General features: G+C 50.7%; 47 protein-coding genes and 1 tRNA gene (1 of these 48 running past the window's edge). 29 read left to right on the top strand and 19 right to left on the bottom strand.

Annotated elements, in window-relative coordinates:
* Positions 1-434 carry the 5' portion of a CC0125/CC1285 family lipoprotein gene (locus EFO84_RS07780; RefSeq protein ID WP_205701963.1) on the bottom strand. The gene continues 67 nt to the left of window position 1, outside the view, so only the first 434 of its 501 coding nucleotides appear in the window; the start codon lies at positions 432-434; the stop codon falls past the left edge of the window.
* Between the two features lie 208 nt (positions 435-642).
* On the opposite strand from EFO84_RS07780, the gene EFO84_RS07775 reads away from it, so the two are divergent.
* Complete coding sequence (locus EFO84_RS07775; protein WP_127347499.1) at positions 643-1,035, top strand: nuclear transport factor 2 family protein; 393 nt, start codon at positions 643-645, stop codon at positions 1,033-1,035.
* On the opposite strand, the gene EFO84_RS07770 is transcribed toward EFO84_RS07775, so the two are convergent.
* Positions 1,032-1,481, bottom strand: a complete 450-nt coding sequence (locus EFO84_RS07770) for an OsmC family protein (RefSeq protein ID WP_127347498.1) — start codon at positions 1,479-1,481, stop codon at positions 1,032-1,034. The genes EFO84_RS07775 and EFO84_RS07770 overlap by 4 nt on opposite strands.
* A gap of 142 nt (positions 1,482-1,623) precedes the next feature.
* Here EFO84_RS07770 and EFO84_RS07765 point away from each other — a divergent pair, with 142 nt between their 5' ends.
* The 3 genes from EFO84_RS07765 (at position 1,624) to EFO84_RS07755 (ending at position 3,627) form a co-directional block, all read left to right on the top strand.
* Positions 1,624-2,052 (top strand): type II toxin-antitoxin system MqsA family antitoxin, encoded by a 429-nt coding sequence (locus EFO84_RS07765; protein WP_127347497.1) that lies wholly within the window; start codon positions 1,624-1,626, stop codon positions 2,050-2,052.
* Positions 2,053-2,303: 251 nt separating this feature from the next.
* On the top strand, positions 2,304-2,828 hold the full coding sequence (locus EFO84_RS07760) for a hypothetical protein (protein WP_127347496.1): 525 nt from the start codon (positions 2,304-2,306) through the stop codon (positions 2,826-2,828).
* 211 nt (positions 2,829-3,039) lie between these two features.
* On the top strand, positions 3,040-3,627 hold the full coding sequence (locus tag EFO84_RS07755; RefSeq protein WP_127347495.1) for a hypothetical protein: 588 nt from the start codon (positions 3,040-3,042) through the stop codon (positions 3,625-3,627).
* Between the two features lie 240 nt (positions 3,628-3,867).
* On the opposite strand, the gene EFO84_RS07750 is transcribed toward EFO84_RS07755, so the two are convergent.
* Positions 3,868-4,944 (bottom strand): helix-turn-helix domain-containing protein, encoded by a 1,077-nt coding sequence (locus tag EFO84_RS07750; protein WP_127347494.1) that lies wholly within the window; start codon positions 4,942-4,944, stop codon positions 3,868-3,870.
* 169 nt (positions 4,945-5,113) lie between these two features.
* Here EFO84_RS07750 and EFO84_RS07745 point away from each other — a divergent pair, with 169 nt between their 5' ends.
* From EFO84_RS07745 to EFO84_RS07730, 4 genes are all read left to right on the top strand, one after another.
* A complete protein-coding gene (locus EFO84_RS07745; protein WP_127347493.1) occupies positions 5,114-6,583 on the top strand; it encodes an amidohydrolase family protein in 1,470 nt (489 codons plus the stop codon).
* A 433-nt stretch (positions 6,584-7,016) separates the two neighbouring features.
* Complete coding sequence (gene dcm / locus EFO84_RS07740; RefSeq protein ID WP_127347492.1) at positions 7,017-8,309, top strand: DNA (cytosine-5-)-methyltransferase; 1,293 nt, start codon at positions 7,017-7,019, stop codon at positions 8,307-8,309.
* 5 nt (positions 8,310-8,314) lie between these two features.
* Complete coding sequence (locus tag EFO84_RS07735) at positions 8,315-10,234, top strand: McrB family protein (protein ID WP_127347491.1); 1,920 nt, start codon at positions 8,315-8,317, stop codon at positions 10,232-10,234.
* Positions 10,235-10,263: 29 nt separating this feature from the next.
* Positions 10,264-12,675, top strand: a complete 2,412-nt coding sequence (locus tag EFO84_RS07730) for a restriction endonuclease-like protein (protein WP_127347490.1) — start codon at positions 10,264-10,266, stop codon at positions 12,673-12,675.
* Between the two features lie 581 nt (positions 12,676-13,256).
* On the opposite strand, the gene EFO84_RS07725 is transcribed toward EFO84_RS07730, so the two are convergent.
* Complete coding sequence (locus EFO84_RS07725; protein ID WP_127347489.1) at positions 13,257-13,916, bottom strand: hypothetical protein; 660 nt, start codon at positions 13,914-13,916, stop codon at positions 13,257-13,259.
* A gap of 254 nt (positions 13,917-14,170) precedes the next feature.
* On the bottom strand, positions 14,171-15,877 hold the full coding sequence (locus tag EFO84_RS07720) for a putative bifunctional diguanylate cyclase/phosphodiesterase (RefSeq protein WP_127347488.1): 1,707 nt from the start codon (positions 15,875-15,877) through the stop codon (positions 14,171-14,173).
* A gap of 247 nt (positions 15,878-16,124) precedes the next feature.
* Between EFO84_RS07720 and EFO84_RS07710 the strand changes: the two genes are divergently transcribed.
* The gene (locus EFO84_RS07710) at positions 16,125-16,427 is read left to right on the top strand and encodes an addiction module antidote protein (RefSeq protein ID WP_127347487.1); all 303 of its coding nucleotides are present in this window, start codon (positions 16,125-16,127) and stop codon (positions 16,425-16,427) included.
* A 3-nt stretch (positions 16,428-16,430) separates the two neighbouring features.
* Here EFO84_RS07710 and EFO84_RS07705 read toward each other — a convergent pair whose 3' ends face one another.
* Complete coding sequence (locus tag EFO84_RS07705) at positions 16,431-17,036, bottom strand: type IV toxin-antitoxin system AbiEi family antitoxin domain-containing protein (protein ID WP_127347486.1); 606 nt, start codon at positions 17,034-17,036, stop codon at positions 16,431-16,433.
* A 163-nt stretch (positions 17,037-17,199) separates the two neighbouring features.
* Here EFO84_RS07705 and EFO84_RS07700 point away from each other — a divergent pair, with 163 nt between their 5' ends.
* The 6 genes from EFO84_RS07700 to aceK all read left to right on the top strand — a co-directional run bounded on the left by EFO84_RS07700 (position 17,200) and on the right by aceK (position 26,216).
* Entirely contained in the window at positions 17,200-18,438 is a 1,239-nt protein-coding gene (locus tag EFO84_RS07700; protein ID WP_127347485.1) for an NRAMP family divalent metal transporter, read from the top strand.
* A 114-nt stretch (positions 18,439-18,552) separates the two neighbouring features.
* Positions 18,553-20,085 (top strand): S10 family peptidase, encoded by a 1,533-nt coding sequence (locus EFO84_RS07695; RefSeq protein WP_127347484.1) that lies wholly within the window; start codon positions 18,553-18,555, stop codon positions 20,083-20,085.
* A 19-nt stretch (positions 20,086-20,104) separates the two neighbouring features.
* Complete coding sequence (locus tag EFO84_RS07690) at positions 20,105-20,266, top strand: YqaE/Pmp3 family membrane protein (RefSeq protein ID WP_127347483.1); 162 nt, start codon at positions 20,105-20,107, stop codon at positions 20,264-20,266.
* A gap of 18 nt (positions 20,267-20,284) precedes the next feature.
* A complete protein-coding gene (locus tag EFO84_RS07685) occupies positions 20,285-23,461 on the top strand; it encodes an amidohydrolase family protein (RefSeq protein WP_127347482.1) in 3,177 nt (1,058 codons plus the stop codon).
* Positions 23,462-23,542: 81 nt separating this feature from the next.
* The gene (locus EFO84_RS07680; RefSeq protein WP_127347481.1) at positions 23,543-24,478 is read left to right on the top strand and encodes a LysR family transcriptional regulator; all 936 of its coding nucleotides are present in this window, start codon (positions 23,543-23,545) and stop codon (positions 24,476-24,478) included.
* Positions 24,471-26,216, top strand: a complete 1,746-nt coding sequence (gene aceK / locus EFO84_RS07675; RefSeq protein ID WP_127347480.1) for a bifunctional isocitrate dehydrogenase kinase/phosphatase — start codon at positions 24,471-24,473, stop codon at positions 26,214-26,216. The genes EFO84_RS07680 and aceK overlap by 8 nt, the downstream gene beginning before the upstream one ends.
* Before the next feature lie 18 nt (positions 26,217-26,234).
* Here the strand turns inward: aceK and nhaD are convergent, their stop codons facing one another.
* From nhaD to aceB, 3 genes are all read right to left on the bottom strand, one after another.
* Complete coding sequence (gene nhaD, locus EFO84_RS07670; protein ID WP_127347479.1) at positions 26,235-27,659, bottom strand: sodium:proton antiporter NhaD; 1,425 nt, start codon at positions 27,657-27,659, stop codon at positions 26,235-26,237.
* A 105-nt stretch (positions 27,660-27,764) separates the two neighbouring features.
* Complete coding sequence (gene aceA, locus EFO84_RS07665; RefSeq protein WP_127347478.1) at positions 27,765-29,138, bottom strand: isocitrate lyase; 1,374 nt, start codon at positions 29,136-29,138, stop codon at positions 27,765-27,767.
* A gap of 30 nt (positions 29,139-29,168) precedes the next feature.
* Positions 29,169-30,764, bottom strand: a complete 1,596-nt coding sequence (gene aceB, locus EFO84_RS07660) for a malate synthase A (protein WP_431355324.1) — start codon at positions 30,762-30,764, stop codon at positions 29,169-29,171.
* A 96-nt stretch (positions 30,765-30,860) separates the two neighbouring features.
* Here aceB and EFO84_RS07655 point away from each other — a divergent pair, with 96 nt between their 5' ends.
* A complete protein-coding gene (locus EFO84_RS07655) occupies positions 30,861-32,198 on the top strand; it encodes a M24 family metallopeptidase (RefSeq protein ID WP_127347476.1) in 1,338 nt (445 codons plus the stop codon).
* Here EFO84_RS07655 and EFO84_RS07650 read toward each other — a convergent pair.
* Complete coding sequence (locus tag EFO84_RS07650; RefSeq protein ID WP_127347475.1) at positions 32,180-32,971, bottom strand: SDR family oxidoreductase; 792 nt, start codon at positions 32,969-32,971, stop codon at positions 32,180-32,182. The two genes, EFO84_RS07655 and EFO84_RS07650, sit on opposite strands and share 19 nt — an antisense overlap.
* Positions 32,972-33,147: 176 nt before the next feature.
* Between EFO84_RS07650 and EFO84_RS07645 the strand changes: the two genes are divergently transcribed.
* From EFO84_RS07645 to EFO84_RS07630, 4 genes are all read left to right on the top strand, one after another.
* Complete coding sequence (locus EFO84_RS07645) at positions 33,148-33,948, top strand: putative hydro-lyase (RefSeq protein WP_127347474.1); 801 nt, start codon at positions 33,148-33,150, stop codon at positions 33,946-33,948.
* 1 nt (position 33,949) lies between these two features.
* Entirely contained in the window at positions 33,950-34,816 is an 867-nt protein-coding gene (locus EFO84_RS07640; RefSeq protein WP_127347473.1) for a glutamate cyclase domain-containing protein, read from the top strand.
* Positions 34,817-34,917: 101 nt separating this feature from the next.
* Positions 34,918-36,519, top strand: coding sequence for a hypothetical protein (locus EFO84_RS07635; RefSeq protein ID WP_127347472.1), 1,602 nt, complete (start codon positions 34,918-34,920; stop codon positions 36,517-36,519).
* 73 nt (positions 36,520-36,592) lie between these two features.
* Positions 36,593-39,322, top strand: a complete 2,730-nt coding sequence (locus tag EFO84_RS07630) for a TonB-dependent receptor plug domain-containing protein (protein ID WP_127347471.1) — start codon at positions 36,593-36,595, stop codon at positions 39,320-39,322.
* Positions 39,323-39,386: 64 nt separating this feature from the next.
* Here EFO84_RS07630 and EFO84_RS11815 read toward each other — a convergent pair whose 3' ends face one another.
* From EFO84_RS11815 to EFO84_RS07605, 6 genes are all read right to left on the bottom strand, one after another.
* Positions 39,387-39,650, bottom strand: coding sequence for a MipA/OmpV family protein (locus tag EFO84_RS11815; protein ID WP_240642668.1), 264 nt, complete (start codon positions 39,648-39,650; stop codon positions 39,387-39,389).
* A gap of 5 nt (positions 39,651-39,655) precedes the next feature.
* Positions 39,656-40,039, bottom strand: a complete 384-nt coding sequence (locus EFO84_RS11810; RefSeq protein ID WP_240642667.1) for a hypothetical protein — start codon at positions 40,037-40,039, stop codon at positions 39,656-39,658.
* Positions 40,040-40,230: 191 nt separating this feature from the next.
* Positions 40,231-40,306 (bottom strand) — tRNA-Phe (locus EFO84_RS07620).
* 95 nt (positions 40,307-40,401) lie between these two features.
* Positions 40,402-42,312, bottom strand: a complete 1,911-nt coding sequence (gene speA / locus EFO84_RS07615; RefSeq protein WP_127347470.1) for a biosynthetic arginine decarboxylase — start codon at positions 42,310-42,312, stop codon at positions 40,402-40,404.
* On the bottom strand, positions 42,312-43,247 hold the full coding sequence (speB, locus tag EFO84_RS07610; protein ID WP_240642666.1) for an agmatinase: 936 nt from the start codon (positions 43,245-43,247) through the stop codon (positions 42,312-42,314). The genes speA and speB overlap by 1 nt, the downstream gene beginning before the upstream one ends.
* Positions 43,248-43,327: 80 nt before the next feature.
* Positions 43,328-44,356, bottom strand: a complete 1,029-nt coding sequence (locus tag EFO84_RS07605; protein WP_276317315.1) for an ATP-dependent 6-phosphofructokinase — start codon at positions 44,354-44,356, stop codon at positions 43,328-43,330.
* An 86-nt stretch (positions 44,357-44,442) separates the two neighbouring features.
* Between EFO84_RS07605 and EFO84_RS07600 the strand changes: the two genes are divergently transcribed.
* Positions 44,443-45,495, top strand: a complete 1,053-nt coding sequence (locus EFO84_RS07600) for an Ldh family oxidoreductase (protein WP_240642665.1) — start codon at positions 44,443-44,445, stop codon at positions 45,493-45,495.
* On the opposite strand, the gene pdxH is transcribed toward EFO84_RS07600, so the two are convergent.
* Together pdxH and EFO84_RS07590 are read right to left on the bottom strand one after the other, a co-directional pair.
* Positions 45,484-46,125: a pyridoxamine 5'-phosphate oxidase gene (gene pdxH, locus EFO84_RS07595; RefSeq protein ID WP_127347468.1), complete on the bottom strand. Its 642-nt coding sequence runs from the start codon at positions 46,123-46,125 to the stop codon at positions 45,484-45,486. The genes EFO84_RS07600 and pdxH overlap by 12 nt on opposite strands.
* Positions 46,109-47,848, bottom strand: a complete 1,740-nt coding sequence (locus EFO84_RS07590; protein WP_127347467.1) for an amidohydrolase — start codon at positions 47,846-47,848, stop codon at positions 46,109-46,111. The genes pdxH and EFO84_RS07590 overlap by 17 nt, the downstream gene beginning before the upstream one ends.
* Positions 47,849-48,044: 196 nt before the next feature.
* Between EFO84_RS07590 and EFO84_RS07585 the strand changes: the two genes are divergently transcribed.
* The 4 genes from EFO84_RS07585 (at position 48,045) to glnB (ending at position 51,251) form a co-directional block, all read left to right on the top strand.
* Positions 48,045-48,671, top strand: a complete 627-nt coding sequence (locus EFO84_RS07585) for a LuxR C-terminal-related transcriptional regulator (RefSeq protein ID WP_127347466.1) — start codon at positions 48,045-48,047, stop codon at positions 48,669-48,671.
* Position 48,672: 1 nt separating this feature from the next.
* Positions 48,673-49,191: a DUF1285 domain-containing protein gene (locus EFO84_RS07580; RefSeq protein ID WP_127347465.1), complete on the top strand. Its 519-nt coding sequence runs from the start codon at positions 48,673-48,675 to the stop codon at positions 49,189-49,191.
* 76 nt (positions 49,192-49,267) lie between these two features.
* Positions 49,268-50,926 (top strand): NAD+ synthase, encoded by a 1,659-nt coding sequence (locus tag EFO84_RS07575; RefSeq protein WP_127347464.1) that lies wholly within the window; start codon positions 49,268-49,270, stop codon positions 50,924-50,926.
* Positions 50,913-51,251 (top strand): nitrogen regulatory protein P-II, encoded by a 339-nt coding sequence (gene glnB, locus EFO84_RS07570; RefSeq protein ID WP_127347463.1) that lies wholly within the window; start codon positions 50,913-50,915, stop codon positions 51,249-51,251. Before EFO84_RS07575 ends, glnB begins: the two co-directional genes overlap by 14 nt.
* Before the next feature lie 49 nt (positions 51,252-51,300).
* Here glnB and EFO84_RS07565 read toward each other — a convergent pair whose 3' ends face one another.
* Complete coding sequence (locus EFO84_RS07565; RefSeq protein WP_127347462.1) at positions 51,301-52,056, bottom strand: outer membrane protein assembly factor BamD; 756 nt, start codon at positions 52,054-52,056, stop codon at positions 51,301-51,303.
* Between the two features lie 128 nt (positions 52,057-52,184).
* Between EFO84_RS07565 and rluD the strand changes: the two genes are divergently transcribed.
* The 4 genes from rluD (at position 52,185) to pssA (ending at position 57,421) form a co-directional block, all read left to right on the top strand.
* Positions 52,185-53,153 (top strand): 23S rRNA pseudouridine(1911/1915/1917) synthase RluD, encoded by a 969-nt coding sequence (gene rluD, locus EFO84_RS07560; RefSeq protein WP_127347461.1) that lies wholly within the window; start codon positions 52,185-52,187, stop codon positions 53,151-53,153.
* Positions 53,146-53,862, top strand: coding sequence for a peptidoglycan editing factor PgeF (gene pgeF, locus EFO84_RS07555; RefSeq protein ID WP_240642664.1), 717 nt, complete (start codon positions 53,146-53,148; stop codon positions 53,860-53,862). Before rluD ends, pgeF begins: the two co-directional genes overlap by 8 nt.
* A gap of 76 nt (positions 53,863-53,938) precedes the next feature.
* Positions 53,939-56,512 carry an ATP-dependent chaperone ClpB gene (gene clpB / locus EFO84_RS07550; RefSeq protein WP_127347460.1) on the top strand — a complete coding sequence of 858 codons (2,574 nt, stop codon included), beginning with the start codon at positions 53,939-53,941 and terminating at the stop codon, positions 56,510-56,512.
* Between the two features lie 75 nt (positions 56,513-56,587).
* Entirely contained in the window at positions 56,588-57,421 is an 834-nt protein-coding gene (pssA, locus tag EFO84_RS07545) for a CDP-diacylglycerol--serine O-phosphatidyltransferase (RefSeq protein WP_127347459.1), read from the top strand.
* Positions 57,422-57,671: the final 250 nt, after the last annotated feature.

Genomic DNA, 57,671 nt, shown 5'->3' with positions numbered 1-57,671 from the left:
TCGTAAAAAAAAGGGTCATCATTCAGGTTCTCTTTAAACATCATGATTGTATTGTTGGCAGATGGCTTTTTAATAACCAGTGGTACACCGCCGTATGTCGTTGTTCTCCCATTGTAGTTTCCAAAGGAGTTTATATTACCGCTAGTATAGCTACGTGATGCTTGAGGTATTACGGTTGTGTCATTTCTTGAATTACGATCGACTATAGCAAAATATTTAAAGCCATTAGTTAAGGTTAGCTCTGCGCTGCGAAGAAGAGCCATTTCCTCTGCTGCGGTAGCTCTTGTATATCCATTGCCATTGAAAGTTACGCTCCAAACATTAGGTGAAAGCTGTATTTCTTCAAAACCACCAGAGAAAGAATTTGGTTGGTAGGAAGTGGCGCAGCTAATAAGTGTGAGGGCTACGCTAACGATTATTATTTTTTTTATCATTTTAAACCTCATTAAATTTTATTCAGTGAATTTCTGTAAGGTAAAAACCAATTATTTTTCTGAATAGAAGCTCATTAAAGTGTAGAACACACTTCGACATTTCGGCAATAGATCTTCTACTCTATATACGGCAAGGCCAAAAAATAGCGGTGCTTTCACGCAATTCTGCTAGCTTTAGGCAATACATCACAACAATGAGCAGAACAACATGACCAACAAAGAAGTGATTGAAGGCCTTTATCGCAATTTCAGCGCAGGTAATGTTGCGGGTGTGGTTGAGGCGATGCACGACGCGGTTGTTTGGAATGAAGCGGAGAACTTCCCCTACGCCGACCGCAATCCCTACGTTGGCCCGCAGGCGGTGGTAGAGGGCGTATTTATGCGCTGCTTGGGTGATTATGATGATTTTTCGGTGACCATCACCAACTTGTATGACGCTGGCGATCACATCATTGCCAGTGGTCGGTATAGCGGCGTCAACAAAGCGACCGGCAAAACCATGAATCCGCAGCTGGTGCATATTTGGACCTTGGCCGCTGGCAAAATCGTCGAATTTCAGCAGTACGTAGACACGTTAGCGGTGCATCACGCCGCGCGCTAGCCCTGATGCACAATCTGCCCGGCGCTATCGCAAACCGCAACGCTCACGTCAATGCCCTGGCGGACACTTTGGGTGACCACGCAGAAATTCTCGAACTGGCTCAAGGCGCGCTCTAGGTGGGGCAGGGCTGCGGCTTCGGCGCCTAGCTTAAGCTCAACGTGCAGCTTGCCGATGCGCAAGCGGCCGTCTTGGCGCTCTAACTCGCCGCGCACTTCGGCACTGACCTGACCCGGATCTTCTTTAAACTTGCGCACCGCAAACATCAAGCTGGCCGCTAAGCAATTGGCGACCGCTGCCGCAAGTAAACCCGATGGGCTAGGGCCGTCACCGCCGCTAAGTGGCGCCGGCTCGTCGGAGACGATCTGCCCGGCATCGCCAAAATCAATTTCAAACTTATAGCCTGAGAGTAATTTCAGGTGCACGGTAAAACTGCTTGATTCAGACATGGTGGTTCCCTTTTGTGGAGCTGATGGTAGAGATTATAGCTGCAAAAGCCGTTATAGATGCTTAGAATTAGATTTACCATTATGGTAAATGATATTGTACTGGGCAGATACACCGAAAATCCACCGCTATAGGAGATGAAACATGAGTAAGCATAAGCTGATATGTGACTTGTGTGGTGAAGGATCGTTAGCAGCGAAACAAGGTATGAACGCGGTCACTTACAAGTCCGTCAAGCAAGAACTCGCTTTAGATTACTGCGAATGCAATACCTGTGGTGTGGAGATGACCTTGCCGCACCAAGCGCGCGACAACAAGCGTCGCATGGTGGCGTTCAAAAAATCGGTTGATGGCTTGTTAACTGGAGCTGAAGTGCGCGCGCTGCGCGAGCGTTTGGGATTGAAACAATCCGATGCAGCCAGAGTGTTTGGTGGCGGTGTCGTTGCATTCTCAAAATATGAAAACGATGATGTGACCCAGTCAGAGGCGATGGACAAGTTAATGCGGTTGGCTGATCGGGTTCCGCAAGCTCGCAATATGTTATTCGTTGAAGCACAGCAGACAGATAGCTGACACACTTTCGATATGCCTAAGGGGGCAATTTAAAATTGATCCACCTGAGGTAGCATGGCCGCCTGATGAGGATGATGAGGCGGAATGGTTAGCGCGCATCAGCAGTGCTGCTATTTTTTATTGTTTATTTTCTTTAAATAATTTATGGTCAATTCCATAACAAAAAAGCAAAGTTCGAGAGCGCGGATTTTATTGAGCGGAATTTTGCGTGCGAACTACTAACGAAATATGTTTTAAACAAGGAGATGACGTTGAAGTACGTACTAACCATTTTACTAACATTGTTAGTCTCTGCATGCGCGAGTGTACCGCTGGAAGCAATTCGAACTGACATTAACACAGATAAGTGGGACGTTGGATTTCAAAGGGATTTTGGAACAGGAAAGGGGTATATCCGAGAATTTGTTCCAAAAGGAGAATCAATCAAAGATTGGTCGAAATTGGTATCAATAGAATTCATTGAGGGTGACACGCCATCGTTGAATGAATACATCCATGAATTCAGAAAGACGCGCGAATCACAGTGCCCTGGAACACGATTTGAAGTTCTCAGTGAAGAAGAATATTCAATAACATATATTTTTTCGTTCCCAGCCTGTCAGGGACACCAGATGCAGGCAGAGGTAAGTAGAATATTTTTAGGTAATGACGGTATTCACCGACTTTCATACGCTGAAAAAACGGAAGCTCTAGATCAAGAAACAATCAATCAATGGCTTTCTGAATTTGATAAATCATATGTGGTTAAGGGGCCAAAACTGGAGCCCATAAGATAAACACAATAAACAAACCCGATCATAACGGGCTTTCAGCCCTCGATTCGCAACAAGTTGCTCGCGTGTGTTGCGGGCGTTATTGATCATAAACGCTTAAGCTAGGTCAACTTCTTGCGCAGTTTTAAAAAGAAGCAACCATGCAATTAAACGAGAGATTAAGCGCGCGGGGCATCTCGCACAGTGATGTGACTTTTAATGAAAAGGACATTTTATGAAAAATTACGCAATTATGCTGGCAGTGACATTATTTGTGGCCGGCTGCCAATCCACTGGCAAAGAATCACCAGCCGAAGTAGCGGTTAATCATGATGAAGAAATCTCTTTAGAGCAGTTCTGTCAGAATAATCCTTGCCGTGAAAATATTCGTGTGACCTTTCGCACCGAAAACGACGTGGTCGATGAACTACTTCCGCTTTATTGGCCCGCAGCGCAGGGCGATGCAATTTCTATCCTACCCGGTGAAGAGCTGCTGATTGAGGCTGACCTGTTAGAGGGCGACCGCCTCGGTAATTTCAGACAGGTGACTGCAATGCGGAACCCTGAAAAGACCATTCGCTTCTCTTTTACTCAAATGGACACCAGCGTTGGCATGATGCTGTCGGTCCAAAATCCGTTTTCATTTCCGATTAAATATAACCTCGACATGATTGATTTTGAGGGCAATCCGCATCAAACCAGCAGCTGCCCTGTGCGGAGCAATATGTCGGTCTATGAAATGTGGCCACACCCTATCCCTGAGTTGATCCTGAGTAATATGCGGGTGTTGGGTGAAAGTGCGAAGAGCGTCTGTACTTACTAATCTGTCAGGTACAGCTCTGTAGGGCTTGCGTTTAAGCAAGCTCTATTCGCAGGGTTTTTCCGACTGCGCGGGCGGCATTGTCGCAGCAAGTGAAGCAGAGTCGTCACTATTATCGAAAATTGGCGGAGAACAGCCTTGACTGTCCTCCGCTAGAACATTAAATTTAGCGCTAACACGGCCCCTTTCGGTGAATAACCTGCGGCGTAGAAACTGCTAAGGGGTTTTTTATTGCCTACATCACTAACAAGTACTGGCTGAGTCACGGGTTATCTCCAGCTTACGTTCCTTGTGAAAGCGGCCCAACGATATACCCATCAGCTCCGCAGCTTTCGATTCGCCAATGTACTCCTCACTTAAAGCGCGATAGACCAGTTGCTCGAACAGCATGGTGCGCTCGGCGGGATACTGGTCACCTGGTTCTTCGGTTCGCCAGCCCTTCGTGCTAAATGTACGAACAACGCGCTCATAGTAAGCCTTGGTGATGATGTCGCACTGCATGGCGCGAATGGCAATGGCAGCCATGCTGATGCCATATTCGTGTTTCAGCATGTACAGCTCGCGATCCTCTAAATTGCTGCGCTTTTCGCCTAACTCTTGAATTGACGCTGAACGCGGTAACAAAAAAGCGCCGGCAAAGCGATGGCAGGCCTTCTCTTCATCAAGAGCACCAGCTAACCGCCCGTTCAACACCAAATGACCGAGCTCATGGGCAAGGGTAAATCGTTGCCGATCGCCTGCTTGCGCACCGGAAATCACGATAAGCGGCTGGTCTTTTATGGTTCCAGCAAGGCCATCAAATTTATTGTCAGTATCCACATGGGTCAAAATAACCATTAAACCCCGAGACTCGAACGTGTCGACCATATCGTGAATCGGGTTGAGACCAAGCCCCCAATGCATCCGCACGCAATCAGCGACATCGTCAAGCTGGTCGTAATCGGCAATTAATTGCGGTAAGCCAGCCGGTAAGTCAAAGGTTGGAATGGGTTTTGCTGAGTCTGGGTAGATATCGAGCAATTCATACCAGCGCTCAGCTTGATCCATCACATCGCTATGTATTTTTTTGAGCGTTTTCTGCGGTGTGCTAGCCCGCTTACGATACTCAATGCCGGTGACTTCAATCTTAGACGGACGAAAAAAGTACTCGCTATGCACATTCAAGGCTTTGGCCAGCTTCAGTAGATTCGCTGATGACGGCATGGCGTCGCCGTGTTCATATTTTTTAATTGCATTAGCTGAGAGCCCGACCTGACCGGCCAGGGCCTGCATTGATAGCCCAGATGCTTTGCGAGCTCGAACGAATCGTTCTGCGAACACGTCACTCTCCATAGTTGGTTTATAAAAAAGTAAAACACTGTGAAAATATAAACCACCGAGCGAATTTTGTCCAATCGAATAATTCACTAACTCTTGCATCAGCCTGCCAGAAAGTAGACGATGCCTTAAAGCTCAATCACTTACCCAGCAACACAACAAGGACACCAGCTTGAACACCAATAACGGATTACGGTGGGTAAAACGTACAGTCACCGCCCTCGGCTTATTCATAGCAGTTCTAGCGCTTGGGGTGTGGCTTTTGGTCAGCCAGGTGCCGAGTGCGCTGCAACCCGCCGCAAGCCAGCCAAAAGGTGTGCTGTTCAGCAATGTGCGGGTGCTCTCTATGGCGGACAACAGCACCACAGCGCAACCGGCGCAAGACGTGCTGGTGATGGGCGATACCATTACCGCAATTGGCGCGGCAGGTGAGCTCACGGCGCCGGAAGGCGTGCTGGTGATTGACGGGCAGGGCCATACGCTGATGCCCGGCCTCATTGATGCGCATATCCACCTTAACGATGAGCTAGAGCTGGCGGCCTATCTGGCTCATGGCGTAACCGGCGTGCGCAATATGTCGGGCTATCCGTTTCATCTGCGGCTCACTGAGCGGGTGAAGCAAGGGCAGCTGCTGGCGCCAGACTTCATCACCACCGGACCCATTCTAAACAGCCCCGGCCCCAACCAACTTATCCTACAAACCACAGTGAATAGCGCCGAAGAAGCGCGTTTGGCGGTTCAGGGCCAATACCGTGCCGGCTATCGGCATATTAAAGTCTATTCAAATCTAACCCTTGAGGCGTTTGATGCGGTGATTGACGAAGCGCAGCTGTTAGGCATGACGGTGAGCGGACATTCCCCCGAGGGCGAACGCAGCGCAGGTATGCCGCGCTCCGTGCCGTTCAGCATTGCGTGGGAAGCATCGCTTGGCCGCGGGCTGACCACCCTTGAGCATATCGAAACCATAGTGTGGCATGGTTTGCGCGATAACCTAGACAGCGAACAAATGGCTGCGCTTGCTGCTACGCTGGCGCAATCGGGCGAGGCGGTTACGCCAACCCTCTATGCCCACAAGCGGCTGGTTTTGATTGCCGAGAGTCAGGGCGCGTATTTATCGCGGCCCGGCAGCGACATGATCAACCCGCTGGTGACCTGGTTTGCCAGCGACGCCCAGAAGTTTTGGAGCCAGATGGACCCTTCGGCTTATGAAGCGCCGCACGCTGAGTTCTTTCTAACCGCCACCGGCCTATTGCATGAAGCTGGCGTGCCTTTGCTGACCGGCACCGATAGCGGCAGCTTTGGTATTATCCCCGGCGCATCGATGATCCGCGAGCTGGAATTGTTGGTGGCTGCGGGGTTAACGCCGTATCAGGCGCTACGCTCGGCTACCCGCGTGAATGCCGAAGTATTGGGCTTTGCGAACACGAGCATGATTGTGCCCGGCTATCGTGCCAATCTGGTTTTACTGGCTGGTGACCCGCTTGCGGATGTCGCTGCCGTTGAATCCCCCGTGGGGGTGATGGTGGGTGGGTATTGGCTTGATACGCAGCAGCTTGAGGCGATGAAGAGTGCGGCTGCTGACGGTGGGGTGGTGGCGTTTTTGCGGTCTTTGGTAAGGGTGGTTGAGATGGTTGTTGTGTAGTTAAATATCAGGTGGCAATGGGGCCGTCAGAACCCCGGTGAATCACACAATAACGGTTTTACCACGGAGTATAGAGAGATTGGTGCTTTTCGCTGGTGAAAGTATCTACACGCCCCATAGACATTCCTTAAAGATAGGTCTAGGCCTATCGCTTAATTAACGAGTGTCCGTATTGAAAAGGGGCTCACGCAGACTAGACATTGCGATAGCCTAGCGTTGACGGAGAGATCGGCAAACGAATAGGAGAATAGTCACTAAAATTTCCTTGCTGAAGCACTAAATATTGTTAATACTGCAAACTAGTGTATAAACATACAGCTAAACGCATTTGGCGCAGTTATCTGGCCACCCATTTTGTATCGTAAAGCGGTTACTAAATTCCACTAGAAAAAATGTAACCTACTGATTAATAAAACAATAAGCTGCAGAGTCAATGTCCCAACAAATAATTGAAAAATTCGTCCAACTGTTAAGTCCACTAGCAGTCGAGCACAAGCCCGATTGCACGTCTGTGTCAGCTGTAATAGACCAATGGATGCATGCGCTTTGTACTGATAGCCAGCTATATTGCAATAAACAAATTTCGACATCAGCGAAGCTCAAGTCTCAAATTTTTGGTGTTCTTGCCCAGGAATCGCTACTTTTTGATTCAAAAAGCTTGCATCGAATGATATTCGATGAAAAGACATTGAGTCCTACAGTATCGCCAAAGTTTAGGTTTATAGATCTTTTCGCAGGCATTGGCGGCATCCGTATTGGTGCGCAGCTAAATGGCGGAGCCTGTGTGTTTTCTTCGGAATTCGATTCTTTTGCACAAAAAACGTACGCTGCAAATTATGGAGAAGTACCATTTGGTGATATTACTTTAATAGATGCGCCAAATATCCCTGACCACGATTTGCTATTAGCGGGATTTCCTTGTCAACCTTTCAGTTATTCAGGACGGTGTGAAGGGTTTGAAGATAAAACACGCGGTACACTATTCTTTGATGTTCTCAGAATCTTAGAAGAGAAAACACCTAAGTTTGCCCTGCTTGAAAATGTTAAGGGATTCAAATCACACGATAAAGGGAAAACTATGTCTATTGCCTTAAAGGCATTGGATGAGGCTGGTTATGATACTTATTGGAAGATATTAAATAGTTATGACTTCGGAGTCCCACAATACCGAGAACGTTGGTATTGTGTCGCAATTCATAAAAGTCTGAAAACAAGAGAATTCACTTTCCCAGAGGGGCAGGGTAGATCAGTAAAACTAAGGGACATTATTGACTTGAATGATGAATCACCGTCACTTAAGTTAACAAAGTTTGAATTGGATAGAATTAAGTTTCATTTCGAGCATTATAAAAAAACCGCGCGTGTCCAACATGACAACGCAATGTATGAGCCTCATACTAAGAAAGGTCGGCATGGAGTTTATTCTTTTTTAAAGTCAGATGGGTCATTACGATTTCATGTTGGCGACCATGCTAAAACTCAAATTCAGGAAGCATTTTATGCTTGTCTAGACACATATGCTCCGACGATCATAGCTAACAGAGTTCCGAAACTATGGGATATAGGGCGCAAGCTTTCGGTTATTGAATCATTAAGACTTCAAGGTTTCCCTGATAAGTTTAGTTTCCCAGTTTCGAATGCTCAAGCATACAAGCAGTTGGGAAATTCTGTGACTGTTAATGTTGTCGCTGCTATAGTCGATAAAATTCTGGAACTGGATGGCTAATTATCATGACATACTTACCAATATCAGAGGTCGTTGAACATCGGAGTTATTTAGAGAAGCGAATCAAAAAGCCGGATACATTTGCGGGTCTTATTTTATTTATCATTTGCGCGATAGATAGGCAGGATAGTGGCTTGTATTTCAAGGCTGATATGAAGATGTTTTCGGAAAAAGCTGACAATGCTTTTTATTTGTCGGAATCCAAAAATTCTTACACAGAAAAATACTGGTACGCGCTTTTATCAAAAGAGTGGCTTCAAGAGGTTAGAGTTACCTTTTTAAAGGGAGCCAAAGTATCTCTCAAGTCTCTGATAGCGTCATTATTTTGGAGAATTAGTTTAAGTGAAGTTGAGGATATATTAAAGAAGATACCAAAGGACGTCATTGACTCACTCTTTGATTACGATTTTAACCCCAATATATATACAGAGTCAGAGCCGATTAATCCTGAACTTTTACTCAAGTATTATGGTGGAAATAAGAGTTCACCAACCATCAAGTTCGATAATACATTTATAAAAAAGCGAGCTGGTGATCTCAATGCTGCGCCTTTTGCACAGACTCTTTATGCTGCCAATGAAATAAAAAGAATTGTGATTGTTTTCGATTTTGATTTTATGGCCAAATTTGGTTTGATTGAACAGGTATCCAAAGAGCATAGTTCTCAAATTACCGACGATTTCACGCGCATAGCCAAGCCTTTTTTATTGTTAGCCGGCATTTCAGGCACAGGAAAGACCCGCTTTGTGCGAAAGCAAGCCGAGAAAGGTGATAGTGGAAAATGCTATGAGCTAGTATCGGTTCGGCCTGATTGGCATGAACCAAGTGATTTGTTGGGATACATTTCGCGTCTGAGTGGTACGCCCCAATATGTAGTCACTGACGTGCTTGGATTTGTCGCTTTGGCGTGGACAAAAATTGTGGATGCTGGCTTGGACCTCTCTGTCGTTAGTTCTAATGGTCATGAACAAATAGCCGTGACTGGTAAGTTACCATCTTTAGAATCGCTTGGACCGCAATGGTTATGCCTTGACGAGATGAACTTGGCACCCGTGGAGCAGTATTTCGCAGATTATTTATCCGTTCTAGAGACTAGAGAATGGAAATGGGACGGTGATTCATTTACTTACAAGTCTGATGCGTTATTGAAGCCGGGCATATTCAAAGAGCTATCCCCGGGCTCGCTGTCGATCCTTAAGAATGACCTTGGGTTTAGCGAGGAGTATAGCGACCTTTGGGACTTTGTTACCACGCATGGGCTGGGTGTTCCTCCTCAATTAATCGTAGCGGGTACGGTAAACATGGACGAGACCACACACGGTTTCTCGCGCAAGGTTATTGACCGTGCATTAACTTTTGATTTTGGCGAGTTCTATCCGAATGTATTAAGTGAAATCTTTGAACCAACTACAAAGAATAAAACGCTCAGCTACCCAATACATTCGCAGGCGCAGCGCGAGTACTTGCCGGCCGTTGACTCCGACGGAGCCCTATCAATTGAATTTATCGAGAAAATTAATGCAGTTCTTGATAATACCCCTTTTAAGCTAGCCTACCGTGCTATGAATGAATTGTTACTTTCGGTAATTTGCTATCAACCGAACAACGAGCTCGAGTTGAGAGCTGTTTGGGATGATTTCCTAATGTGCAAGGTTCTTCCTCGTATTGAGGGTGATACCGACAAATTAGCGGGGAACGGAGCGCAGAAGCGGCCGTTGTTAGATGAATTAGAGGATCTTCTCTCATCTGAATTTAACGAGTTCTGGAACGCATCTGGTGCTGATGAATTTGCACGACCTGATTTACTGCGTGTAAATAACGACTCTAATGCACCAGTTATTCGTATCGGCTGTCGCAGCAGGAAAAAGCTAGAATGGATGCAGAGCAGACTGACGACATCGGGCTTTACGAGTTTTTGGCCATAGTGCTTTATTACCTTTAGGGGCAAAGTGAGATGCCAGAGCTCGTTCGATTAGAAATGGCAGATTTTGAATTGTCGGTGTGGGCAAACGATATCTCACGCCGGCAACAAGCATTTCATAATACGGAACGTAAACATGGTGTTCAGAACTCGGGTTTAAAGATTGAGTTATCACCTCCTCAAAATTGTAAAGAAATTTTTATTCATCAAACCGATACATCTCAGGTTTCAACCCGCGAATCGATTACATCACTTGAAATTGAGAAACCGTTGTTTTTCGAGAACACGCTGTACCGAGTGGAAATCAACTTTCTGGTCAACGTTTCATCGGCGAACACAACTCACAAAAGTCAGTCAACTAACGATGGTTTTGGTTTCGTGCTTGCTCGAAACGCACGAAAGGCTCATCTCTCTGGTGTTATTAATACAGGTAACGACATTGGTTGGTTTAGTCTGCCTGTTCGATATGAAGCAAATGGTGTAACCAAGAACTTCGTAATTCGATTCGAAGTTCTACCAACCAAAATGAATCTGCATGCTGACATACCGGCTATGTACAAAGCTATAGATAGTGAGTTCCCTCTGTGGCGTTTCAGTGCGATCGGGAAGACAGAACAAAATGCATCTAGGACCAATAAACGTGGTAACTTTCCGTTGCTCTGGTTAGCGAACTTTAAAGTACTACGAGACAGGTTTGAGCATGGTTTAAAGATTGTTACCCAAGCGCCACATGCACGATTGCAAACTATAGTCCTTCATAAAAAAGCTGATCGTTTAAAGGGCCGAGTTAGTCACAGGCTTAGTGAGAAAATTCGAGAAGACGTTAAAAATACGAACTTCGACAAACGCTACCAAATAGAGCAGAAGCGCTTAAGTGTTGATACGCCTGAAAACCGATTTATTAAATCTGTTGTACAGCGGGCACATCGCGAGTTACAACGGATAGAGACATTACTACGTGTTGCGAGATTAAGTGGTGAGTTTAAAGACATATCTGAATCGTACCTCGACGAACTTCAACAGTGGCAGAAGCCGCTAACCACTGTGCTAAAGCAAAGTTTTTTAAAGGATGTTGGTAAATTTACAGGCCTTAGTCGCGACTCGCTCGTTCTTCAACAAAAAACGGGTTACAGCACAGTTTACTCCGTCTGGCAGGAGCTTAAGTTTTATTTGGATGCTTTCGCTAATCAGTCCACTATTTCAATGAAGTCTGTTGCGGAGATATATGAAATTTGGTGTTTTTTAGAAATGCGCCGTTTGCTGATTAATGAACTTGGCTTTGAAGAGACCACTCAAAAGAGTAGCCCTCTGTACTTAAGGCATCAACTTGAGTACTACTTAAAGGATGGCGAAGCCGGCTCGTTCAAGTTTATTCGTCAGGCGGATGGTGTTAAAGCATACCTGAAACATGAGCCTGTGATTAGAAATGGCAATGCTGAACTGAAGTCTTACGCGGTAACACAGAAGCCCGATATTATGCTTGAATTGGAGCTACCTCACACAAGCAAAAAGCTCATGTGGCTATTCGATGCAAAATACCGGATTCAAAATGAAGACGACCGTTGGGGAGGTAGTGATGACCTCGCTAAAGACCAAGGTGATCGTGTACCAGATGATGCCTTAAATCAAATGCATCGTTATCGCGATGCGCTGATCCGTGTTTCTAATAACGGACTGAACGATAAATCAAAGAGCCGTCCAGTGGTTGGTGCCTTTGCGTTATACCCCGGTTATTTTGATCAGTTTAATGAAACGAATAGATACGCTGAATCGATAAATGAGGTCGGTATAGGAGCATTCCCGTTATTGCCATCGTCAACCGATGAACGGTACAAAAATCACTGGTTAAAACAATTTCTACAGGATCAGATTAATCGATTATCTAATCCTGTTGGTACGGGAAGTACTAGCACTTTGGAGGAGTCGCTGTACACGGCAGAACCTGCGCGTATTCCACACCAAGGCATGACACAGGCACTTTATAACGACCTAACGCTAACTGCATCGCTTGGACCAGCCTCAGGACGTTCAGTGGAATATCTAGATCGCTTCCGTGACGGTACAGCGCGAGCATACCACATGCCAGTTTCCACATTTGGCCTCAGGTTTAAACAGCATATAGCTCAGGAAGTACGCTTCCTTGCGTTGATGGAATCTCACGATAGTTACTCAAACATCGAAAGGGTCTGGCCGATACGGAGAGTTCGTATTGTTAAACGATGTGATATTTTGATTGAGCAATCTGGGCAAGCCAGTACTTCTACCGAAGATTATTATCTCTTTGACCTTGGTTTACCCTTGGTACTTCCAAAGGCGATCCCGAATAATCCAAGCGAATCTTTTCGTGCCTCATTGAAGTTAACTACTCTTGAGTTGCTCGAGCAGGCGCCTAACTTTAACCAGATAGAGCCGGTGTATGTTGATGCATTGACTGATATATTGTGAGCGGTAGACAGTGTCAACACTAACTTAAAATGTCGCTTAATAGTTGCTGATGAGCCCCGCAGCGAGTTGCTTATAGGCATCAGGTCACTGAAGCACTAAACGAAGCCGGGCGCTTCTCTCGATGTTTACCAACACCTCTTCCAAGAGGCGCGGCAACTGCTCACGGTGTTGGTCTAAACACTGATGCGTCAAATATTGGGCAACGACAAGAGAAGGAGTTCCCTCAGCTCATTCCCATCCAATAGCTGCGCGCCAAGCGCAACTTGCCGCGCATTGACGCGCTCGGTGTAGTCTTGGCTCATTGGGTCAAAGCCATGTTTGCGGTCACACGCGTCAGCTAGCGAGACGTAGTGAAAGTCGTATTCGTCAGGAAAGTAGTGGTATTGAATGGCGTACTGTAGATCTTCGAAAAGGCGCTCAACAAATGGCAGTTATCGGATTTTTCATAGCATGATTTCTTAACTTGCGAAAACTACAAGTACGTCAAAAATAATTTAAGCGCTTCTATTTACCAACAATTACTGCTGAGAGTGGATAGAAATTTACTATGGCACTTGCTTTTTTAGCGCATTATGGCTGCCTTATTTATATTCATAAGTTTGAGGGCAAATTAATTCTCCGTAAGGTAGTATTAATGTGGCACCTCGATTATAAATGCAGGTTACTCGACCCGAGGCACTTTGACTCGACCTCTCAAAAAGCTGCAAGCCAGGTAAGTTATTTCTATAATTATATTGATATTCAAAAAGAGGTGGGCGTTTTTTCTGATTCCAAGCAGTACCATTAATGTTATTCGAGTTTTGTTGATCAACTGATTGCAGTAGGTCTTGAGTAGCTTGGTCGTATGAGATTCCAATATTGTTTAGCATTTCGGTAAGTGCCAAATAATGTTGCATGTTTGCAGCATCATTTGCCTTTCGCATTTTAACATTAGCTATCAAATCATCGGCAATAGCAATTTGGCTTGAGCAATTTTTTGAGGTCGTATTTGCTCTATTATAGGCATCAATTGCCATTAGTGATAACTGTTCGCTATCGTAGCTCCAAGTGCTTAAAGCATATGAAAACGAATCAGCTGATAGATTAAATTTTTGAATGCTTACTTGCCCTTTATCATAACAGGCCGATAACGTCCCCCAAAAATTACTAAAGAAGTGATAATTATTTTCCGGCATAGGGGAAAGAGCACATCCCGATGAAAATAAGGTTACTGCAATAATTGAAATTTTCGTTAAGTTCATCTACAAAATCCTTTTTTGATATTTGCAACTTGAGCTTATAATAGCTAATAAGAATACATTTCCAAAATCTTTTTTTGATCTACAGCAACGTCAAATTATTTTGATTATTATTGAATAATCCATATTAAAATTACTATTCGACCGTACCTGTCATGTACTAACTTATAAGCACGTGGCGCTTACGAGCCCAGTGTAGTCTTGGCTCAATGGCTCAATGGTTCAATGGTTCAATGGCTCAATGTCTCAACGCCCAATCATTTATCACCCAACCACCCCTCAACATCCACGCTAGGCTTCCCAAACAAATACCCCTGAAAATACTCGCAGCCCAGTTCTTGCAGCCGCTTAAACTGCTGCTCGGTTTCCACGCCTTCGGCAATCACCGCTAGGTTCATGCTGCGGCCCAAGCTGATGATGGTTTCGGTGAGCAGGGCGCCTTTGCTGTGCGGCTCTAGGTCGTCTACGAAGGCGCGGTCAATTTTCAGTTCGTCCAGCGGTAGCCGGGTCAGGTAGGCCAGTGAGGCGTAGCCGGTGCCAAAATCGTCCAGTGATACCGATACGCCCAGTGCGCGCAGCCGCTCCAGTTGTGCCACCACAAAGTCAATGTCGTCGGCCAGCAAGCTTTCGGTCAGTTCAAAGCGCAGGTTGTGCGGGTTGGCCCCGCTGCGCTCAATCACGCTGCTTACCCGCTCGACAAAGTCGCCGAGCCGAAATTGCACCGCACTCACGTTAACCGATATCTTCAGGTCTTGGCAGCCGCTGCGGGTGCTCCATTGCGCCAATAGGGCACAGCTGCGCTCTAGCACCCAGTCGCCAATACCAATAATGCTGCCGGTGGCCTCGGCAATGGGAATAAAGTCGTTGGGTGACACTTGGCCTAGGGTAGGGTGCTGCCAGCGCAGTAGCGCTTCAAAGCCAATCAGCCGCTGGGTGCTATCCACTTGCGGTTGCATGGCTAGGCTGAATTGCTCCAGCTCAATGGCATGGTGCAGCGCTTGCGCCAGTTGCACGCGGCCTTTTACGACCGATTCCATACCCTGATCAAAGAAGCTAATGGCGGTGGTTTTGGAGTTCTTCGCCATTTTCAGGGCAATGTCGGCTTGGCGAATCAGTTCATCGCTGGGCAACGGGCTGGGGCAGTGAAACAATGCTATGCCCACGCAGGCGTTGAGTTGGTGCAGGGTGTGGTCCAGCTGCAACGGAATTTCTAAGGCGGCAATGATTTGTGTGGCCAGCAGTTCGGCTTCTGCGGCGGCGGCATCGAACGACGCGCTGTTGCCATGCAACAGCAGCACAAACTCGTCTTTACCTAGCCGTGCTAGGTCATCGGCGGAGTGGGCGAAGCGCTTCAGCGCTTGGGCGCAATGCACCAGTACTTTGTCACCGTTGCTGTAGCCCAGGCTCTCGTTGATGCTGTGAAAATTGTCGATATCCACAATCAGCAGCGCCGCCACTGCGCCATCGCCATTGATGCTGCGGGTCATGCTGGCAATGCGCTCTAGCATCAACCGCCGGTTCGGTAGGTCGGTCAGCGGGTCATAGTACGACAGCCGCTGCACTTCGGCCTCGGCCATTTCTAGCGAGCGCATGTCGGCGTCCATACAAAACATAATCGGCTGCTCGCCCGGCAGCGCCACCACGGTATGGCTGGAGTACACCGGCACGGTGCTGCCGTCTTTGTGCTTGAGGTTCAGCCGCGCCGGCGGAATGCCTTGCTGATACTCAAACATCCACGCCACCGCTTGCTTCACTTCGTTGCGCATGTCGGCTGGAATAATGAGGTCATACAGACTCTTGCCGAGCGCTTCGGCGGTCGAATAACCGTAGATCTTCTCCGACGCGGCATTCCAATACACCACCGTGCCATCGGCGCTATAGCCCTGAATGGACATCGCATCGGTGTCGTCAAACAGCTTGCGGAATCGTGCTTCGCTGAGGTGCTGGTTGTGCTCTTTGGTCATCAGCCGCTGCCGTTAGTTGCTGGTTATGTGTTCTAAGTGTAGAGGATATCTGCGAAAACTGTTAGCCGAATGCTTACGGGGGCGCCGTCAACCGCAAGGGCCGGCAGTTGCCCTGTTACGAATAGCTGAGCAGCACCCAGAAGTTTTTACCCAGCTGCGGTAGTGTAATTTCACCTGATAACTTTAGTTGACAATCTCCCGTATGCTAACTAAAGTTGACAATCATTTTAGGTAGCAAGGCCACCCAATGACCACCAAGCTTACCCGCTGGGATTCCGCCCAGCATCTCGATAGTGAAGAGGCTATTCAAGCCTACCTTGACGCCTGCGTGGAAGAGTCAAATGGTGACCCTGCATTCATCGTACATGCGCTCGGTGTCATTGCTCGTGCACGCAACATAAGCCAATTATCGCGCGATACCGGCATTAGCCGCGAGGGCCTCTATAAAGCATTCTCAGCAGAGGGCAACCCGACGTTTTCAACCATCGCCAAGGTCGCCTCCGCACTTGGCCTCACCTTAACCGTGCAGCCTAATAGAAGCGTGAAATGATCGTTACTCGGCTCGCAGGCTCTCCAGATAGGGACGCATAACATTTGCGACGCGAAAGAGGTTGGCGTAGCGCCATAGTTCATCCATATTAAGGCGTTTTGCGTCCCACGCTTCGCGGAGCGCTTCTAGTGCAACATCAAGTCCTATTTTGTTTCGAAACTTAAAGCAATCGACAACGGTGCGTTCAATATTAGTTACTTTGATGGTGATTCCGTCCACTGATTGTTCCTCAATTCCTTCTGTACGTGCTCGGTCTGAAAACCTAATAACTCTCAGCTGCGGGTAATCCATTTTGGGAGCGCGAGCCTTGTGAGCTATCGCCAGCCAAACTTCAAAAGGTGACTGGGTGGTTATATCATGTACGCGCAGCGCCGAGAGCAGACAAATAATTCCGTCGGGATATCTGCTCGCTACTTCAGCCAGCGAACTATGCTGAGAACTTTGTCTTTCGGGCAGTGTATACAGGCCCCGATCGATTCGAATCAGTTGCCCCTCGCGAACCAGACGCGTTAGCGCAACACGAGGCAGGCCCTGTGCAGAAATATCGCTCGCTCGGAAGATTTTCCGAGATTTAGCTAGCATCATAATCTTCTGGTTGATTGTTTTCATAATGCAAGTATGTTCCATAATGTCGGCAAATGTCAATATATGCCGACATTATGGAACATCGCTGTAAGCCAATCACCCACCCACACAACCCCCGCTTTTTTTCTCCACAAAAGCCAGCTATGCTTCCACGCACAGGTCATAACAATAACAACGAGCTCCTGCTATGCATCTTCCGCCATCTACCCGTCGTTCGGCCTTGGGGCCGGGAATTATCTTGGCTGCCGCCGCTGTCGGTGCCTCGCATTTGGTCGCTTCTACTCAGGCTGGGGCGCTGTTTGGCTGGCAATTGTGGTGGTTGATTGTGCTGGTCAACGTGCTCAAGTATCCGTTTTTTCGCTTCGCCGTGACCTACACCCTAGAGCACAACGAAAACCTCATGGTCGGTTACTTGCGCAAGGGCCGCTGGTACTTGCAGTTGTTTACCGGGCTGAATATTTTGGCGGCAGTGGTGAATACCGCTGGGGTGTTGCTGCTCACCGGGGCGCTGTTGCAGTTCTTTGTGCCGCAATTCTCAATTACCCTGATTTGTTCGTTGTTGTTGGTGTTGTGCTTGCTGATCCTCATGGCTGGCCAGTATCGCAGCTTAGATATCATCTCTAAGTGGATCATGGCGCTGCTCAGCGTCGCTACCGTGATTGCGGTGGTGATTGCGTGGCAAAACGCCGCACCGGTGGACCCAAACCGCGACATGCCATCGCCATGGCAGCTCTCTGCGGTGGCGTTTTTGGTGGCCATGATGGGTTGGATGCCGGTGCCCATTGAGCTCTCCGCCATCAACTCGCTGTGGCTGCAAAGTAAGCAGAAAATCACCCAACTGGCGCCGCGTCATGCGCTATTCGATTTCCATTTGGGTTATTGGGTCACGGCTATTTTGGCGCTGATGTTCTTAGCGCTCGGCGCTATGGTGCAGTTTGGCACCGAGCAACCTATTCAAATGGCCGGCGCTCAGTTCACCACCCAGTTCGTCAACATGTACGGCAGCACCATTGGTGAGTGGTCGGAGTATTTGGTCGGCTTTATCGCCTTTTTGTGTATGTTTGGCACCACCTTGGCGGTGCTCGATGGCTATTCACGCACCTTGCGCGAGAGCTTCCGCTTGCTGCGCACCCGCACCCACACTGCTGAGGGCAAGCCACGGCTTAATTCCAGTTTGCGTGGCTGGCTGATTGCGCAAAGTATCGCTGGTTTGGTGGTGATTCTGTTCTTCCGTGGTGCGCTGGGGCCGATGCTGACCTTCGCTATGACCGCGGCCTTCCTCACCACCCCGTTCTTTGCCTGGCTGAACTTTAGTTTGGTGCGACACACCTTGCCGCAGCGCTGGCTGCGGGTGTATGCCTGGTTGGGGCTGTTTTATTTAACTGCCTTTGCGCTGCTGTACTTAGTCTGGCTGGTGTGGGCGTAGTCTGCCGCAACAGGCGCGCAACCCTGATATTTTGTCGATTGGTCGCATCATTACTTGAGCTTTGCGCCGAAAGCTCCTTTAATGGCTGCAACCATTCGCAACAGGGCGTTTATCATGCTAACTAAAATCCGCTACCCGTTTGCGCTGCCAGCCGTATTGGCAGTGTTATTTCTTACCGCTTCACCTATTCATGCTGCCGAGCTACCCAGCGCTAAAATTGTCGCTGAAGAGCAAGTCGTCACCGAGCACCGCGCGCAAATCAATGGCGAGCGCTTCCGCTACCGCGCTACCACCGGCACCCAGCCAGTATTCAACGAGGCGGGCGATGCCATTGCCGCGTTGCACTACACCTATTATCAGCGCCTTGAAGTGAAAGAGCCGCACAACCGTCCGCTGTTGATTTCATTCAACGGTGGCCCTGGTTCTGCCTCGGTGTGGATGCACATTGCCTACACTGGGCCGAAGTCGCTGCGCGTTGATGATGAAGGCTTCCCGATCATGCCTTACGGGGTGAAAGATAACCCGTACTCGGTGTTAGATGTGGCCGACATTGTCTTTGTGAACCCAGTCAATACCGGCTATTCGCGCGTGCTACCGGGCGCTGATGGCAAAATGCCCAGCCGCGACGAGCAGCAGAAGATGTTCTTTGGCGTCAATGCTGACGTGAAATATCTGGCCGATTGGGTCAACACCTTTGTGACTCGCAACGAGCGCTGGCGCTCGCCGAAGTATCTGATTGGCGAAAGCTACGGTACCACCCGCGTATCGGGCTTGGCACTAGAGCTACAAAACCGTCAGTGGATGTACTTAAACGGCGTGATCTTAGTGTCACCAACCGACATTGGTATTGAGCGCGATGGCCCGGTCAAAGCCGCCAACCGCCTGCCGTATTTTGCTGCGGCCGCGTGGTACCACAAAGCCCTGAGCGCTGATCTGCAAAGCAAAGACTTGCTGGAATTATTGCCCGAAGTGGAGCGTTTCACCCTGGATGAATACCTGCCAGCACTCGCCAAAGGCGCGATGTTAAGCGCTGCCGACAAGCAACGCATTGCTGAGCAAGTGGCCAAGTACTCGGGCTTGAAAGTCACCGAAGTGCTGCGTTCTAACCTAGATGTCAGCACCCAGTATTTCTGGAAAGAGTTGCTGCGTGACCGTGGCCAAACCGTCGGCCGTTTAGACTCGCGTTATTTGGGCCTGGATGAAAAAGACGTGGGTGAGCGCCCTGATTACAACTCCGAGCTGACCTCGTGGTTGCATTCGTTCACGCCGGCTATCAACTATTACCTGCGTGAAGAGCTAGGTTACAAAACCGACCTCAAATACAACATGTTTGGCCCGGTGCATCCGTGGGATCGCAACAACGACAACACCGGCGCCAACTTGCGTCAGGCCATGGCGCAAAACCCGTACCTGAACGTGTTGATTCAGTCAGGCTACTACGATGGCGCTACCAACTATTTCGATGCCAAGTACAACATGTGGCACATTGATCCGAGCGGCAAAATGGCCGACCGCCTGAGCTTTAAAGGCTACCGCAGCGGTCACATGATGTATCTGCGTAATGAAGATCTGCGTTTGAGCAACGAAGACTTGCGCGAATTCATTAAAGAGACTATTCCTGCTAGTGGCGAACCCGCTAAATACTAACGACAACAGGACGAGACTCATGAACGATTTTATTCGAATTTTGATTGCCATTTTACTGCCCCCATTAGGTGTATTTCTGCAAGTGGGTGTGACCAAACATTTTTGGATAAATATCGTTCTTACCATTTTGGGATACATTCCCGGCATCGTGCATGCGGTATGGGTCATTGCTAAAAAATAAAAAACGAAAGGTTCCGTTATGAAGACATTATCTGCGCTGGCCATTGCGGTCAGCGTCGCTTTATCATTCTCCGTGCAAGCCCAAACTGATAGCGCTTGGGATGTGAATAATCCGCAAGGCGAATTCAAAGACATCAGCATTAAAACCACCGAAGGCACCTGGATGAATCTGGACATGAGCCCAGATGGCAAATTCATTGTGTTTGATTTGCTCGGTGATATTTACCGTATTCCAGCTAGCGGCGGCGATGCTGAACTGTTGATTGGCGGTATTGCTTGGCACATGCAGCCGGTGTATTCGCCCAATGGCAAGTACATTGCCTTTACCTCCGATGCCGATGGCGGCGACAATATTTGGGTGATGAACGCCGATGGCAGCGAGCCGCGCGCGGTCACCAAAGAGACTTTCCGCTTGCTCAACAGCCCAGCTTGGAGCCCAGATAGTGACTACTTAGTGGCGCGTAAGCATTTCACCGCGCAGCGTTCACTGGGTGCCGGCGAAGTGTGGATGTACCACCGCAACGGTGGCTCTGGGGTGATGCTAACTGAGCGCCCCAACGACCAGAAAGACTTGGGCGAGCCGGCCTTTTCTGTAGATGGCCGCTATATCTATTTCTCCCAAGATGACACCCCAGGCAAAACCTTTCACTACAGCAAAGATTCGCTAGAAGGCATCTACAAAATTAAGCGCTATGACCGTGAAACCGGCGATATCAGCGTGATTTTGTCCGGCGCTGGCGGTGCTATTCGCCCAACTCCATCACCGGATGGCAAATACTTAGCCTTTATCAAGCGCGAAGATTTCAACAGCGTATTGTTTTTGTATGACTTAGCCTCAGGCGAGCAGACCCGTTTGTATTCGCAGCTGGACCGCGACATGCAAGAAACCTGGGCTATTCATGGCGTGTACCCAACTATGGATTGGAGCCCCGACAGCAAATCGATGATTTTCTGGGCCGACGGCAAAATCATGCAGCTGGACGTAGCCAGCCGCAGCACCAAGGTGATCCCGTTTAGCGTGGAAACCACCAAGAAAATTCAAACTGCGCTGCGCTTCCAGCAAGACATTGACGACCCGCAGTTCAAGGTGAAAATGCTGCGTATGGTGCAAGTAGCGCCATCGGCCAAGCAGGTGGTGTATGAGGCCTTAGGGCAGTTGTACACGCGCCCGTTGCCAAACGGTGAGCCAGAGCGTTTAACCAAACGCAGCGATGCCTTTGAGTTGTACCCAAGCTATTCGCGCGATGGCAGCAAGCTGGCTTATGTGACTTGGAACGATGAGCGCCAAGGCCAGATCGTTATTCGCGATCTGCGCTCGGGCCGCGAAACCGTGTTGCCCACCGGCACTGGTAAGTTTGTTGAGCCGGTGTTTAGCCCTGATGGCAAAACTTTGGTCTATCGTAAGTTCTCCGGTGGCTATTTAACCGACAGCAGCTATGGTTTAGAGCCGGGCTTGTACCACATTGCCACCGACGGCAAATCAGCGCCGCAGTTCATCAGCAACGGTGGTACTCAGCCGCAGTTTGGTGACCGCAATGACCGCATTTATGTGATGAGTTTTGATGGTATGCGCGCGCTGCAATCCATTGATTTGACCACCAAGCAACGCCGCACCTTGTATCAAGCTGAGCATGCCACCGAGTTCCGGGTATCGCCCGATGGCAAGCACTTAGCCTTTGCTGAGCGCTTTAAAGTATTCGTCACGCCATTTGTAGAGCGCGGCGCGCCGATCAAAATTGGCCCAACTGATAAGCAATTCCCGGTGCAGCAATTGTCAGCCCGCGCGGGTGAGAGCATTTCTTGGACCGCCGATGGCAAAGCGCTGTATTGGTCGCTTGGGCCAGAGCTGTACCACACTTCAGTGGCCGGCTTGTTTGATATTCCGGCCAACGCCAGTGAGTTCAGCACCGTCAGCAATGGTATGGATATCAGCTTTAATGCCGATGCCTACAACCATGAGCAAACCGTGGCGTTTGTTGGTGGCCAAGTGCTGACCATGGAAGGCGATCAAGTATTTGCCCAAGGTACTGTGGTGGTGAAAGGCAATACCATTGTGGCCGTGGGCGCGGTGGGCGATGTAGCGGTGCCTGCGGGCGCAACAGTCATTGATACCACCGGCAAAACCGTGATGCCAGGCTTGTTTGACGGCCATGCCCACGGCGGCCAAGGCGAGCAGGAGATTATTCCGCAGCAAAACTGGGAAAGCTTCGCTAACTTAGCCTTTGGCGTGACCACAATTCACGATCCGTCCAACGATACCACGCAGATTTTTGCCGCCAGCGAGCTGCAAAAAGCCGGTGCTATCGTGGCGCCGCGGACTTTCTCGACCGGCACTATCTTGTACGGTGCTAATGGCCCAGGCTACACCGCTCACGTGGATAACCTCGATGACGCCAAGTTCCACATTGAGCGCTTAGCCAAAGTCGGCGCGTTCTCGGTGAAGAGTTACAACCAGCCGCGCCGTAACCAGCGTCAGCAGTTTATTCAGGCTGGCCGCGAGTTGGGCGTGATGGTGGTGCCAGAGGGTGGCTCGTTGATGCAGCACAATCTCAGCATGATCGCCGACGGTCACACTACCATTGAGCACTCCTTGCCGGTGGCAGAAATCTACGCCGACGTCGAGCAGTTCTATTCGCAAAGCGGTACTGCGTATACGCCAACCCTAGGGGTGGCTTACGGTGGTATTTGGGGTGAGAACTACTGGTACGCCGAAACCGACGTATGGTTGCACCCGAAAATGCAGCGTTTTGTGCCGCAAGAAGCGGTAGTCGGGCAGGCGATGCGCCGTGAAAAAGCGCCGCATAACCATTACAACCACTTCAACAACGCCAGCGTTGCCAAGCGTTTGAATGATTTGGGCGTAACCGTTGTGGCGGGTGCGCACGGTCAGCGTGAAGGTTTGGCCCAGCATTGGGAGATCTGGATGATGGCGCAAGGCGGCATGACGCCGCTGGAAGCACTGGCCACCGCCACCATCAACCCGGCCATTGAGTTTGGCTTGGACCACCAAATTGGTTCACTGAAAGCCGGTAAGTTAGCCGATATCATTGTCATTGATGGCGACCCGCTCACCGACATTCGCCAGACCGACCGCGTCACTCATACTATGGTCAATGGCCGCTTGTTCGATGCCAACACCATGGATGAGCTGTTCCCGGTGAAACGCGAGCGTAAGGCTTTCCATTGGGAGGAATAGACGGGGAAGAGTAAACGCTGTCGTTTTGCCGAAAGCGCGTTATAATCCCGCTATATTCGTATAGCGGGATTTATTTTTTCTATGAATAACATCAAAGATATCGATCTCAACTTACTGGTCTATCTCGACGTGCTTTTACGCGAGCGCAATGTTACCCGCGCCGCGGCTCAGCTGAATATTACCCAACCGGCTATGAGCAACGGTTTGAAGCGTTTACGTAGCCTGCTCAACGACCCCATTTTAGTGCGCACTAGCGATGGCATGATGCCCACCCAAGTGGCTTTGAGCATGCAAGAGCCGGTGCGGCATATTCTCTATGCGGTGGAAGAAATGGTGCAACCGGCACGGGAGTTTGATCCCGCCACCACCGACCGCGTATTTCGTATTATGGCGTCCGATTATGCCGCCTCTACGCTAATGCCCAAGTTGCTGGGTGCGTTGAGCAAGCAAGCGCCGCATGTCACCTTAGATATTATGACCCCCAGCGATATCAGCTTTCACGATGTTGAAAATGGCAAAGTGGATATCGCCATTAACCGCTTTGACAAGCTGCCGCAGTCGTTTCACCAAAAGCAGCTGTGGGATGACGGTTTTTCTTGTTTGATGAGCCGCGATAACCCGTTGCTGAAGCACTATGACTTAGACGGCTATCTGCGCGCTGAGCACGTGTGGGTGAGTAAAACTGGCTTTGGTATTGGCGTGGGCATGGACCCGCACGATGTACAAAAGCTCGGCTGGGTCGATGAAGCCCTCGCCGCCATTGGCCACAAGCGCCGCATTAAAGTATTTACCCGTAACTACCACGTGGCGCTGCACTTGGCCCGCCAAGGCTTGGTGGCCACGGTGCCGAGCCGCGCAGCGTTACTGTATCAAGATGACCCTGAGCTGGTGGTGAAAGCGCCGCCTTTTGCCATTCCGGCTATTGATTTGACCATGATTTGGAGCCCGTTGTTGCAGCACGATGCCGGCCATCGCTGGTTCCGCCAGTTGGTGGTCGAAACCGCAACTCATGGCTGAGACTGCCTCGAACAGCGCCGGTGACTTAGCGGCAACCTACGCCGGCAAAATCTTACAAGGCTTTCACCGCCACTACCGGTTGTTTCAGCAGGTCACCAGCGCCGCCCGCGAGCGCTTTGCCGCTGGTGCTTGGCGCGCCGGGCAGCAAGCCGCCATGGCACGCATTAGTTTGTATGATCAGCGCGTGGCGGAAACCACCACCGAACTCGAGCGCTTAACCGACGGCGCATTAGACCAAGCGGTCTGGCTAGAAGCGCGGCAGCTATATCAAAATTACCTGCAATTTCACCCGCAAGCTGAACTGGCCGAGACCTTCTACAACTCGGTGTTCTGTAATTTATTCCATCGGCGCTATTTTCATAACGATTTTATCTTTGTTGAGTCTACTCTCACCGAACGCTTGCCGCTGGCGCTAGAAACCGAGCTGCGTAGCTACTTTCCGGTGGCCCAAGGCATGAAAAAGGCCTTGGCGGCGCTGCTCTCCGACAACGACTTTGGCGCGCCTTTTGCCAACTTAGCCGAAGATGTGCGGCTGCTGCGCCAAGCCTTTGCCGAGCAAACCGCCAGTGGCAGGTTAAATCCCTACCAGTTGCGCATTGATGTGTTGAAATCACCATTTTATCGCAACAAAGCAGCGTATTTGGTGGGTCGGGTGGTCAGCACCGACCGCGTGTTTCCGTTTATTGTGCCGATACTGCGCGACCACAATGGCTGCTTGTACGTGGATGCGCTGATCACCGAGCGCGAGCAAATGAACGTGATTTTTGGCTTTGCGCGCTCGTATTTTATGGTCAATACCGAGATCCCTTCGGCCTTGGTGCGGTTTTTAAAAGAGCTGATGCCGCATAAAACTCTGGCCGAATTGTATTCCTCTATTGGCCTGCACAAGCAGAGTAAAACCGAGTTTTATCGCGACTTTTTGAGCCACTTGCATGCCAGTAGCGACCAACTGGTTGCCGCCGCCGGTATTAAGGGCATGGTGATGACGGTGTTTACTCTGCCATCGTTCCCGTTTGTGTTTAAAGTGATTAAAGACCAGTTTGGTGCCGGCAAGTCGCTCAGTCGGCAAACCGTGATTGACCGCTATCGCATGGTCAAGCAGCACGACCGCGCTGGGCGCATGGCTGATACTTATGAATTTGCCAACGTGGCCATTCCGCGTGAGCGTATCTCGCCAGAGCTGATGGCTGAGCTAGAAGACACCGTGGCTAGCAGCTTGGTGCACGATGGCGACATGCTGATCATCAAGCAGCTGTTTGTTGAACGGCGCATGATCCCGCTGAACTTGTTCTTAGAGATTGCCTCGCCCGAGCAAACCGAAGCGGTGATGCTGGATTACGGCCAAGCCATTAAGGACATGCTTGCCGCCAATATTTTCCCCGGCGACATGCTGCTGAAAAACTTTGGTTTAACCCGTTATCATCGGGTGGTGTTCTACGATTACGACGAAGTGCGCTATTTAACCGAGATGAACTTTCGCGCCATACCGCAAGCGCAAACCTACGAGCAGCAACTGGCCGACGAACCGTGGTACGCGGTTGGCCCCGACGATGTGTTCCCGGCGCAATTACCGTTGTATGCCATTGCCCAGCCGAAACTCCGCGAACTATTTATGCGCTATCATGCCGATTTGGCTACGCCAGAGTATTGGTGTGCTCAGCAACAATTGCTGCAGGCCGGTGAGGTGAGTGATGTGTTTCCGTATCCGCAGCAGCTGCGCTTTGTTAGGCGCAGCTGAGCAGATGTTCAGGCGCTGTTAGAACAGCGCCTCGTTTAGCCACAGGTGGGCGGCAATACTGGCGAAATAGCCCAGCAAGATCACCGGTGCCCATTTGAGGTGGCTAGCAAAGGTGTAGTAGCCGCGCGCTTGCCCCATCAAGGCTACCCCAGCGGCCGAGCCAATCGACAGCAAGCTACCACCAGTACCGGCCGTTAGCGTGATCAGCAACCATTGACCGTGCGACATATCAGGCTGCATCGACAGCACCGCAAACATCACCGGAATGTTATCAATCACCGCCGACATTAACCCCAAGGCCACGTTGGCATAGGTTGGGTGCCAATCGGTGTAGAGGGTTTCTGATAGCAGCGACAAATAGCCCATAAAGCCTAAGCCGCCCACACACATCACGATGCCGTAGAAGAATAACAGGGTATCCCACTCGGCCCGTTGCACTCGGCTAAATACATCAAAAGGTACTACCGAGCCTAAGCGCTCGAGACGTTTCATATCGCCGGCGCGTTCGGCGTGTGCGCGTTTGCGTGCCAGTGAGCCGGGTAAGGTCATACGCAGGTAGTAGCCGAAGAATTGCAAGTAGCCCAGGCCCATCATCATGCCCATCACCGGCGGTAGGTGCAGCCACATATGGCCCACCACAGCGGTGGCAATGGTCAGCAAGAATAAGGTGGTGATACGCAAGGCACCGCGTTTTAATTCCACCTCTTCTTCTACCGCGCTCGGCTGTTTATTTTCAATGAAGAAGCTCATGACCAAGGCCGGTACCAGGTAATTGATCACTGACGGAATAAACAACGCGAAGAATTCTGAGAAGGTCACCATGCCAGCTTGCCACACCATCAAGGTGGTGATGTCGCCAAATGGGCTAAAGGCACCGCCAGCGTTGGCGGCGATGACAATACCGATAGAGGCTAAACTGATAAATTTCTTGTCGCCTTCGGCCACCTTCATGATCACCGCACACATCAATAATGCCGTGGTCAGGTTATCCGCAACCGGTGAGATAAAGAAGGCTAAACCGCCCGATAACCAGAACAACTGCCGATAGCTAAAGCCTTTTTTTACCATCCAGGCTCGCAGCGCATCAAATAGGCGGCGCTCTTCCATGGCATTGATATAGGTCATGGCCACTAGCAAAAATAGCATTAGCTCGGCGAATTCAAGCAGGTTATGGCGAAATGCGTCTTCGGCCAGCCCCGGTAGGTTGTTATTGGCATAGGTCCAGCCAATGATGATCCAGATCAGACCGGCGGCGACCAGTACCGGCTTCGATTTGCGCATGTGCAAACGTTCTTCGCCCATCACCAGCAAATAGGCTGCGGTGAAGATGATGATGGCAACGATACCAGCGGTTGAGGTGGTGAGATCGAGTGATCCGGCTGCAGCAGCGGCTGGGGCACTGATCAGCAATAACACCAGAGCAAGTAGGCTAAGTTTCCACATGCACAATAGTCCTTCTGTACGACACGAGCGGGGAGGGGTATTTGATCGCGCGCATCCTACCATAAAAAAGCCGTTTCAACCTGCGTTAAAACGGCTTTTACACAACTATTTGTGGGTAGCGAACTGTTCCTCTTCGGTGGAGCCGGTCAGCGCGGTCACCGATGAGCTGCCGCCTTGAATCACCGTGGTGATGTCATCAAAGTAGCCAGTGCCAACTTCTTGTTGGTGCGCGACGAAGGTGTAGCCTTTGTCGGCGGCGGCGAACTCTTGTTGTTGCAGCTTAATGTAGGCGGCCATGTCGTTGCGGGCATAGTCATGCGCCAGTTCGAACATGTGGTACCACATGTTGTGCACGCCCGCCAACGTAATGAACTGGAAGGCATAGCCCATAGCGCCGAGTTCACGCTGGAATTTGGCAATGGTGGCGTCATCGAGGTGGCGCTTCCAGTTAAACGATGGCGAGCAGTTATACGCCAATAGCTTACCTGGGTATTTGGCATGAATGGCTTCGGCAAATTGCCGCGCTTCGTCCAGATCCGGTTTGGCGGTTTCACACCACAGTAAGTCGGCATAGGGCGCATAAGCGAGGCCGCGTGAAATGGCTTGTTGAATGCCCGGAGTAACGCGGTAGAAGCCTTCGCTTGTGCGCTCGCCGGTGCAGAACGGTTGGTCGTTGGGGTCAACATCGGCGGTGAGTAGGTCGGCGGCATTGGCATCGGTACGTGCCAAAATTAGCGTTGGTACGCCGGCTACGTCAGCCGCTAAGCGCGCGGCAATCAGCTTTTGCACCGCCTCTTGGGTCGGCACCAGCACTTTACCGCCCATGTGCCCGCACTTTTTCACCGACGCCAGTTGGTCTTCAAAATGTACCCCGGCGGCACCGGCTTTGATCATGTTGCGCATCAATTCATAGGCGTTCAGCACCCCGCCAAAACCCGCTTCGGCATCGGCTACAATGGGTGCGAAGTAATCAATGTAACCGGGTTGGTCGCTGCTGATGCCTTTGGACCACTGAATTTGGTCGGCGCGGGCAAAGGAATTGTTGATACGCTCCACCACCGTGGGTACTGAATCGACCGGGTACAGTGATTGGTCGGGGTACATGCTGAGCCCACTGTTATTGTCCGCCGCCACTTGCCAGCCCGACAAATAAATCGCCTGCAAGCCCGCTTTAACCTGCTGCACCGCTTGGCCGCCGGTGAGTGCGCCCAAGGCATTGACGTAATTTTTGCCGAACTTGGCGCTGGCGCCGCCATTGACTAAGTGCCACAGCTTATCGGCGCCGCGCTGCGCATAGGTGTACTGCGGTTGCACGCTGCCGCGTAGTTTGATCACATCCAGCGCTGAGTAGCCGCGGCTAATGCCTTGCCAGCGTGGGTCTTGTTGCCATTGTTGTTGCAGCGCTTGCGCTTGCTGCTGTTGTTGTTGCGAGAGTGTGGCAGAGAGCGTGCCTGATTGCTTACCTGATTGCGTAGTCATGAGCGTAGTCCTTGTTGAGGTATTGGGGCTTTAATCGAGTAATTGGTAGCCGGGCAGTGTCAAGAATTCGGTCAGTTGCTCGGCCGTGGTGATGTCGTCTAGTAACTGCAGCGCGTCATCAAAGCGCTCTTGCTGCCAGCGCTGCTCGCCAACTTCTGTGCGCACCACCTGCGCTTCTTCGCTCAGGTAGCGGCGAAATAGCGCAACGGTCACCGTCTCGCCGTTATCCAGCGCTTGTTGGTGTTTGATCCATTGCCATATCGAGGCGCGCGAGATCTCCGCTGTGGCGGCGTCTTCCATCAGCCCATAAATGGGCACACAACCTTTGCCACTGATCCACGCCGCAATGTACTGCAGCGCCACCCGAATATTGCTGCGCATGCCGCTTTCGCTGCGCTCGCCGCCGCACGGCTTTAGTAGCTCGTCAGCTTTAATGGCAGCGGCATCACCGGGCAGCACATGCAATTGATTGTCACCATCAAGGCCATCCACAAACACCTCGCGCACGGTGGCCGCCAAGCCTGGGTGGGCTATCCAGGTACCGTCATGGCCGTTGTCGCGCTCGAGCTCCTTGTCAGCGCGCACTTTGGCTAGGATCTGCGCGTTCGCCGCCGCGTCTTTGCTCGGAATCAACGCCGCCATACCGCCCATGGCCAGCGCGCCACGGCGGTGACAGGTGTATACCAGCAAGCGTGAATAGGCGCGCAAAAACGGCTGCGCCATAGTCACTTGCTGGCGGTCGGGCAGCACCCGGTCTGGGTGATTTTTTAGGGTTTTGATGTAGCTGAAAATGTAGTCCCAGCGGCCGCAGTTCAGCGCCGCGATATGCTGGCGCAGCACATACAAGATCTCGTCCATCTGAAACACTGCCGGCAGCGTTTCAATCAGCACGGTGGCGCGGATCAGCCCGCGTTGCTGCACAAAATAGTCCTCGGTAAAGCTAAACACTTCGGCCCACCAGGCCGATTCGTCGCTGTGCTCGAGCTTGGGTAGGTAGTAATACACGCCGGTGCCGCGTTGTTTGCGCTGTTCATAGTTCAGGCAAAAGTACAGGGCAAAATCAAACAACGCGCCAGGGATCACATCATCATCCACCAACACGTGCTTTTCGGGCAGGTGCAAACCACGCACGCGGGCAATCAGCAACACCTTCTGATCATTGAGGCTATAGTGCTTACCGCTGGTTGGGTCGTCATAGCTGATCGCGCCGCGGTTAGCATCGCGCAGGTTGAGCTGCCCCTCCAGCAAGCCCTGCCAGGTCGGCGATTGTGAATCCTCAAAATCGGCCATGTAGCAATCCACATCAGCGTTGAGCGCGTTGATGACCATTTTGCGATCTACCGGGCCGGTGATTTCCAGTCGGCGTTTTTGCAGATCCTTGGGTAGTGGCGCAATCTGCCAATCGCTGCTGCGAATACCTGCGGTGGCCGCATCGAAGTCGGGCAGCGCGCCGTTATCAATGGCGCGTTGGCGCTCGCTGCGCTGCAACAGCAACTGCCGCAGCTGTGGCCGAAAGCGGCGGACCAAGGTGACTAAAAATTGTTGGGTGGTTGGGGTAAATAACGCTTGTACCAAGGCACTTGAGGTAGGCATAGTAAGGCCAGCAACAGGTTTAAAGTCGGTCATCATTCGTCCATTTGTTGTGAGCGTGTTAATGAACTCAGACTAGGCTTGTTATCGTTATTCGTCTAATGTATTGATTAAATTGCGAGCATTCACATAATGAATACAATTTTTCGCTTATTGTTAGTATTTTTGTTGTCTATGACGCTACTGTGGCCGAATCAAAGTGCGGCGCAGGCTAAGCAACCGCTATCGGCGCGCGAGCAGGCGCTGGCACTGGATGCCATTTTGGCCGAGCGGTTCGCCACTATTGCGCCGGCGCTGATGCGCCGCGAGGGCATTGATATGTGGCTGCTCATCAGCCGCGAAAACAATGAAGATCCGGTGCTTAAAACCATGCTGCCTAGCGACTGGTTTAAGGCCCGTCGTCGCACCATGTTGGTGTTATTTGATCGTGGCATTGATGAACAAGGCGTGGACCGTGGCGTTGAGGCCTTGGCGGTGGCTCGCTATAACGTGGGTGAGGTGTTTAAAAGCGCCTGGGACCCAGAACAACAGCCGGATCAATGGCAGCGTTTGATCGATTTGATTGTTGAACGCCAGCCACAGCGCATTGGTGTCAATCAGTCGGCGGGTTTTGCTGCCGCCGATGGTCTGATTGCCTCGGAGAAAGAAACCCTGTTGGCTTATCTGCCTGCCCCTTATCAGCAGCGTGTGGTGAGTGCTGAGAAGCTGGCGGTAGGCTGGCTAGAGACGCGCACCGCGGCTGAAATTGCCCATTACCAAGATGCCGTGGGTTGGGCGCAGCAGGTGATTGCTGAGGGTTTTTCTGACGCGGTGATTGAATTAGGTGTGACCACCACCACCGATTTGGAATGGTGGATGCTTGAGCGTATCTACGAAATGAAGCTGGGTGCCTGGTTTCCGCCCACGGTGACCTTGCAACGCCAAGGCGATGGCAATCCGCGTTTAAGCAATGCGGTGGTGCAGGCCGGTGACTTGCTGCATGTGGATATCGGTGTAACCTACATGCGCCTAAATACCGACACCCAGCAACATGCCTATGTGCTGCGCACCGGCGAAAGCGCGCCACCAGCCTCATTGTTACAGGCATTAGCGGCTGGTAATCAATTACAAGACACGCTGACGGCGGAGTTTGTCACTGCTCGTAGCGGCAATGAGATTCTATTAACCGCGCTGGCTAAAGCCAAACAGCAGGGTTTGCGCCCGTCTATTTACAGTCACCCGATTGGCTATCATGGCCATGCGGTGGGGCCAACCATTGGTATGTGGGATGCCCAGCGCGCTATTCCGGTCACTGGCGAGTATCCGCTCTACCCAAATACCGCACATTCAATTGAATTGAACAACACTTTTTACAGTGACGACTGGGGTCAGGACGTGGTGATCATGCTTGAGGAAAGTTCATGGTTTGACGGCCAGCAAGTGCATTACTTACATGGCCGCCAACAACAGTTTTATCTCATTCGCGAGTGAAGCAGGCGCCGGTACCAGTTGCGCGGTAAAAAGCGCTTCAGGTACCAGGCCGTGCGGCCTTGACGGTGCGGTAAGCAATGGAATTTACGCTGTTCAATACAGCGTAAAATCAGCTTAGCAATATCGTTGGCGTTGAGTTTGCTGGCGCTCATCAGTTTATCGAGTTTAGCCGGCATGCCATCAATACTGGTGCGCATGCCATCACCTAAGTTGGTGCGGAAAAACGACGGGCACACCACAGTCACGCCAATATTGTCTTTCGCCAGTTCATTCTGCAGGGTTTCCGACAAACTGACCACCGCCGCTTTGGTAGCGTTGTAAGCGGTCATATTGGCGACATCCAACAAGCCGGCCATAGAGGCCACATTGACGAAATAACCCTGACCTTGCGCGGTAAAGGTCGGCATGAAGGCTTGGCAGCCACGCACCACTCCAAGCAGGTTTATATCAATAATCCACTGCCAATCGTCGAGGCTGGTTTGCTTGAGTTTGCCTACTTGGGCTACCCCGGCATTGTTGACCACTACGTCTACGCCACCCCAGAGCTGCTGCAGCTGCTCGGCAACCTGTTGTAGATCGCTCATTTTCGTCACATCACAACACACAAACTGTGCTTCCGCCTGCAACCGTTGCAGGCTGGCGATGACAGCTTGACCGCGCTCTGCGTCGCGGTCACCAATACACACTCGCCAGCCAGCTTGGGCACACACTTGGGCAATAGCGAAGCCTAGACCACTGGCACCACCGGTAATGAAAATTCGTTTCGTCTGCATTGCTTGGTCCTTTCTATTTAAGCAGCTACGGCTAGATCTCTATACGCAAGTACTGCTAATCTGATCACTGCTGCTATGCTCGCACTGGTCTGTTAGTTTGTCGAGCAATTAGCCTAACAGTCAGAGTTGTTTATGTTGATGTTAAGCGGCGTAATACCATTAATCGGAGTTCTTTCATGGCAATTGAATCAGCCGCCGCGGTGGCCACCCCTAGTTATTGGCGACAACAGATTCGTGCGGGAAAATGGCGACAGCACACATCTGGTCTAGCCGAGGGTTATGTGCAATGCAATATTGTCATTTTGCCACAGCGCTACGCGTTTGATTTTTTGCGCTATTGCCAGCGCAATCCAAAAGCTTGTCCACTCATTGCGGTGGCTGAGCCTGGCGACTACCGGTTAGCAGCGCTGGCCGCAGATCTCGATATACGTACCGATGTGCCGAGCTATCGCTTATTTCGCAACGGCACGTTAGAGCGTGAGCTCACTGATTTACTGGCGCTGTGGCAAGATGATTGGGTCACCTTTGCGATTGGTTGTTCGTTTTCGTTCGAACAAGCTCTCATTGCTGCGGGTCTCGAAATTCGCAATATCAGCGAAGGTAAAAATGTACCGATGTACGTTACTAACCGCTCTACTGCAGCAGCGGGTGCTTTCAGTGGGCCGCTCGTAGTTAGTATGCGGCCAATGACTCCAGCTGATGCTATTCGTGCTATTCAGATTTGTAGTCGCTTTCCTGCGGTGCATGGCGCACCGCTACATTTTGGCGATCCGAGTCAGTTGGGTATTAGTGATTTAGCGCAACCAGATTACGGCGATGCGGTGACTATTAAGGCTGGCGAGGTACCGCTTTTTTGGGCCTGTGGCGTGACCCCTCAGCAAGCAATTATGCGGGCGCAACCAGATATATGTATTACACATACGCCCGGGCACATGCTCATCACAGACCTACTTAACCAACACATGGCTGCATTTTAATATGCAGTACAGCAGCTGGTTGACCCTCGCCGAGCAATTTGAAGAAGTGCTAGTTAGCGCCAATTTGCGCGGTATGCAGTTATTACGTCAGGCATTACCAAGCGGTTACCTAGGTCGAGCCGCCGAGCAGCTCTTAAATGTGCGGGGGCCAGTATTGATCGGTACGGGCTTTCCGGTGTTGAGCACCTTTGAAACGGATGGTCCAGCAGGTGCAATCGCACTCTATCGGTACCTGCAAGAGCAGGGTGTTGCAGCTACTTTGGTCTGTGGTGAACCACTATTTGGCAAACTAAGTGCCGATTTCCGTTGTCTTGAATTACCGCTCAATGCGTTAGCCGCGGCTGAGGACTATAGTCGTGAGCAGCTGGCATTGTGGCAACCACAGCTGGTGATATCCATCGAGCGCCCGGGGCTCGCTGCGGATAATCGGTACTATAATATGCGCGGTGAAGATATCAGCCAGCGCTGTGGTTGTTTTGACTATTTTATGCGCTTGGCTAGCTGCCCAACTATCGCCATTGGTGATGGCGGTAATGAAATTGGTATGGGTAATGTTTATCAGGCCTTAGCGCAACTGCCCATTAAACCTAGCGTCACAACTGTTGATGAGTTAGTCATTGCCGATGTGTCGAATTGGGCAGCCTATGCGTTGGTGATGTTATGCTGTGCAGCACGTCAACAACCCTGGCAAGAACATTTGCCGCTGAATGACATTTTTGCCTATTTGAGTGCTCATGGTAGTGTTGATGGGGTCAGTCGTCGCAATGAGCATAGCGAGGATAATCAGCCGCTTACAGTAACTTTTGCATTACTTGAACGGCTCGATGCCCTGATTGTTCAACACGACAGTTTAGTTTCAATTCAGTGAACCTTTTGTGACAACGAGCAATTGTCACGTTTCTGTAATGTAAAGTTTTTATGCTCCTCCAGTCTTTTGATCCTATACCAATTCAAGACCGGAGAAAGCTCATGAAATTGCAATCTATCTTCAAAGTAACCGCCATTGCCTCGGCGCTTGTATTAGCCGGCTGTGGTGGTGATATCTCGATTAACCCAACGGTTAACGACAACAGCACCAACAACTCAGGCAACACTTCTAACGTCACCAACCCACCTCCAACAACTCCACCTGCCGATGTGAACCCATGTGCAGAGAATAACGGCGTACAAGGTGCATTTGATGGTCGTGACTGTGAATATAACTTAGAGTTTGCTGGTCGTAACGTTGAAATCCTTGAAGATATCACCTTTGTAGAATTGCCAGATGGCGGCGTACACGTATTTGATGGCGCGCTGTTGATTGGCCGTGATTGTGAAACCACTACCGGTTGTACCATTAACCAAGCCGGCCCAGTCGTTACTGTTGAGCCAGGTGCAGTATTAGCATTCACCAGTGGTGAAGCCATTGTACGTGTAGGCCGTGGCGCTAAATTGAACGCTATCGGTACTTTCGCTAAGCCAATCAGCTTCACTTCAGCCAACGCCTTTACCCGTTTTGACGTAGTTGGCAGCGGCCCACGCTTTGCTGACTGGGGTGGCATCATCGTTAACGGTCAAGGTATCACTAACCAGTGTACTGACGCACAGCGCGATGGCGGCACCTGTAACGTCGCTTCAGAAGGTATTGTCAGCCACTTCGGCGGCAACAACAACGCCGATGACAGCGGTTCTATGTCGTATGTAAAAATCATGTACGCTGGCTCAGGCCCACGTGCTGGTGGCGACGGTGACGACTTAAACTCGTTAACTTTGAACGCTGTTGGTTCCGGCTCTACCTACGACTTCATTCATATTCACCAAGGTTTCGATGATGGTATCGAATTCTTCGGTGGCGCTGCGAACATCAAGCACGTTGTTGTAACTGACACCCAAGACGACTCAATCGATATCGACGCTGGCTGGCAGGGTAACGCGCAATTCTTGTACATCAAGCACGGCACTGTAAACGTTGACGGTACTGACGTATTCATGGGTAACGGTGGTTTTGAAGCCGACGGCGAAAGCAACTCAGGCGCTGCGTACTCACAAGCTCCAGCATCACGTCCAAACATCGCTAACGTGACTGTTGTGACCACCGATGGCTTATCAACGCGTGACAACGCTAAATCAATCGCGACTAAGTTTGACGATAACTTCCAAGGCCAATTGTATAACTTCTTGTTAGTGAAAGATGACGTTGCAACCAACGACAGCCGCTGTGTGTTCTTTACCACTGACGGTGAAGCTGGCGTAGCAAACGGTTTAGATTTCTTCAACTCAGTGATGGCTTGTGTTGCTGAAAACGAATTCTCATCAGCGGCCTTGTTACCGAGCGGTGAGTCGCGTCAAGACTGGTTTGACAACGCGGGTAGCAACGAGCGTATCGGTGGTAACGCCACAGTATTCAATGCTGACGGTTTCTCAACCAACATGGCATCACCAGACATCACTATCACTGCAAACGACCTGTCTACCTTAGACGGCACCTTCTTTGATAGCGTCAACTTCATTGGTGCATTATCCAATGCTGACACCAGCTCAGAGTGGTACCGCTGGGTACAAACTGCGTTAGCGGCGGCCGAGCAAGACTAATTAGTCCAGCAAAAACCCTCGTAGGGTAGGTGGCAGGTGCCACCTACCTCTTTACTTAACGCAGGAGTTGCACATGAGTACTCATTATAAACTCAAACCGCTGGCATTAGCGGTCAGTTTAGCTCTGCTGGCAAGCAGTTCAGTCTACGCTCAGCAAGTTGAGCAACCGCAACAAACGCAAGACCCAGAGCAGACGGAACAGCTCGACGATACCATTGAAGAAGTGGTAACAACGGGTACACGGTTGCAAGGAAGTGCTGCTGCGGTTATTGAAGAACGTCGTAATCAAGCGTTCGTTGCCGATATTTTAGGTGCTGAACAATTAGCCCGTACCGGCGACGGTGATGCGGCATCGGCATTACGCCGCGTGACTGGTTTAACCCTGGTTGACGGCAAGTATGTTTATGTTCGTGGCTTAGGTGAGCGTTATTCAAGCGCACGTTTAAACGGCGCTAACATTCCAAGCCCAGATTTAACCCGTAACGTTATTCCGTTGGATATCATTCCATCATCGATTATTGAAAGTATGTCGGTACAGAAGGTGTTTTCACCGGCTATGCCAGCAGCATTCGGTGGCGGTAACATTGATATTCGCACCAAAACTGCGCCGCGAGATTTTGAGTTCAATATTGAGCTTGGCGTAGGTCAGAACAGTAATGCTCGTGATGGTTTTACCTACAACCGCAACGAAGCGGGTATCCCAGCGGATATCGGTACTGCGATTGTGCGTTATCGCGGCGATTTCAGCCTGCGTAACATTATTGATACCAATGGTTTTACCAATAACGCCGAGGCTACCGCGAGTCAACAAGCGCGTGCTATTAACCAAAGCCTGGCTCGCTCGCTGCCGCGTACTATCGGTTTGCAAGAAGAGTCGTTGTCGCCGAACTACAGCATTAAAGCCAGTATCGGTAATAGCTTCGATGAAGATTTCTTTGGTGGCAGCATCGGCTTCTTGTTAGCCGGCGCCTACGACACCAAGTGGGATGTCTCGAAGCGTACTAATGCGGTATTGAGCCCAAATGCCCAAGCCGGCTGTGCCACTACCCTGAATACTCTCGAAGAGTTGGCGAACTCGTGCTACAACACCATCGCTGAAACCACTAAAGCCACCGAAACTGAGCGCATGAATGGGGTGTTCAGTGTTGGTTATCAACTCGATACCCACAGCATCAACTACACCAAGCTGTACTTGGCTGATGCCGAAGGCGAGTCTGATTTTGGTATCATGCAAAGCCCGAACGGTAGTAACTTGAAGACTATTGTGGGTACTGGCTTGACCAACCGTGAGCACGCTTTCCGCTACGAAGAGCGTACCTTGGATATCGACCAGTTCCGCGGTCAGCACACCTTCTTAGATTGGTGGGGTATTGGCTTTGATTGGCAATACACTGAATCAACCGCTGAAACGGATATCCCAACCGATATCTCGTATCGCTTCGATGACTTATACGATGGCCAAGGTAACTACCAAAGCACCATCGTAACCGGCGATGATAACCGTGCGGTGTATCAATACGTGGACATGGAAGATCACGTGAAATCGTACTCAGGTAACTTCTCTTTACCAGTCACTGTGGCGGGTATGGATATTGAGTTACGTGGCGGTTATGACTTTACCGATAAAGCGCGTTATTACACCACCGACCGCTTTGCCATGGATAACGGTTCAGGCCTGAACTTTGTGGTCAGCGACTCGTTGAGCAACGTATTAGGTGCGACCCAGTATTTAACCGATGATCGCATTGCGGCTAACAACTTTGAGTTGTCGTATCGCGAACCAACCGCGCCAGGTGCGGATGATTATATTGCGGTGCAGAAAATCGATGCCTATTACGGCTCGTTTGATGCTTACCTCAACGATAATTGGCGTTTAGCCGGCGGTATCCGGTGGGAAGAGTTCAAGCAAGTCAGCTTAGCGACCTCCAGCTTGATCTTTGACCGTACTGATATCGAAACCTTCTATTCGCCAGAGCGCATTCTCAACGGTACCACCATTGAGGATGATTTCTACCCGGCGTTGTCGTTCACCTACATTGGCGGCGAAGATTATCAGCTGCGTTTCGGTTATGCCGAAACTGTGGTGCGCCCAGATATTCGTGAAACCGTGCCAGTAGTGTATTTCGACCCAATCACGGATATTCGTACCGTTGGTCGTGCTGGCCTACAAAGCAGCCCGATGAAGAACTACGATGCGCGTTTTGAGTATTACATGGACAACGGTGATAACTACACGGCATCACTGTTCTATAAGGATATTTCGCGTCCAATCGAGTCGGTATTAAGCGTTGGTGACGAAGAATACACGCTGAACTATGTCAACGGCGAAGCGGCTGAAGTATATGGTATTGAGTTTGAGTGGTTGCATGACCTGGGCTATTTGTCGGATGGTTTCTTCACCACCGGTAACTTAACCTTAAGTGATTCAGAGGCTGTCATTGACCCAGCTCTAGCGGGTAACTTGACCAATCCAACCAAGCGTATGACAGGTCACTCTAAGTACGTTGCGAACTTCCAGTTGAGCTACGATTCTGCCAATGGCAATCATTCGAGCTCGTTGGTCTACAACGTGTTTGGTGAGCGTATCTTAGCGGCTGGTATCGGTGGTCGTGGCGATGCTTACGAGCAACCGTTCCAATCACTTGACTTGGTCTATAACTACTATCCTGACTTTAATTCAAAAGTCAGCTTGAAGGTGCAAAACTTATTGGGTGAAGATCAAGACGTAACCCAAAGCGGCGTGACCGTGCAAGCGCGTGAAGTAGGGCGGGTGATTAGTTTGAGCTACAGCTACGAGTTCTAATTTGTGCTGTGATAAAAAATGGGCGCTGAGCGCCCATTTTTTTGCTTTGCGTTTAGCGCGTCGCTTAGAAGATATACACGAAGCCAATGCCTAATTCCGCTTCATAGTCGTTACGGGTAATCGGGCTGTCGGTCACATCACCCACGTAGCGCTCGAATAAACCTTCCACGAAGATCAGCACGTTGTCGTTGTAATAATGACGGTAATTGTAATGCAGACCAATGGAGCGGAAACCGCCGCTTAGGTTGGTTTCAGCTAAGCCTGACGCCAGTGCTTGGCTGGCATTGATACCAAAATCGCGATTAGCGCGGTCACTGTCGTGATACACCGCAACTAATGCCAGCTCTGAGCCAGTACCATCGTTTTGTTCACCAAATCTGCGGCCGATACCAAAAATACCCAAGTTGCCTTCGTCGCTAGCCACAATGCGGCCATCCAGCCAATAGCTTCGCCAGCAAAGTAAAAAATATCGTCACCTTTGCGCCACTGCACCGCACCGGCTGGGTCAAGTTCAAAGCCAAACTCATCGGAACCTTCATAGGCTGACTCGTATTCAATGCCAGCGCCTAGGCCAAACGCCCAGCCGTCTTTGCCCTTAGTGAAGTCGTCAAGCGACGGCAGCGGCACCAGCGCGCTATTGCTTTCTTGCGCTAATACGCTCGGCTGCGCCAAGCCAGCTAAACATAATACTACGAATAAACCGGATAACTTTTTCATGGTGACATCACTCCTTTAAGTGGTGAAACCAAATGGTATTAGTGCAGAGAAAGGGAATGTGTTGGGGATTAGATCATAGCGTAGCTCAAAAGCAGCCATGGTGCGCAGTGAATTGGCTGCCTGGTACAAATCTGGTGCAGCAGCACACAACGAAAAAAGCCCCGCAATTGCTTGCGAGGCTTCTCGAATAATGGTGCCCAGAGGCGGAATCGAACCACCGACACGGGGATTTTCAATCCCCTGCTCTACCAACTGAGCTATCTGGGCGTCGGTGCGTATTAAACGAGTTTTTGCGGTGTGAGTCAACCGCTTTTTTTGCGGTTTTGTACCGTTTGCTCAGGAAATACGCAGTTTTGCTAGTTTTACACTTTTAAGTAGGTAGAACCGGCTAAACACTTCTCGTAATAGTCGGTCCAGCGCACGCCTTCACGGGGTGCGATGGTGCCTTTACGCACTTCACGATCAATGCATTTCTTCACCGTTTTAGCCATAAAATCGGTGTTATATTGCATGGTTTCGAGCACTTTCTCGGCAGAAGTGCCTGGAACCACCTCTTCGATATAAAAATCACCTGGTTCGTCGTCGTGCGAGTAGATATGCACCTCGGTTAAACGCCCAAACAGGTTATGCATATCGCCCATAACGTCTTGGTAGGCGCCGGTTAAGAACATGCCCACGTGATACTCTTCGCCTTTGCGCAGGGTATGCATAGGAATGTTATCGCTGATTTCAGTGCCTTCAATGTATTTGCTCAGTTTACCGTCGCTGTCGCAGGTGATATCGACAATTGAACAACGCACCGCTGGGCGCTCGTCAAGGCGGGTAATAGGTACAATCGGCAGTACTTGGCCAATCGCCCAGGTATCAGCCGCAGATTGGAAGATCGAGAAGTTACACAGGTATTGGCTGGCCAACATATCTTCAAGTTCTTCCAGCTCTTGGAACACGAATGACTCGCGGTCGAGTGAGTGGTGGATCTCGGTTAAGATCTGCCAATACATGGTGTCGAGCTTGGCCATTTCTTCTAGTGACAAAATACCCAGCTTGAACGCTTCATAGGCGCTTTGCTTGAATGATGCGGCGTCGTTGTAGCGTTCTTGCGGGTGCATGGTGTCGGCCGCGTTGACCAACTCACGCATGTTGCTCACCAGAATGTGCTCACCGCTACTGGCGCTGATATCAAACTTGGCACCGGTGTTTTTGATTTCACCAACAATGTTGGTCACCACACAACTGTGGTGGGCGGTAATAGCACGGCCACTCTCGCTCACTAGGTTCGGGTGCGGGACATTTTCTAAATCACAAATCTGCTTCACCCCGTACACCACGTCGGCCACGTATTCTTCAGTGGAATAGTTGCGCGATGAGTCGGTGGTAGAGCTGGTACCGTCGTAGTCGATGCCGAGGCCGCCACCAATGTCGAGGTATTCCAGTTCTACACCCATTTGAATCAGCTTGGCGTACAAGCGCGCGCCTTCAGAGACTGCTTCTTTGATTTTGCGGATATCGGCCAACTGACTACCAATATGGAAGTGCAGCAGCTTGGCGCAATGCAGCATATTCTCTTGCTTGAGCAATTCAATGATATTGAGAATTTCGGTAATGCTGAGGCCAAATTTAGCGCGCTCGCCACTTGAGCCAGCCCATTTACCTGAGCTGCGCACCATCATTTTGCTGCGCAAACCAATGATCGGCTCTACGCCCAGTTTTTTCGACAATGGGATCAGCATTTCCAGTTCTGAGAACTTTTCAATCACGATGATGATCTTGCGGCGTAACTGCCGGCCCAGTAGGGCGAGGGTCAGATAATCTTCGTCTTTGTAGCCATTCAGAATAGTCAGTGCGCGCGGGTTCTCGTTGTACGCTAATACCGCCATCAGTTCAGGCTTCGAGCCAGCTTCGAGGCCATAGTCGTAGGGTTCGCCGGCATCAATGATTTCTTCCACCACTTCGCGCATTTGGTTCACTTTAATCGGGAACACGCCTACGTAGCGGCCTTCATAATTGGCATCGGCAATGGTTTTGGCGAAGGTTTCGTTCAAGATCTCAACTTGCGAGCGCAAGATATCGTGAAAACGAATAACCGCGGGCAATTGAATGCCTTCGGCAATGATTTCATCCACCACTTCTTTCATATCGATGGTGACGTCTGGCTGGCGATGATTCGGCGCAATTTGAATGCTGCCATTTTCACCAATGGAGAAGTATCCAGCGCCCCAGCGCTTCACGCCGTAGAGTTCTTCGGCGTCTTCGATAGTCCATGGATTAGTCATTAGCGTGAGCCTTTTTCGTTCAAAATAATCAATAGCTCACGGACAATCTTGGCCGCAAACACATCAGAGTTGCCGGTTGGGTCAATGTCAGGGGACAACTCCACCACATCGGCGCCAACCAAGTTTTTACCGCGCAGTAACTTCATCAGGCTCACGTAGGAGTGGAAGTCTTCGCCACCTGGCTCTGGGGTACCGGTACCTGGCAAGAATGCTGGGTCAAAGTAGTCCAGATCAAGCGTCAGATAGATAGGGCGATCAGCTGGAATAGCGGCGACGCTATCCAAAAAGTCTTTACGTGACGTACGCACGGTGCCGTGCTCTTTCATGAATTGATATTCTTCGCGGGTACCTGAGCGGATGCCGTATTGGATCAGTTGATGGCCTGGGCCAAAATGGTCCAGCGCGCGACGAATAATAGATGCATGCGAGTAATGATAGCCCAAGAAGCCATCACGCAAATCGGCGTGCGCGTCTAGGTGCAACACCACTAATTCAGGGTATTGCTGCAAATAGGTACGAATAGGCGCATACGAAATAGAGTGTTCACCGCCTAAGGTCAGTACCCGAATGTTATCAGCCGGCAAATTTAGCCCATCAAAAATAGCGCTAAATTGGTCGGTGGCGTGCTGCCATTGAGCTTCAATGTCATCGCTGCTGCCAAGTGACAAGTTACCAAGGTCGTAAAAGGTATGATCATACAGATCGGCATCTAAATACGGTGAGTACGATTCGATGTCTTCGGATACTGCCCGCAGGCCATCTGGGCCGTTGCGAGTGCCTTTACGAAAACACGCGGTGCCATCAAAACCAAAGCCAATCATGTGCGTGGCGTTGGCAAAAATGGCGGCTTCGGTGCTGGCACCGAAGAACTCACGAACCGGCGCGTCTACGGCAACCGGTAAAGCGGTAATTTGTTTGGCTTGATGCTGGCTCAAAGTCAGTCACCTCCATCATTCTGCTGGCGAAAAAATAAGGGCGCATATTATCTGCTGAATGCGCCTAAAATTCTAGCATTTCAATGTTTATTCGATGGCTTTTTCACTGGGTTAAAAATGTCTTGTGAAATGCGCAGTAAATTGGCATTCAGTGGGTTTTTCTTGGTCCAGGTGTCAACCAGTGGTATTGCCACTAATTGGTTGGCCTGCAGGCCAGCCATCACTCGCGATTGCCCCTGTAAAATCAGCTCCACCGCATGCACCCCAAGCTCTGAGGCGATAATGCGGTCAGCCGGTGCTGGCGCACCGCCGCGTTGAATGTGGCCCAATAAACATGGCCGGCAGGGCAGGCCGTGCTGCGCTTCTAATTGCTCGGCTAGCGCTACCGCGCCGCCTGGCCATTGATGTTCACTCAGCACCATCACGTAGCTGCCATCGCCACGCACTACTTTGACCCGTTCGATGTGCTTGACGATAGCCTCGATAGTGAGCGGTTTATCTTTTTGCAACTCTGGTAAAATCATTCGCTCGGCACCGGCGGCAACCCCGCTATTGAGGCCGATAAAGCCGGCATGGCGGCCCATCACTTCAACAATGAAGATACGGTCCATGGCGTCGGCGGTATCACGAATTTTATCCAGGGCGTCCATGGCAATGGCCACTGCGGTGGTAAAGCCAATAGTGGCGTCGGTGCCAAATAAGTCGTTGTCGATAGTGCCGGGCACGCCAATAATCTGTCCCTGCCAATGGTTGGCAAGATGTTCAGCGCCGCGAAAAGAGCCATCGCCACCAATCACCACCAGCCCGTCTATGTGGTGCTGATTGAGTACTGCAGCCGCTTCTTGCGCCGCTTCTACTTCTTTAAAGCGGGCGCAGCGGGCACTTTTAATGATGGTGCCGGAATACTGCAAAATATGTTGCACATCGGCTGCCCGCATGGGCATCCAGTCATTTTCGAGCAGGCCTTGGTAGCCATGCTTAAAGGCGATCACTTCTAATCCATAATGTTCTGCGGCTAAAACCACCGCGCGTAACGCGGCATTCATTCCGGGTGCATCACCGCCACTGGTGAGCACCGCTATCCGTGATGGTTGTTTTTGTTCCGACACCAACCGTACTCCTCTTTGTCGTTGTCTGTTAAGCTTAACGGAGTCATGGCTAATAACAAGTAGACAAGGGTATGAGTGAGGTAAAAATGTCGCGATTTGAGGCCCCAGCCATCACTGCCTGGGCACAACAGTGTGCCGAACAGGCCGGCGCTAGCACGGCAGTGGCGGCAAATATTGCCAAGCATCTGGTGGCCGCTGATTTAATGGGCTTTCGCACCCATGGTTTGATTCGCTTACGCTATAACCTCAGCTGTTTAAGCCAAGGCTTAAGCAAAGGGCAGGGCGAGCCGCGGCGGGTATCCGGCCGTGCCGCTATTGAACTGTGGGACGCCGACTTTTTGCCAGGCTTACATACCATGCCCATGGCGGTAGCGCGGGCTATGGCCATGGCAGTTGATTATGGTACTGGCACCGTGGTAATGCGACGCACCCAGCACGTGGCGGCCTTGGTGGTATATTTAGAGCAAGCCACTGCGGCGGGCATGATGGTACAGATCATGTGCGCTACCCCGGCACAGCAAGCGGTGGCACCATTTGGCGGTAAGTCTGCATGGTTTTCGCCCAATCCACTGGCGATCGGCGTGCCCACCAGCTCACAACCGGTGTTGTTTGATGTCAGTTTATCGATGCTGGCAGCGGGTAAGGTTCGTACGGCTATTGCCGAGGGTAAGCCGTTACCATTTCCGGCGCTTATCACCGCAGCTGGTGATTACACCGCTGATGCCCGTACTTTTCTTGCTGATCCAGCCAGTGTATTGGCGCCACTGGGCGGCGCAGATTTAGGTTACAAAGGCACTGGGCTTAATTTGTATAGCGAGCTATGGACGCTGGCCCTGAGTCAATATGGGCGTCACCAAGCGCGCAGCGATGGCGATGCCAATACCGTATGGGTGCAGGTGGTCGATCCCGCCGCGCTGGGCGATAGTGAAGGCTTTAAACAGCAGGCACAGGCCTTGGTTGACGGTATGTGCGCGGCAACGCCGATTGACCCGTCGCAGCCGGTACGTGTACCGGGTAGTGGTGCGTTGGCGCTGCGTGAGCAGCAACTGCAGCAGGGTATCAGCTACAGTGCTGCCATAATCAAGCAATTACAGTGGTGTGCAGAGCAGTACCACACGCCGCTGCCATCAGGGTTGTAGCCGCTCAATGTGCCACTCAGTGTCACTGCTACGGCGGTAGCTAAAGCGGTCGTGTAAGCGATAGCGGCCGCCTTGCCAGAACTCAAATAAGCTCGGCACCACGCGATAGCCACCCCAATGCTCGGGTTTGGGGATCTCCTGGCCTTCAAATTCCGCACTTAATTGGTGATAGCGCGCTTCCAGTTGTTCGCGGTTAGCAATGGGTTGGCTTTGTGCTGAGGTATGCGCACCAAGCTGGCTGCCACGCGGGCGGCTAGCAAAATAATCAGTACTGACCGCCGTATCGAGCTTCTCTACGCGACCCTCAATTTTGATTTGCCGTTCAAGATTCAACCAAGCAAAGTGCATCGACGCCAGCGGGTTAGCGGCTAGGTCTTGCCCCTTTTGACTTTGATAATTGGTAAAAAACACCAAGCCGGTGGCATCTACTTGCTTCAGCAGCACAATGCGCTGGTGCGGCTGCCCATCCGTGCCAACCGTAGCTAGTGTGAAAGCCGTCGGGTCTGGTGAATTAGCTTGCGCTTGTGATTGCTTAAACCACTCAGCAAACAACTCAAACGGATTGGCTGGCAGCTGACTGCGGCGCAGCTGCCCTTGTTCGTAATCACGGCGCTCATCGTGAAGTTTCATCAACAGCCTCGGTGTTCATTTGGATAGTGTAGACCGCCTCGCCAGCAATATAGGTGGCAAGCACGCGTTGCTGCCATAGTGTAGCGGCAGTTTGTGCAAACGGATTTTGATCCAGCACAATAAAATCAGCCCATTTGCCCGGTTCAATGCTGCCTAAGATGCTGTCTTGGCCAGCGGCATAAGCGGCATCAAGAGTAAATGAGCGTAATGCTTCAACTTTACTCATGGCTTCTGCTGGATACCAACCACCCTCCGGCTGATTGTCGCGGTCTTGACGAGTCACCGCCGCATGCAAACCAAAGAACGGGTCGGCTAATTCCACCGGAAAGTCGGAACCAGCGGCAATAATTGAACCTTGCTTGAGGAAGGTTTGCCAGGCATAGGCACCGCGCATGCGCTCTTTACCAAGGCGGTCTTCGGCCATATTTTTATCGCTGGTGGCATGGGTTGGCTGCATCGATGGAATGATGTTCAAGGTTTTGAAACGAATGAGATCATCCGGATGTACCACTTGTGCGTGCTCAATTCGGTGCCGCAAGTTACGCCCGCCATAGCTATTAAAGGCGTGTTCAAAAGCGTCCAATGCAATACGGTTGGCGCGGTCACCAATGGCGTGGGTGTTGATCTGGAAGCCGTGTGGAATGATCAACTCATACAGCGCCTTGATGTTTTCTGGCGAGGTGACTAACAGCCCAAGTTGTTGCGGATCATCGTGGTAGGGGTGTAAGAGTGCCGCGCCACGGCTGCCTAATGCGCCATCAGCGTAAATTTTCACACTACGCACCGTAAACATGTCATCGTCGGTAACAATTGGGCCGTTGGCCAGAAGTTCCGGCAGCTTTGGTTCATTGGCGCCAATCATGGCGTACACCCGCAGTGTCATGGCATCGCTGGCGGCCAGCTGCTGAAATACATCGATGGTCTCAGCGCTCACCCCGGCATCATGCACACTGGTAATACCGCGTTCATTGAGATGCGCAAAGGCCAGTTGCAGCGCATTTTTTTGTTGCTCAGCGCTATCGGCAGGAATAATGGCTTCAACTAAATTCATGGCGTTATCAATCAATACGCCGGTGGGTTCGCCATTGCTATCGCGAATAATTTCGCCACCTTCTGGGCTCACGCTGGCGCCAGTAATGCCGGCCAGTTCTAGCGCTTTGCTATTGGCCCAGCCGGCGTGGCCATCCACTCGGGTTAACCATACCGGGCGGTCGCTGAGGCTTTCATCCAAAGCTGCGGCGCTAGGGAACTGTCGCGAACTCCAATTTTCTTGGTTCCAGCCACGGCCTAAAACCCAGCTGGCTGATTGACCAGCACTGTTGGCAAACTCAGTTACCATCGCTACCGCTTGTTGCTCTGAGCTGGCATCCCGCAGATCAGCTAACTGCAGCGTTTGGCCCAAGCCCAAGACGTGGCCATGGGCATCAATAATACCGGGCAGTACAGTTTTTCCGCCCAGATCAACCCGCTTACTGACGTCGCCTGCCACGCGCTCTACGTCGGCTGCTTCACCAACCGCAATCACTTTACCATCGCGCACCGCAAAGGCTTTGAATTCAACTAATGTGGCATCAGCTCCGGCAGGGCCGGTCAAGGTGTATCCCTGCAAATTGTAATAAAGCGTACTTTCCGCACTGGCAAATGCGGGCGTTAACATTAACGCAACAAGGCTTATGGAGGCCAACAGGCGCTGGCGGTGTAAAGTCTTAGTTAGGCGGTTCATAGCTTACTATTCCTCGATTGAACGCTAATGATTCAGCATTGTTGTGATCGTTTTAGTTGCATTTTACATGCTAAACAGTATGTTTAACCTTTAACATTACTTTACAAATTAACAACAGGTGCTATGCAAGGTTTCCATAGTCAGTGTACAATAGCTGACAGAAATTGGCATCCGTCGGTTGTTGGTTAAGGGCATCATGAAAATACTCATCATTGATCATCAGTTTTTTATTCGTGCTGGTTTGATTCACCTAATTACCAGCTACGCTTCCGATGTGGCTATTTATGAGGCGCCTTCGTTCGATGTTGCCAAAGAGTATTTACGTCATCAAAACAACTACAACTTAATTTTCTTGGATATGGATCTGCCCGACGCAGAAATTCGTCCAACTTTAGCCACCTTGAAAAAAATGGCGCCGGCTGCTCATGTGGTGTTATTCAGCTGGCCGCGGCCATTGTCGGAAGTGCGCCAAGCACTGACTGCCGGTGTGCGTAGTTACCTGCCCAAAGATGCCAGTGCCGAAGAGGCCAAGCTGGCTATTCGTATTCTGCTGCAAAACGACCGCTATTTGCCTGATGAGTCGCGCTTGAACGATAGAGTGAGTAGCCAAGGCAGTGCCGAGAACTTTTTATCACCACGCCAGTTAGAAATTATGCAATTGCTGGCGCAGGGGCTGTCAAATAAAGAGATCGCCACTATTTTAGGCATTACTGAAGGCACCATTCGGGTGCACTTATCGGCAATTTTCAAAGCCATTAAGGTGTCTAACCGCACTGAAGCCACCTTGTGGTACTTGCTCCGTCAAAAGCGTTTAGTGGGTTAACATGGATTTGTCGCAGTTGTTGGCATCGTTGCAACAGCGGCGACAGGCTCCAACTGAATTATGGCAACCTGCCTACTGCGGCGAAATACCACTGCACATTGATGTTAAAGGCGATTGGTATTATCAGGATAGTCTGATTCAACGGCCTGAAATCGTACGTTTATTCGCCTCGGTATTGGTTCGTGACAATGACGATTATTTTCTTGTCACGCCGCACGAAAAAGTCAAAATTCAAGTCGCTGATGCGCCGTTTTTGATCACCCAATGGCATTGGTCAAAGCAACAACCCGCGGTGATGGTGCTGACCACTAATCTCGGTGAACAGGTGCCTTTGTCTGCTGAGTATCCTTTGCTATTGCAACATGATATTCCTTATGTCGATTTGGGCCGTCAGCTCCTCGCTAAAGTGCATCGCAATGTCTATTATCAATGGCTTGAGTTGGCTGAAGAAAAACACCGCGCCTGGGTTATAACCAGCGCTGGAGTGGAATTTACTGTGGCGCAACTCAGCGCAGAATAACACGCTGTGGTTTGCCGAAAATAAGGCCTTGCTATATCATGCGCAGCATTGTTGTTGTGGGAGCGAAAGCACCGTTATGAATGCACTTGTGGTCACTCTTGCCCAGATCAATCTGACTGTTGGCGCCATTAGCAAAAATACCCAGCAGGTGATTGATATTATCGCCGCGCAGACTGATGCCGATGTGATTGTTTTTCCGGAACTGACCATCACCGGTTACCCACCTGAAGATCTGCTGTTACGCCATGATTTGTACCACCATGTGCAGGCGGCGCTTGCGCGTATTGCCGCTGCAGCCACCCAGGCGGCGGTGATTATTGGCTATCCAGAGCGCGCAGACGGGGTGCTCTACAATAGCGCGGCGGTGTTGTATCAAGGGCAGGTTTTGGCTAACTACCGCAAGCAACGGTTACCGCAATATGGCGTATTTGATGAACAGCGCTATTTCAGCCCCGGCGCTCAGCCTTGTAGCCTTGAATTTCGTGGCCATCGCATTGGTTTGCTGATTTGTGAAGACATCTGGCATGCGCCGCCGTTAGCCGCACTCAGTGATTTGCACGTTGATTGGGTGGTGGTGATTAACGCCTCACCCTTTGAGCGCAACAAGCGCAGCCAACGCTTACAGATGTTGCAGCAGCGCAGCAGCGAATGTCAGCGGCCGTTACTGTATTTGAATTTGGTCGGTGGCCAAGATGAGTTGGTGTTTGATGGCCGCTCCATGGTGCTCGATGGCAAGGGTAATATTGCTGCCGAATTGCCCCATGTGGAGCAAAGTATTTGTTCCTTGCGGGTTGCCAAAAGCGGTGAGGTGAGCTGGCTTGCTGGTGCTCAAGTAGCGCCACAAAGTAGCGAATTAAGTGAAATACATGCCGCGTTAGTGCTGAGTATTCGTGACTATGTGCGCAAGAATGGCTTTAAACAGGTTGCTTTGGGGCTATCTGGCGGTATTGATTCTGCGCTGACACTGGCGCTGGCGGTTGAGGCCGTTGGTGCTGCCAATGTACATGCGGTGATGATGCCGTTTCATTACACTTCCAGTATCAGTATCGACGATGCGCAAGCCCAAGCGCAGCGCCTTGGTGTGCACTATAGCTGTGTACCCATCGCGCCTATTTACGACAGCTTGGTCACGCAACTAGCACCGCTTATGAATGGTGACAATAACCCGATTACCGACCAGAATCTGCAAGCGCGCAGCCGCGGCGTGGTGATTATGGCGCTGTCGAATAACACTGGCGCACTGGTGCTAACGACTGGCAATAAAAGTGAGCTAGCCGTGGGTTATTGCACACTATATGGCGACATGTGCGGTGGTTTTGCACCACTAAAAGATGTGCCAAAAATGCTGGTGTTTGAGTTGGTGCGGTTTTGTAACCGCGCCAGTGAGGTGATCCCGGCGCGAGTTATCAGTCGACCGCCGTCTGCGGAGCTTGCTCCAGGGCAAACCGATCAAGACAATTTGCCTGAATATGCTGTGTTAGATGACATTGTGGAACGCTATGTTGAGCGCGACCAATCAGCGGCAGACATTGTTGCCGCAGGTTTTACCCAGCAACAGGTGCAACAGGTGATACGGCTTATTGATCTGAGCGAATACAAACGTCGGCAAGGTGCGGTTGGGCCGAAAATAACCGCGCGTAATTTTGCCAAGGATAGACGCTATCCTATTACCAATCATTATCGCTATGAACTGGAACGACAGTTAGCAAACGAGGCGCAAGATGAAAAAAATTGAGGCAATTATTAAGCCATTCAAACTCGACGATGTGCGTGAAGCCTTGTCCGAGGTAGGTATCGCCGGCATGACGGTATCTGAAGTGAAAGGGTTTGGGCGCCAAAAGGGCCACACGGAGCTTTACCGTGGTGCTGAATACATGGTTGATTTCTTACCTAAAGTGAAGCTTGAGATTGTCGTCACCGACGACCAAGTTGAGCGCTGCATTGATGCCATTATGGAAACCGCACAAACCGGTAAAATTGGCGATGGTAAGATATTTGTCACCACAGTTGAGCGGGTGATCCGCATTCGTACTGGCGAAGAAAACGAAAACGCCGTGTGATAAGCACGGCGTTTTTTTACCAACCAGCGGTGTTACAAGCTGTTAGCGATTAATTGAAAAAGACACTATTTGGGAAGTTAGCTTGCAAGGTGGCAATGGCGTCATCTCGCAAGTCATGCAATTCCAGTTCACCGTAGCTGGTAGCCATGATAATCAGCGCTTGCTCAACTTCAGGCGTGTCGTTGAAATATTCCAGCACATACTTACCACGGTTTGCCGCAGCCAGCCATGCTTCGCGCTTGATGTAGTAGTTAGCCACGGCTAATTCATGGCGCGCTAACCGGCTTTTAATACCCAACATACGTTGCCGTGCGTCACCGGCATATTTGCTATCGGGGAAGCGGCGAATCAGTTCAGCGTAGTCATTAAAGGCTTCTTTCGCTTTGCTTGGGTCGCGGTCGGCACGATCAATACCGACAAACTCTTGCACCCCATTGTGATCAGCGCGCTCATTGACCAAGCCACGCATGTACAGCACGTAATCAATATCAGGATGATTTGGGTTCAGGCGGGTAAAGCGGTCAATGGCTGCCAATGCTTTATCGATGTCACTAATTTTGTAGTACACATAGATCAAATCCATCTGTACTTGGTTAGCCAGCGGACCAAAAGGAAATCTGGTCGATAATTGCATTAAGGTTTGTGATGCGGCGGCATAGTTGCCAGCATTGATTTGGTTGCGCGCTACTTCATAGCCACTTTCAGCATCACTGAGTGCGGGTCTGGTGTCAGCTGTTTCGGGTGATCCAGCGCAGCCGGTGAGGTATAGGCCGGCAATACAAGCCAAAATAATTCGCAGTTTCATAAGTTGTTATTCTAATCTCGGTTGATTTAAGTTTTGGTGCTTGAACCACCAAACAGGTACACTATGCACATTGATTTTTTGCATTCTAACGCAGCGACAGTTGCTTTCACAGGTCCATATTAGATTTTATGAGTGAGCAGATAGTTTTAACCAGTGAAATACCCGTCAATTTAAATGGCAAACGATTGGACCAAGCAATTGCTGAGTTGTTCCCCGATTATTCGCGTTCACGGCTGAAAGGCTGGATTGAAGACGGCCGCGTGGTGCTTGACGGCAAACCCTGTAACGTGCCGCGCGAAAAAGTCCTAGCCGGTATGGTGGTCACCGTGAACGGTGAATTAGCTGAAGAGCAGCGCTTTGAAGGGCAAGATATCGCGCTCACTATTGTTTACGAAGACGACCACATTTTAGTGGTCAATAAGCCTGCTGGTTTAGTCGTACATCCGGGTGCTGGTATGCCTGATGGCACGTTATTGAATGCGCTATTGCACTATTTTCCGGCGATTGACCAAGTGCCCCGCGCTGGTATCATCCACCGCCTCGATAAAGACACCACCGGCTTAATGGTGGTCGCTAAAACCGTTCCGGCGCAAACCCATTTAGTCGATGCCATGCAAAACCGCGAAATCACGCGTGAGTATGAGGCAGTCTGTAATGGCCCGATGACCGCAGGCGGTGTGGTGGACGAACCAATTGGTCGGCATCCAACTAAACGCACGCACATGGGCGTGGTCGCCAATGGCCGTCCAGCGGTCACCCACTATCGTGTGATTGAGCGCTTTCGCGCCCACACGCATCTGCGCTTGCGCCTAGAAACTGGGCGTACGCACCAAATTCGGGTGCACATGGCACACATCCGGCATCCGTTGGTTGGTGATTTTACCTATGGTGGCCGTCCGCGCCCACCGCGCTCAGCGTCACCAGAGTTGCTCGACACCTTACGCGGCTTTAAACGCCAAGCGCTGCATGCCGCACGGTTATCATTGCATCACCCTATCAGCGGTGAATGGATGAGTTGGGATGCGCCGTTACCTGCCGATTTTGTTGCGTTGGTAGAGCAACTCCGGCTTGATCGCAAAGAGCACCCCATTGACTGATTTGTTCCGCGACTATCTGATCCCGCGTTGGGAACTGCCAGCTGGGGTTCACGCTGCTATTACCACAGTCAGTAGCCCGGGTAATTTAGCGCTGCACGTTGGTGATGATCCGGCGGCTGTGATTCGCCATCGGCGCCAACTGAGCCGTGAGTTACACCTTGCTGCACCGGTGCAATGGTTGCAGCAGTATCACAGCACGGTGGTGGTTGATTACCAACAGGCGTCATTCGGTGTCGCTGCCGATGCCATCATAGCCGCGCAAACACCGAGCGTATGCGCGGTCTTGACGGCTGATTGTCTGCCTATTTTGTTGGTTTCCCATGATGGCGCAAAAATTGCCGCGGTACATGCCGGCTGGCGCGGTTTAGCCCATGGCATTATTGAGCAAACTGTGGCACGGCTCAAGCTGCCGCCAGCGCAGTTGCGCGCTTTTATTGGCCCAGCCATTTCACAGGATTATTTTGAAGTGGGTGGCGAAGTGCGCGATGCGTTTAATCGCGATCAGCTCCTTGATGAAGCAACCTTTCGTCCCCATATAGCGGGTAAGTGGCATGCTGACTTACCTGAGTTAGCCCGCCGAATTTTAGCCCGCCAGGGCGTCACGGATGTCACCTTGAGTGGCTTATGCACCTTTAGTGACAAGCGTTTTAGTTCATACCGACAAGATCCTCGCTGTGGACGCATCGCCACACTGATTTGGAAAAATTAAATCCCGCCCTCTTGAAACTGTCGAAATAATACCCACATAAAGGATCAGGATTTACTGAAACTTTCGAGGTATACATATGCGTTTCGACAAACTGACTCATAAATTCCAATTAGCCATACAGGATGCACAGTCACTGGCGTTGGGGCGTGATCACCAATTCATTGAGCCACTGCATTTAATGCAGGCTCTACTCAATCAAGACGGCGGCACACTGCGGCCGCTACTTACGCTCCTGCAAATTGATGCCAGCGCGCTACGCTCTGAGCTTGCCACCGCACTCAACAACTTGGCGCAAGTGCAAGGCAGCGGCGGCGAGGTGCAGGTATCAGCCGCCACCGCGAATCTCCTTAATTTATGCGATAAGTATGCGCAAAAGCGCCAAGATAGCTTCATTTCGTCGGAGCTGTTTGTGCTGGCCGCTACCGAAGATAAGGGCACGCTTGGCGATATTCTGAAAAAGCTTGGGGTCAGCAAAGATCGCGTTGAAAAGGCCATTAATCAAGTGCGTAATGGCGAGCAGGTCACCGATCAAAATGCCGAGGATCAGCGTCAGGCGCTGGATAAGTACACCATCGATCTGACTGAACGTGCCGAGCAGGGCAAACTTGACCCGGTCATTGGCCGTGATGACGAAATTCGTCGCACCATTCAAGTGCTGCAACGCCGCACCAAAAACAACCCGGTGCTGATTGGCGAGCCAGGCGTGGGTAAAACCGCCATTGTGGAAGGTTTGGCTCAGCGCATCGTCAATGGCGAAGTACCCGAGGGGCTGAAGAATAAGCGCGTGTTGTCGCTCGATCTCGGCGCCTTGTTGGCTGGTGCTAAGTATCGTGGTGAATTTGAAGAACGCTTAAAAGCCGTGCTGAACGAACTCAGTAAGCATGATGGTCAGGTGATCTTGTTCATTGACGAGCTGCACACCATGGTTGGCGCCGGCAAAGCCGATGGCGCTATGGATGCCGGCAATATGCTTAAACCTGCGTTGGCACGCGGTGAGCTGCATTGCGTGGGTGCCACCACCTTAAATGAATACCGTCAATATATTGAAAAAGATGCGGCACTTGAGCGTCGCTTCCAGAAAGTCTTGGTGGAAGAGCCCAGTGTTGAAGACACTATCGCTATTTTGCGCGGTCTGAAAGAACGCTACGAATTGCATCACTCGGTGCAGATCACTGACCCAGCCATTGTTGCCGCAGCAACCTTGTCACATCGTTATATCAGTGATCGTCAGCTGCCGGATAAAGCCATTGACTTGATTGACGAGGCGGCCTCAAGCATTCGTATGCAAATTGACTCGAAGCCTGAAGATATGGACCGCTTGGAGCGACGCAGCATTCAATTGCAGCTGGAGCAAAAAGCGCTGCAAAAAGAAGCCGATGACGCCAGTAAAAAGCGTTTAGAGTTATTGCAGCATGAACTGGCGGAAGTACAACGCAAATATGCTGAACTAGAAGAAGTCTGGCTAGCAGAAAAAGCCACGGTGCAGGGCGAGCAGGCGATAAAAACCCAGCTTGAACAAGCTCGTACCGATATGGATATTGCCCGTCGCGCTGGCGATCTCAACCGCATGTCAGAGTTACAGTATGGCCGCATCCCTGAGCTGGAGCGGCAACTCAAAGCTGCGGTCGAGGCCGAAGGCCAAGTTATGCAGTTACTGAAAAACAAGGTCACCGATGAAGAAATCGCCGATGTGTTATCACGCTGGACCGGTATTCCGGTTAGCAAAATGCTCGAGGGCGAGCGTGAGAAGTTAGTCAATATGGAAGCTAATTTGCATCAGCGCGTAGTCGGCCAAAATGAAGCAGTGACCTCGGTGGCTAACGCCATTCGTCGTTCGCGTGCTGGGCTGTCTGATCCGCAGCGGCCAATTGGCTCATTTTTGTTCCTCGGCCCAACCGGGGTCGGTAAAACCGAGTTGTGCAAAGCTTTAGCAACTTTCTTGTTCGACACCGATGACGCCATGGTGCGCATTGATATGTCGGAATTTATGGAAAAACACTCGGTATCACGCTTAGTCGGCGCACCACCGGGATACGTTGGCTATGAAGAAGGCGGCTACTTGACTGAAGCTGTGCGACGTCGCCCATATTCAGTGATATTGCTGGACGAAATAGAGAAGGCACACCCCGATGTGTTCAATATTTTGCTGCAAGTATTAGATGATGGCCGCTTAACCGATGGTCATGGGCGTACTGTGGATTTCCGTAATACCGTGGTCATTATGACCTCCAACATTGGCTCCGATATGATTCAAGAGCGTGCGCATAGTCAAAGCTATGATGAAATGAAGGCTGATGTGATGGCTATTTTGCAGCAACACTTCCGCCCCGAGTTTTTGAACCGCATTGATGAAACCGTGGTGTTCCATCCGTTGGCGCAAAGTCACATCCGCAACATTACCCGCATTCAGCTGCAACGGCTGTATCAGCGCTTGGCGGAACGTGACTATAGTTTGCAATTATCGGATGACGCGCTGGACCACTTGGCAGCAGCTGGGTTCGATCCGGTTTACGGCGCTCGGCCGCTGAAACGCGCCATTCAGCAGCAGCTGGAAAACCCGTTAGCGCAGCAGATTTTGTCTGGCAAATTGCTACCGGGCCAGGCGATTCATGTGGAAGTCGATGGTGAACAATTCCTCATCTCGCAATGAGCAAACAAGCTATGTTATCCTGTCGCACCCCATCGCTAACGGTGGGGTGTGCGGAACGACATTAAGGATGCGACTATGCCAACTAACACCGACCATCAGCCTAACGCTAAACGTGGTATCTATCTGTTACCGAATTTACTGACAACGGCTGGGCTGTTCTCGGGTTTCTTTGCCATTGTGGCATCTATGAATAACAATTTTGAATCGGCAGCCGTGGCTATTTTTATCGCTATGGTATTCGACGGCCTCGATGGCCGCGTAGCGCGAATGACCAACACCCAAAGTGATTTTGGTGCTGAATATGACAGCATGGCCGATATTGTTTCCTTTGGTATGGCGCCGGCGCTAGTGATGTATAACTGGGCCTTGCATGACCTCGGTAAATTGGGTTGGTTAGCAGCATTTATCTTCGTCGCCGGTGGCGCCTTGCGGCTGGCGCGTTTTAACACCAACATCAATACCGTGGACAAGCGCTTCTTCCAAGGCTTAGCTATTCCAAGTGCCGCAGCTATTGTCGCCGGTGCAGTGTGGGTAGGTAGTAAGTACGCTATTGACCCGACCGATGTCCATTATGTTGCTGCAGCTCTGACCATCATGTGTGGCTTATTAATGGTGAGCAACTTCCGTTATCACTCATTCAAAGATGTTGATTGGCGTGGCCGCGTATCATTTATGGTCATCTTGATCGTGGTATTGGCGTTCGTAATTGTCGCCACTGAACCATCATTAGTGTTGTTTTCGATTTTCCTACTTTATGCCCTCTCTGGTCCAGTGACGACATTCCGCACTGTTAAGAAATTAAAGTTGGAGCATGTGGTTGGTGATGCCAGCGATGACTGCGGTGAACAAGTGGACACTAAAGCAGCAGAAAAGGCTGAAAAATCCAGCTCCACAGCCAAACCGGACTAAAAAATAATCAAACGATCGGCAAATCTAAAAAAGATCTTGCAGGCGGCAAAGCGATGGTTATAATTCGCGGCCGTTGTCAGTCACTGACGGCGGCAATTTAGGGACTGCTCAGGCAGTAAAAAAGATCCAAAAGGATCTTGACCTAAGCCAAGGATGACGTAAAATACGCATCCCGCTTCGGATAAGAAGCAACGCTCTTTAACAATATACCAAGCCAAGCAAACTGTGTGGGCACTTACCGGATTCAGGC

This window comes from Pseudidiomarina mangrovi (assembly GCF_003999375.1).
GTDB lineage: Bacteria > Pseudomonadota > Gammaproteobacteria > Enterobacterales > Alteromonadaceae > Pseudidiomarina > Pseudidiomarina mangrovi.
This window is presented reverse-complemented; position numbering and strand designations above follow the sequence as displayed.

Excerpts from the sequence above, each read along its gene's own strand:
- clpB (WP_127347460.1), top strand. The coding sequence starts at position 53,939 with ATGCGTTTCGACAAACTGACTCATAAATTCCAATTAGCCATACAGGAT.
- EFO84_RS07730 (WP_127347490.1), top strand. The coding sequence starts at position 10,264 with ATGCCAGAGCTCGTTCGATTAGAAATGGCAGATTTTGAATTGTCGGTG.
- EFO84_RS07575 (WP_127347464.1), top strand. The coding sequence starts at position 49,268 with ATGAATGCACTTGTGGTCACTCTTGCCCAGATCAATCTGACTGTTGGC.
- EFO84_RS07725 (WP_127347489.1), bottom strand. The coding sequence starts at position 13,916 with ATGAACTTAACGAAAATTTCAATTATTGCAGTAACCTTATTTTCATCG.
- aceA (WP_127347478.1), bottom strand. The coding sequence starts at position 29,138 with ATGACTACGCAATCAGGTAAGCAATCAGGCACGCTCTCTGCCACACTC.
- EFO84_RS07765 (WP_127347497.1), top strand. The coding sequence starts at position 1,624 with ATGAGTAAGCATAAGCTGATATGTGACTTGTGTGGTGAAGGATCGTTA.
- EFO84_RS07720 (WP_127347488.1), bottom strand. The coding sequence starts at position 15,877 with ATGACCAAAGAGCACAACCAGCACCTCAGCGAAGCACGATTCCGCAAG.
- EFO84_RS07685 (WP_127347482.1), top strand. The coding sequence starts at position 20,285 with ATGAAGACATTATCTGCGCTGGCCATTGCGGTCAGCGTCGCTTTATCA.
- EFO84_RS07755 (WP_127347495.1), top strand. The coding sequence starts at position 3,040 with ATGAAAAATTACGCAATTATGCTGGCAGTGACATTATTTGTGGCCGGC.
- EFO84_RS07600 (WP_240642665.1), top strand. The coding sequence starts at position 44,443 with ATGTCGCGATTTGAGGCCCCAGCCATCACTGCCTGGGCACAACAGTGT.
- EFO84_RS07710 (WP_127347487.1), top strand. The coding sequence starts at position 16,125 with ATGACCACCAAGCTTACCCGCTGGGATTCCGCCCAGCATCTCGATAGT.
- pdxH (WP_127347468.1), bottom strand. The coding sequence starts at position 46,125 with ATGAAACTTCACGATGAGCGCCGTGATTACGAACAAGGGCAGCTGCGC.
- nhaD (WP_127347479.1), bottom strand. The coding sequence starts at position 27,659 with ATGTGGAAACTTAGCCTACTTGCTCTGGTGTTATTGCTGATCAGTGCC.
- rluD (WP_127347461.1), top strand. The coding sequence starts at position 52,185 with ATGAGTGAGCAGATAGTTTTAACCAGTGAAATACCCGTCAATTTAAAT.
- glnB (WP_127347463.1), top strand. The coding sequence starts at position 50,913 with ATGAAAAAAATTGAGGCAATTATTAAGCCATTCAAACTCGACGATGTG.
- EFO84_RS07590 (WP_127347467.1), bottom strand. The coding sequence starts at position 47,848 with ATGAACCGCCTAACTAAGACTTTACACCGCCAGCGCCTGTTGGCCTCC.
- EFO84_RS07690 (WP_127347483.1), top strand. The coding sequence starts at position 20,105 with ATGAACGATTTTATTCGAATTTTGATTGCCATTTTACTGCCCCCATTA.
- speA (WP_127347470.1), bottom strand. The coding sequence starts at position 42,312 with ATGACTAATCCATGGACTATCGAAGACGCCGAAGAACTCTACGGCGTG.
- EFO84_RS07580 (WP_127347465.1), top strand. The coding sequence starts at position 48,673 with ATGGATTTGTCGCAGTTGTTGGCATCGTTGCAACAGCGGCGACAGGCT.
- EFO84_RS07655 (WP_127347476.1), top strand. The coding sequence starts at position 30,861 with ATGAATACAATTTTTCGCTTATTGTTAGTATTTTTGTTGTCTATGACG.
- EFO84_RS07735 (WP_127347491.1), top strand. The coding sequence starts at position 8,315 with ATGACATACTTACCAATATCAGAGGTCGTTGAACATCGGAGTTATTTA.
- EFO84_RS07640 (WP_127347473.1), top strand. The coding sequence starts at position 33,950 with ATGCAGTACAGCAGCTGGTTGACCCTCGCCGAGCAATTTGAAGAAGTG.
- EFO84_RS07705 (WP_127347486.1), bottom strand. The coding sequence starts at position 17,036 with ATGAAAACAATCAACCAGAAGATTATGATGCTAGCTAAATCTCGGAAA.
- EFO84_RS07635 (WP_127347472.1), top strand. The coding sequence starts at position 34,918 with ATGAAATTGCAATCTATCTTCAAAGTAACCGCCATTGCCTCGGCGCTT.
- EFO84_RS07650 (WP_127347475.1), bottom strand. The coding sequence starts at position 32,971 with ATGCAGACGAAACGAATTTTCATTACCGGTGGTGCCAGTGGTCTAGGC.
- EFO84_RS07630 (WP_127347471.1), top strand. The coding sequence starts at position 36,593 with ATGAGTACTCATTATAAACTCAAACCGCTGGCATTAGCGGTCAGTTTA.
- EFO84_RS11810 (WP_240642667.1), bottom strand. The coding sequence starts at position 40,039 with ATGAAAAAGTTATCCGGTTTATTCGTAGTATTATGTTTAGCTGGCTTG.
- aceB (WP_431355324.1), bottom strand. The coding sequence starts at position 30,764 with ATGACCGACTTTAAACCTGTTGCTGGCCTTACTATGCCTACCTCAAGT.
- EFO84_RS07770 (WP_127347498.1), bottom strand. The coding sequence starts at position 1,481 with ATGTCTGAATCAAGCAGTTTTACCGTGCACCTGAAATTACTCTCAGGC.
- pssA (WP_127347459.1), top strand. The coding sequence starts at position 56,588 with ATGCCAACTAACACCGACCATCAGCCTAACGCTAAACGTGGTATCTAT.
- EFO84_RS07695 (WP_127347484.1), top strand. The coding sequence starts at position 18,553 with ATGCTAACTAAAATCCGCTACCCGTTTGCGCTGCCAGCCGTATTGGCA.
- aceK (WP_127347480.1), top strand. The coding sequence starts at position 24,471 with ATGGCTGAGACTGCCTCGAACAGCGCCGGTGACTTAGCGGCAACCTAC.
- EFO84_RS07565 (WP_127347462.1), bottom strand. The coding sequence starts at position 52,056 with ATGAAACTGCGAATTATTTTGGCTTGTATTGCCGGCCTATACCTCACC.
- dcm (WP_127347492.1), top strand. The coding sequence starts at position 7,017 with ATGTCCCAACAAATAATTGAAAAATTCGTCCAACTGTTAAGTCCACTA.
- EFO84_RS07700 (WP_127347485.1), top strand. The coding sequence starts at position 17,200 with ATGCATCTTCCGCCATCTACCCGTCGTTCGGCCTTGGGGCCGGGAATT.
- EFO84_RS07680 (WP_127347481.1), top strand. The coding sequence starts at position 23,543 with ATGAATAACATCAAAGATATCGATCTCAACTTACTGGTCTATCTCGAC.
- EFO84_RS07585 (WP_127347466.1), top strand. The coding sequence starts at position 48,045 with ATGAAAATACTCATCATTGATCATCAGTTTTTTATTCGTGCTGGTTTG.
- EFO84_RS07645 (WP_127347474.1), top strand. The coding sequence starts at position 33,148 with ATGGCAATTGAATCAGCCGCCGCGGTGGCCACCCCTAGTTATTGGCGA.
- EFO84_RS07775 (WP_127347499.1), top strand. The coding sequence starts at position 643 with ATGACCAACAAAGAAGTGATTGAAGGCCTTTATCGCAATTTCAGCGCA.